We start from the raw sequence: 50,191 nt of genomic DNA, 5'->3' as shown, positions 1-50,191 counted from the left end.
CCCCGTCACCCCCTCTCGACCCCGTCCAGCGCCTCCGCCTCGGCGATCCGCAGCCGCATCTGCCGGTAGCGGTGGAACTGGTACACCCCGTGCAGCACCGCGAGGACGACCGCGGCCGCCATCCCGCACGCGATCGCGGGGACCTCGTCCGCGCCGCTCTGCGTCAGCGCGAGCGCGACTCCGGCGCCCGCCACGATCGAGTTGACCACCGCGATCGCCGAGGACATCGTGAAGAAGATGCCCCGCCAGCTCTGCCGCCGGCCGATCTCGAGCAGCTCGTTCGGCGCGTGGCGGCCGCGCGGCACCGCGAAGTAGGCGCCCGCGCCCGGCAGCAGGGTCCCGTAGTAGCGGCGGATGCGCTGGATGGCCGTCAGCGCGGCGATGTCCTCCATCGAGGTCTGCACCAGCCGCTCGTAGGTGAACACCCCCAGCAGAACGACGACCGGGATGATCACCGCGAGGAACCCCATCGCATACCGGGTCGGGGCGAGGAAGCCGAAGGCCACGAGCGAGCTGGAGAGCATCGTCAGGTAGAGCGAGGCGCGGCTGCTCGACTCCGTCACGGTGATGCCGCGCGCCGACTCCAGCACGAAGTGCTCGGTCAGCAGGGCGTTGAGGAACGCGGCCGGCCGGTCGGGGAGCGACGCGGCGGAGACGGCGGCCTCGGGCAGCGCGGGCGTGCGGGGAGAGTCCTCCTCGTCGAGGCGGTCGCCCGGCTCCGGATTCACGGCCGCACCTCTCGCGGGGACCGCACCTCTCGCGGGGCCGCCCCGCGGCGTCCGCTCTTCGAGTCATCCGACTCGCGCACCGGCTCCACCCGCGCGCCTACCGTCGGACGCGACGCCGAGCACCGCCACCGGGGCGCGTGCGCAGACACCGAAGGGCCGTTCATGATCGACACCCGCCACCTCCACTCGAACCAGCGAGACACCCTCGAGCGGCTGCTCGAGGACTCGCCGAGCCACAACGTCCTCTGGGCGGACGTGCTGACGCTGCTCGAGGCCGTCGGCACCGTCCACGAGAAGCACGACGGCGCCTTCTCGGTGACGGTCGGCTCGACGACCGAGACCCTCCACCGGCCGCACCACAAGGACGTGGACGAGCAGCAGCTCGTCGACCTGCGCCGCCTGCTCCGCGGAGCGGGGTACGGCGCATGAGCGCCGGGACGCCCGCCGACCTCACCGGGTCGGCCGCCGAGCGCCTCCGCCGGCTGGACGCGCTCGACGCGGGTGCGCTGACCGAGGAGTGGCTGCTGCGCCAGCTGCGCCTCGCGCTCGGGGATCTCGCCGCGCTCGAGCCGGCCGCCGAGGCCGAGCAGGAGCGGCGCGAGGACTTCTGACGCGGCGGGCGGCCGTCCGGGGTGCACGCGGCCGGCACCCGGCCGGCCGCCGGCCCGCACGCCGCAGCGCCGCCCCGCTCCGCCGCTCATCGCCCGGCCGCCGCGCTGCGGGCGCGCAGCAGCACGCCGGCCGTCGCGGTCGCCGCCAGCACGAGCGCCGCGAACACCGTCAGCACCGTCGTCGCGGTGACGAGGTCGAGCGCCGCTCCCGCCGCCAGCGCGGGCACCGCGAGCCCCGTGTACGCGACCAGGAACACCACCGCCAGGGTCTCGCCCCGGCGGGCGGGATCCGCGAGGGCGACCGCCGTGCCGATCGAGCCCTTGAAGAGCAGCCCCACCCCGAAGCCCGAGACGACGGCCCCGGCGAGGAACACTCCCAGCTGCGGAGCGATCGCTCCGGCCGCGACCGCCGTCAGCCCGACCGCGCAGCCCGCCACCGCGATCGAGAGCTGCAGGCGCATCCCCACCTTCACGAGCAGCAGCTGGCCGAGGGCCGCGGAGGCGAACACGGCGAAGGACGTCGCGCCGGCCAGCAGGTGGTCGCGCACCTGGAAGGTCTGCACCAGGAACGTCGGTGCGAGCGAGGTGAAGAGGCCGAGGACGGAGAAGGCCGAGAACGCTCCGAACGCCGCGAGCAGGAACGCCCGGCGCGTATCCGCCGGCACCGAGAGCCGCTGCGGCCGGTAGGCGGGCGCCGTCTCCGGCACGTCGACCGTCTCGGGCACGAGGAGCAGCGCCAGGCCCGCCACGAGCAGCGCGACCAGGAACACCTGGTGCGGCAGGAGGAGCGGATCGGGCAGGAACTCGGCGAAGACCCCTCCGAGCAGCGGGCCCAGCGAGAGTCCGCCGAGGTTCACCGCGCCCGAGATCGACGCGGCGACGATCGTGTTCTCGTCCGGCCGGGCGCGGGCGCGCAGCTCGCCGAGGTGGGCGGTCGCCGTGGCGGTGAGCATCCCGATGCTGACGCCGTTGACGAAGCGGGCGACGATCAGCCCCGGCACCTCCGTCGTCAGCGAGAAGAGCACGGCCGAGACCGCCGAGACGAGCACCGCGATCAGCAGCACTCGGCGGCGGCCGAGCCAGTCGCTGACGTGACCGGCGAGGTACAGGCTCACGATCACTCCGACCGCGTAGGCGGCGAAGACGACGGTGATCACGAACGGTGGGAAGCCGTCGAGCTGCTGGTAGAGCGGGTAGAGCGGAGTCGGCACCGTCGAGTACGCCATCACGAGCAGGAAGGTCGCGGCGACGATCCAGAAGCCGACGCCGTGGCGCACCGTCGGCAGTCGGCGGCTCACGAGGTCTCCTGCAGGTGGCGGTGGGCGAAGGTGACGGCCATCGCGCCCTCGCCGACGGCGGAGGCGACGCGCTTGACCGAGCTGCGGCGCACGTCCCCCGCGGCGAAGGAGCCGGGGACGCTGGTCTCGAGGTAGAACGGCGCCCGCTCGAGCGGCCAGTCGGGAGCGGCGTGCTCGCCGGCGAGGTCCGGTCCCGTCACGAGGTAGCCGCCGGAGTCGCGGACGATCGCGGTCTCCGCCGCCCACGTGGTGTCCGGCTCGCCGCCGATGCAGACGAAGAGGTGGGAGGTGGCCAGCGCCCCGTGCGCGCCGGTCGCCGAGTTCTCGACCTCGATCGACTCGAGGGCGTCGGCGCCGTGCAGGCGGGTGACGCGGGAGTCGAGCAGGATCGTCACGTTCGGCTGCCGGACGACGCGCTCCGCGAGGTAGGAGGAGAGACTGTCGGCCAGATCCGGGCCGCGGACCAGCATGGTCACGTGCCGCGCGTGCGCCGAGAGGTTCATCACGGCCTGCCCGGCCGAGTTGCCGCCTCCGACGACCACGACGTCCTCGCCCTCGCAGAGCGGCGCCTCGCTCGTGCCGGCACCGTAGTAGAGGCCGACACCGAGCAGCTCGTCCTCGCGCTCGAGGCCGAGCCGGCGCCACTGGATGCCTGTGGCGCAGATGTTGGTGCGGGCGACGACGGTCGTCCCGTCGGCGAGCAGCGCGTGGATCCGGTCGTCGGCGAAGCGCCCGCGGATCCCCTCGCGCATCCGCAGCAGCTCGGCGCCGAACGAGACGGCCTGCTGCCGCGCCCGCTCGGCCAGATCGGCTCCCGCGATCCCGTGCGGGAAGCCGAGGTAGTTCTCGATCAGGCTGCTCGAGCCGGCCTGCCCGCCGATGGCCGAGCGCTCGAGGACCACGACCTTCAGCCCCTCCGAGGCGGCGTACACGGCGGCCGAGAGCCCGGCCGGGCCGGCTCCGTAGATGGAGAGGTCGTACTCCGCGAGCCGCGGCGAGCCCACCCAGCCGAGCCGGGCCGCGACCTCGGCGAGCGTCGGATCGGAGGCGCGGCTGCCGTCCGGGAACACCACGAGGGGGAGCGACGCGGTGGCGAGCGGATGCCCCGCGACGGCGAGGCACTGCTCGTCCGAGTCGATCGGCGTCCACGAGAACGAGACGACGCTGCGCGAGAGGAGGTCGCGGATCTCCCACGCGTCGCGGCTCTCGCGCCGCCCGTAGAGGCGGACCTGCGGGAGGTCCCCGGCCACGGTCACGAGGCCCGCCGCCGCTCGAGCCCGTCGCGGAACTTCATCAGCTTGAGGCAGAGGTGCAGCGTGCTGCGGGCGAGGCCGTCGTCGAGCGCCTCCCGGACCGCCTCGGGCAGGTTGTCGAGGCGGTAGTAGAGCGTGGTGCGGTGGATGTGGAGGAGTCCGCACGCCTCCCGCACACTGCCGCGCACGTCGAGGTAGGCCTCGACCGTCCGCCGCTGCACCTCGTCACCCCGCTCGAGCAGCGTCGCCGCGGCCGGCGAGAGCATGGCGAGCTGCGAGCTGTCCGCCCCGATCGAGGCGAGGAGCACCCACGCCCCGAGCTCGGCGATGTCGGCCCGGCCGCGGCCGTCGGGCAGGGAGCCGACGATGGTCGCCGCGAGAGCGGCCCGCTCGGCGGTCGGCAGGAGGTCGTCGTCGCGGACGTCGAAGCGCGCCGAGCCGATCGCGTCGACGGCCGTGCCGCGGCCGCGCGCCTCCGCCCGCAGGACGTCGTCCGCCTCCGCGGCGGCCTCGGGCGCCTCCACGCTCACGAAGAACAGCACGCCCTCCTGGTCGCCGAGGAACGTCAGGCCGGAGGCGGCGCTCGCGTCAATCCGCCGCGCCAGCGCCGTCCGCTGCAGGGAGCCGGTCGGGCCGGTCAGCCGCACCGCGCGGACCACGGTCTGGGCGTCCCGGCGCAGCCAGCGGCGCTCGACCGCCTCGGCGAAGGAGGCGCGCCGGGTGCCGCCGTCGCCCGACAGGAGCGCCGCGAGGACGTCCGCGCGCCGGGAGCTGCCGCCCGCCCGCGTCGAGGGGCCGAGGAGGCGGCGGATCGCTCCGACGGCCGCGTCGATGAGCGAGTACTCGGCCGGAGTGAGCGGCGCGGGCCGCTCCCGGGGGAGGAGGAGGGTCGCGAGCCGGCCCCGCGGATCCTGGACGGGGAACACGCCGTCGTGAGGCGCCTCCTCGCGCGCGCGCGTCGCGGCCAGCACCCGGCTCGAGGCGTCCTCGATCGTCACCGGGCGGTCGAGAGCCTGGGCGAGCTCGTCGGCGAGGTCCTGCAGAGTCATCGGCGGGGATCCGTGTGGGGGGCCATGCCGTGATCCTCGCGGAGGGAGCCCTCCCGAAGCGTGGCCCTTCCAGGCCCACCTTCCGCGTCGGATCCGCTGCCGGCCGCGATGAGACGCTCAGCCTCCGCTGCCGGAGCGGTCCCCGGAGAACCCGTCCGCGAGGAGGCGGTCGAGGACGTCCGGCCAGTCGAGCAGGACGCCGATGTGGCCTCGACCGGGCCGGATCGTGAGCTCCGCGGCCGGGTGGAGGCGGCGGATCCGCTCCGCGTGCGCGACCGGGACCACCCTGTCCGCGGCGCCGTGGAGGAGGAGGACCGGCGCCGCCAGGCGCGAGAGGTCGACTCCCCAGGGCATGACGAGAGCGAGGTCGTCGTCGACGCTCCCGCCCTGTTCGAGCTCCGAGGCGCGTCCGGCCTCTGCGCCGAGCGCCGTCAGCGGGCCGTCGAGGGCCGAGTAGTCGTCACCGGTGAACTGCTCCGGATCGAAGCGGGCCGTCTCCTCCCACTCCTCGCGCGCAGCCCGGCCGTCGCGCGCGCTGCGGAGAGCGCCCGGATCCTGCATGCCGTCGAACCACGCTCCGTCGTCACTGAAGGGCGCCGGGCTGCCGAACGTCGCGACGCCCAGGACGCGATCACCTCCGAGAGCCCCGGCGGCCAGTGCGTGCGGGCCGCCGCCGGAGTAGCCCGTCACCACGAAGCGCTCGATCCCGAGCAGGTCGGCGACGCGGAGCACATCGGCGGCCGCATCCGCGATGCTCCGTCCGGGAGCGCGCATCGAGCCGCCGAAGCCGGGACGGGCGACGGAGACGAGCCGGATGCCGCGCGCCGCAGCGGCGTCGACGTGGGGAGCGAGGAGTGCGCCGGTGTGCGGTGTCCCTCCGCACCAGACGACGACAGCGCGGGGGGCTCGAGTGCCGAGGAAGTCGTGGGCGACGAGCGTGCGCGAGTCGACGCGGAACTCGTGCCGGGACGTAGCGGCGCGTCCGGTCATGGAGGAACGGTAGCCGCAAGTCGCGGGCAGTGCTCGTCGCCCGGCCCGACCGGGATGCGACGTCTCGTCGTAGGGTCGACGGGAGGGTCGGTGGACCCTCGGACGGGAGGGGTCCGCATGTCGATCGACGAGGTGTCCGACGGGATCGAGGCCGCCGCCGCGCTGCCGCACGTGCGCTCCGGCTTCTCCGGCGCGACACCGTACGGGATCGCGCAGCGCTTCGCCGCGGGGGAGCTGACGCGGGAGCAGGCCGTCGACGAGCTCGGCCGCCGGCGCTACCGGCCCGGATCGCCGAGCGACGGCTTCGACTGGACGACCCTCGACCCGGGGGAGTTCGAGGAGGTCCGCCGGGCCCTGTCCGATGGTCTGCTCGACGCCGCGATGTACGACGAGATCCTCGACCGGTACAGCGGGCAGGGCTCCTCCGGCGAGAGCGCGGCGTCCGCGGAGGAGAGCGCATGAGCGCCGGCCCCCTGGACCTCGCCTTCACCGCCCCGATCGGTGTCGCCGTGAAGGGCGACCTCTGGTCGTGCGTCGAGGTGCCCGGCTCCGTCGAGCTGCTCGGCACAGGGAGGTCCGTGAAGGTGGTCGCCACCGTCGACGGCGAGCCGGTGACCGCGGGCCTGCTGCCGACCGGCGCCGGCGGTCACATGCTGTCGATCAGCGCGAAACTGCGGAAGACGATCGGCAAGGACCTCGGCGACGTCGTCACCGTCCACCTGACCGAGCGCCTGAGCTGAGCCGTCCGGCTGACCCCGATGCGCGTGCGGATGGTCGACTCGACGGATGCGGAATCGAGTCCTGTTCGTCGTCGGAGTCACAGCGATGTTCGTCGCGCTGGTGCTGAGGCTGGTGTGGCCGGCCGGTGAGTTCGCCTCCGGCTTCTCGCTCGCCCTGCAGCTGAGCGGCATCCTGCTCCTGCTCGTCTACGGGGTGAAGCACGTCACGGGGCGGCCGCGCCGGAGCTGAGCGGCTCATCCCAATCGGGGGTGTAGGAGTTGGGGTCTGAAGCCGCCGGTCTCGAGCAGGCTTCGGGCGATGTAGTTGGTCAGGTTGCGGAACCCGAGTGCGGAGCCGCGCAGGTGTTCGAGCCGTCCGTTGAGCGCCTCGGTCGGCCCGTTGCTGGTGCCGGGTCGTTCGAAGTAGGCGAGCACGTCAGCGGCTCGCTTCTTCAGGGTCCGGCCCAGGGTGGTGAGCTCGGTGAGCACCTTGGGGACGCCGGCGCTGAGGTCGGTGATCAGCTTCTCCATGAGCTCGCGGCCACGTTGCCGGTCCTCGTGGCGATAGGCGGCGATCATGCGCTGGTAGACACCCCAGGTCGCCTCGACCTCGACGTGAGCGTCATCAACGAACAGCGCGCGTAGCCTGTCGCTCTGCTTGTCGGTGAGCAGGTCCGCGCCGGTGTGCAGACCGAGGCCGTCGAGTCGAGCGAAGGCGGTCAGGTCAGGGCGGCCGAAGCCGGCCGGCGGGGTAGCGTCGGACACGTCGAGGTCTTTCGGATGGATGGCGTAGGAACCTCCGTCGTCGGGAGACCTCGACGTCTATCTGCGGACCGACGCGCCCGGCCGACCTACACCGTCATCTGAGAAGACCCCTGAAACGTCTTCGCCGACGACGGGGCCGGCGAGGAGGAGGGCGCGGTGAGTTAGAAGAATGGAGCTTGCTCGGCTTCGACGCCGCCGCAAGCTCCGGTGAAACGGTCGGTACTGATCGGTCGTCGTCGGTCACCACCGGATGGCGGCGTCCTCCACGCTCGGCGTTTGCGCAGGTCAGCGGCTCGTTCGCCCAGTCGGCGCATCAAGCGATAGACGCAAAGCCGACGTCATTAGGTCGTCCGTTCGATTCCGACAGGCGGCTCCGGCGAACCGTTCTGGTGGTCGCGCGATGCGCTGGCCTCACGGCTCTGCCCGACACCGACGTCGCTCTCCTCTGCGACGGACCCCTCGCCGGCTGAGCGCTCGCGGCCGGCATCCTGTCCGTGTGCCGATAGGCGTCGCACCGCTCGGCAACGCAGCGTGGCGTTGCGTCGCGACCTGGCGACGGCTCGGCGGGGCGCGATCGTCTCGTGCGTTGGCGGACTACGGGAGCTTGGACGCGAGGACGTCGGCCGCCAGGATCTCGGGTGCTGCGCCGAGGAGGTGCTGGTTGGCCATCAGGGCTGCGACGATGGCGCCGTTGGCGTGGGCGTCGCGAGCGGCTTCGTCGGGGAATGCATCGAAGATCCAGAAGGTGTCGGCGTGGGTCCTGACCGCGAACCAGACAATCGTTCCTACTTCTTCGTTGGCGAGTGCGACAGCGCCGGCGAGCAGATCGGCGACCGCGTCGTGCTGTCCATCGGCCGCGACGATCTTGGCGACGAAGGCATACGGAAGTGATGCGGGTGTGGACATGAGGGACTCTCCTTGACGTCGGGGTTCTTCGTGGGACGAGTTCAGCGTATGACGAGCGAGGGCCGGTGGGGAGTGGCGTATACGGCAGTATTGCTATTGTTTACGTCATGCGTATCGGACTGATCGCGATCGACGGCTGCTTCGGTTCGGCTATCGCGTCGATCATCGACATCGTGCGGGTGGCCGACGGAGCCCGCGGCGATGTCGACCCGCGGATCGACCCGATCGAACTCGCCATCCTCGGACCGAAACGGCGAGTGACCACGACGGCATCGATGACCCTGTCGGTGGACCACCCGCTGTCGGAGTCCGGAGAGTTCGACGTGGTCGTCGTCCCTGCGCTTGGAACCCTTACGGCCGCCGCTACCAACGACGTCCTCCAGAGCCGAGATGCTCGTTCGGTCATCGCCTCGCTCGGGCGCCTCGACGAGGCGACCACCCGGATCGCCGCGGCGTGCACCGGCGTGTTCGCTGTCGCCGAGACCGGACGGATGCATCATCGGAGGGCGACGACCAGCTGGTTCCTGGGGCCGGAGTTCCTGAAGCGCTATCCGACCGTCGCCCTCGATCTCGACACCATGGTCGTGGTCGACGGGAACCTCGTCACCGCCGGCGCCGCGTTCGCCCACATCGACCTCGCGCTCTCACTCGTGCGATCGATCAGCCCCGACCTGGCCCAACATGTCGCCAAGCTCCTCATCATCGACGAGCGTCCGTCTCAGGCGGCCTTCGTCGCCTACGAACATCTCCGGCACGAGGACCCGATCGTCGTCGAGTTCGAACGCTTCGTGCGCGCCCGCCTGGACGAACCGTTCAACGTCGCCTTCGTCGCGCAGTCGCTCGGCACCAGCCGGCGCACCCTCGAACGACGAGTCCGTGCGGCGCTCAACCTCACTCCGCTCGGCTTCGTCCAACGGCTTCGCATCGAACGAGCTCGGCACCTCTCAGCAACCACGGACTTCACCTCCGCCGAGATCGCGCTACGGGTCGGCTACGCGAATGCCGAGACTCTGCGCTCCCTCCTGCGCAGGGAGCGACGCCGTTCCTGACCTATCGCCATGCCTGTAGCCGGTGTCCTAGCGCTCGACTGGAACCACCTCTCAGCACGTCGCGTCGACGCTCCTGCGTCGCCCCTGGACGACCCACTCGACACGCCCGCAGCACAGGTCATGTGACGTGTCCCGGCTTCCCGGACGGTCGGGGGTTGGGTGGCTGTGATGTCGCTGCGTTCTCGTCGAGGGGGTCAGCAGACTCGATCAGGGTCGACTGGGATGAGACGCGAAGGCGGTCAGGTCAGGGCGGCCGAAGCCGGCCGGCGGGGTAGCGTCGGTCACGTCGAGGTCTTTCGGACGGATGGCGTAGGAACCTCCGTCGTCGGGAGACCTCGACGTCTATCTGCGGACCGACGCTCCCGGCCGACCTACACCCTCATCTGGGAAGAGCCAGCTGAGCTCCGGAATCGGAGGAAGACCCGTGAGCGGAGCGGAGGAGCCGGCCTGGGCGGATCCGGAGCCGGAGGTCCACCGGGCGCTCGCGCGGTGGGCGGCGGAGTGCGCGGAGCGCGCCCTCCCCGCGTTCGAGGAGCGGGACCCGGACAATGCCCGGCCCCGGCGCGCGCTCGACGTCCTCCTCGCCTGGGGGCGGGGCGAGGCTCCGATGACCGAGTGCCGCGCGGCGGCCTTCACGGCGCACGCCGCAGCCCGCGCCGCGACGCAGGCGGGCGAGCCTGCCGCCACCGCTGCCGCGCGGGCGGCCGGGCAGGCCGCAGCCGTCGCGCACATGGTCGATCACTGCTCGCACGCCGCCGTGGAGAGCAGCGCGCAGCCTCGGGCCTTCACGCGAAGGAGCGCGCAACGGATCGTCGCTCTCACTGAATCCGCCCGCTGCGCGGATGCTCTCCCAGCGATCTTCTCGCGTCGTTGAACGTCCGCGACTGCTGTGTCGTGTCCTCGGTGGGACCACCTCGGCCCCCGCACTACAGGAGGCATCATGCTCAAGCGAATCGCGACCACTGTGACGACTGCGGCGTTCGCCGCCGTCCTTCTCGCCGGATGCTCGACGGCCGCCGGCTCGGCCGCCTCGTCGGAAGCGCCGGCCGACAGCCCCTCCGCCACCGCGATGGCCTCCGCCACCGCGACCGCCTCCGCTGGGACGGCGGCTCTCACGACGGCGTCCTCGCCGCTGGGCGAGATCATCACGGACGAGGCCGGCTACACCGTCTACACGTTCATGAAGGACACGCAGAACTCGGGCAGCAGCAGCTGCTACGACGAGTGCGCCACGACCTGGCCGGCCGTGTCGGCGTCCAGCACGACCGCCGCGGACGGGATCACCGGAGAGGTCGGCTCGATCACGCGCACCGACGGGACGACCCAGCTGACCGTCGACGGATGGCCGGTCTACCGGTTCGCGAAGGACACCGCGCCGGGCCAGGTCAACGGGCAGGGTGTGAAGGACGCCTGGTACGTCCTCCTCCCTGACGGCACGATGAACAAGGAAGCCGCGGCCATGAGCACCGCCACCCCGGCGTCCTGATGCGACGGCGACCCGTCCCCGCGCAGCGAAGCGCATCGTCGGGCCGGGTCGCCGGTTCTCGACAGGCATGGACGGAAGGGATGACCGGCAGTGATCGCAGCAACCGTGATGAGGGAGCGCACCGTGGCGCTTCGAGGCGGTGAGCGTTGTGCCCCGCCCCGTCGATGAGCTCCTGGCGGCGCTGTACGAGAGTCACGGCCCGGCCTTGCGGCGCTTCGTGCAGAACCTCACTCGGAACGCGGCGCTGACGGAGGACGTCGTGCAGGAGACGATGGTCCGGGCCTGGCAGCGCCCGCAGGTCCTCGAACGCGACGCCGACGCCGCTCGCGCGTGGCTGTTCACCGTCGCCCGCAACCTCGTCATCGACGACGCCCGATCCGCTCGGAGCCGACGCGAGGTGCCGGCGAAGGACGAGGACGGCGGCGGCGCCGTCCCCGATCGCACCGACGCGGTCCTGGACAGCATCCTGGTCGCCGACGCTCTCGCATCGCTGTCGGTGGAGCATCGTCAGATCGTGGTGGACGCGTACTTCCTCGGACACACCGTCCCCGAGATCGCCCGCCGGCACTCCATCCCCGAGGGAACAGCGAAATCTCGATTGCACTACGGACTGCGCGGACTGCGACTGGCTCTGCAGGAAAGGGGCGTCACCCGATGAACGACCACCACGGAAGCTCTGCGACGGAGGACGAGTACCGCGACTGGGACGCGTCCTACGTCCTCGGCGCTCTCCCCGCGGATCAGCGACTCGAGTACGAGCAGCACCTCAGCGGCTGCGCGGCCTGCCGCGCGGCCGTGGCAGAGCTGGCAGGACTGCCCGGCATCGTCGGTCGCCTCTCCGTCGAGGACGCTCTCGCCATCAGCGCATCGGACGACGGCGAGGAGTCGCCGCCGTCGATGGTGACGCTGCCCGCCATCGCCCACCGTGTCCGGGCGCGCCGACGTCGGCGCCGGCTGGTGACGTCCCTCGCCGTCGCGGCCGCCGTCACCGCCTCCGTCTTCGGAGGGGTCGCTCTCGGCACGGGCATCGCGGGCGCTCCCGTGGCGAGTGAGGCGACCCTGGAACCGATGGACCCGATCGCGGCCGATCCCGCTCTCGCTGCGGACATCCAGGTCGAGGGGAAGCCGTGGGGCACCCGGCTGGAGTGGAGCTGCACCTACAGTGGTGATGCGCCCGCCGACGCGGAGTACGAACTCGTGATCACCCGCACAGACGGCAGCACGATCACCGTCGCCACCTGGACGGCGGCCGGGCGGCGCGCCGTCGACCTGGCGGCGTCCACGGGCGTCGCCCGGTCGGAGATCACCGGCGTCGACATCAGGGTCCGCGGCACGAACTCCCCCCTCGTCCGCACCGACACCTGAGACACCGCCCACCCGCAGGAGACACCGACACTGCCCGCGGTGCCGCGGGCACCGGACAGGAGCAGACCATGAGCACCGAGACCACGCCGCTGCACATCACCCGCGAGGGCCCGAGAAGCTTCATCGGCCGCAACGCGCGAGGAGCCGAGGTCCGCATCGGCGGGTCGGACGCCGACGGCGTGTTCTCGCCCGGCGAGCTGCTGCACCTCGCCCTCGCCGCCTGCGGCATGCTCTCCTCGGACCACATCCTCGCCAGCCGGCTCGGAGCCGACTTCGAAGCGACCACCGACATCACCGCGACCAAGCCCGAGGGCGAGGACCGCTACGACTCGATCGCCGCCGTGATCCGCGCCGACCTGTCGGCGCTCGATCCCGAGCGGATCGCCTCACTGTCCGAGCGCACCCACCGGGCGGTCGACCGCCAGTGCACCGTCGGCCACACGCTCGAGCACGGCGCGGCGTACACCGTCGACGTCGTGGACGACCAGGCCGTTCCCGTCAGCGGTTCGAGGACGGGGGCCGTCTGAGATCAACACCTCATCGGTCACGGCGACCGGTGACGACCGAGACGCGGACGTCTCCCTTCAGTGCCGTCAGTCTGCGACTCGCCGACCGGATCCGAGACGATTCGCGAGGCGGAGCGCGTTCACGGAGCGGAGGTGCTGGTCGGCGCGGTGACGCCCGTTGGCCGGTGAGGGGTGCGGTGCCGCGAGGACGGGGACGACACGGGGATCATCGTGCAGGGTCAGATAGCGCATGACCCCGTCGAGCGCCACGGTCCCGTAGGTGACGACGGCTTCGAGCGCGGGCAGCAGCTCCAGCAGCTCACCGAGCGCGAGCCGGCCCTGCTCGATGTCCGCGGGGCGGACGCGGCCAGGGATCTCCCACGGGATGAGGTTCCACCGGACGTAGTGGTCGCGGGAGAGTCCGGACTCGATGCGGGCCGCCCGGAACGCGGCGGCGGTGGGCCCGAGGTTGTCTTCGCTGCAGACGGCAGCGGATCCCGCGGCGATCGTCCGAGGGCCGGGTGACTGCATCAGCACCAGGACGCGACTGGCGGTGCCGCCGGAGCGGGGATCGAAGCCCGGAACGAAGCGTCCGGTCGCGTCCGCGGTACTCCGCCAGGTCTCGGCGAGGGCGTTCAGGGTTCGGACATCCACGATGCTCCTCGATCCCGGTCAGGCCGGCCGCGGTGGTGCGAGCAGGGTGCCGCGGATCACGGAACCGTGGAACGTGCGGGCGGCGACGATGATCCACGCGGCGACCAGGCCGACGTAGTAGAGCACGGCGAGGCCGGCGACGACCGTGAGACCGGAGTGCAGGGCGAGGCCGTTCAGTCCGGTGACGCAGGTGCCGACGGGGAACGTGAACGACCACCACGTCAGACTGAACGGCAGGTGCTCCTTCGCGGTGCGGAGGGTGATCGCGAGGGCGATGACGGTCCAGAGCAGCGCGAAGCCGAGCATTGCGAAGCCGTACACCAGAGCCACGACCAGCAGCGCACGCGCCATGCCGGCGTCCACGACGGTGGGCGCGTTCGAGGCGAGCAGATTCACCGCGGTGATCGACTGTCCGACCGGACCGAGGACGATCCACAGCGTCGGCACCATCCCCGCCGCTCCTACCTTGTGCTGCGCGAGCCGGTTCCAGATCAGGGTGATCACCACCAGTGACGCGATCAGGCTGAGGCCGAAGAAGCCGTAGCAGGACCACAGGAGCGTCTCCCGCGCTTGCCCGGCGGGCGCGTACGGCAGCAGCACTGCGCCGGTGGAAGCGGACACCATCGGCGGAACGATCGGCATCAGCCAGCCGCCGAACGCCGAATCGGGCTTGTTCTCATGCCGGGTGAACGCGAGGTAGGGCACCAGGACCGCCGTCGCCAGCCCGCCGAGAGTCCCCGCACCCCAGAGCACCCAGTCGATGGTGACAGCGGCCGGCACGCCGATCCAGTCCTTGCCGAGGAGGAGGGTTCCCGCGCCGACGGTGAGGAACGCCATGGGAGGCGCGCCGTAGAAGTGCGAGAGGACCGGATTCAGGTGGTGCCTCATCGCTGTACCGCGGTAGCGGACCCAGTGCAGCCCGGTCGCGACCGTCAGCGCGACGAGCAGCAGTGCGGAGATCGCCCAGACGACGGTGGCCCCGGTACGGAGTCCGGGGAACTGGAGTGGCAGGGACGCGGCGGCGACCGCGACGATGCCGGTGCCCATGATCGACGCGAACCAGTTCGGCGTCAGGTTCGACACGATCAGTCCCGGATGCTCCAACTCCCGGAACAAGCGCCTCGACCGCGGAGGATGCCCGATCGAGGAGGATGCGCGGGCGGGGGAGAAAGTTGTCATGACTCCAGCCTGAGCATCGCCGTCACCAGCCGATACAGCGATCGTGTTGGCGGGGCACAATAAGTGCTTGTGGCGACGCGGCGATTGACGGACCGGATCCTGGATCTCGACACGCTGGAGGTGCTCGAACGCATCGCCGAGGCGGGCTCGCTCTCCCGCGCTGCCGAAGCCCTCGGTGTCACCCAGCAGGCCGTCTCGGCGCGTCTGCGGGTAGCGGAGCGCGCCATCGGGCAGCCGCTCGTGCGCCGCTCTCCGATCGGGTCCCTGATGACCGACGCGGGCCGGCTCGTGCTCGAGCTGGCCGGCCCGGTCCTCGAGGCGTCCCGCCGCCTCGAGGCGGGCGCGGCGGCACTGCGACAGCCGACCGGCTCACTGGTTCTCGCGGCGTCGCAGACCATCGCCGAACTGCTGCTCCCACGCTGGCTTCTCGAATTCCGACAGCGCACACCCGAGGTGAATGTGCAGCTGATCGCCGGCAATTCAGCCACGGTCACAGAGCTCGTGCGATCCGGTGCCGCGCAGCTCGGATTCGTCGAGACACCGGCGTCCACGGCCACGCTCTCCTCTGACGTGGTCGCGGAGGACGAACTCGCTGTCGTCGTGGCACCGGACCACCCATGGGCACGCGCGGCGAGTATCGGCGCCGAGGAGTTGGCCGGGACCGCACTGCTGACGCGAGAGGAAGGCTCCGGCACCCGGACGACCCTCGAAGCATGGCTCCACGACGCCGGGCTCGCACTCACGACTCCCGCCGCGATCCTGGAGACGACGGCGATCATCCGAGCGAACGCCCGCGCCGGCATCGCGCCCGCCGTCATGAGCATCCTCACCGTCGAAACAGATCTCGCCGCGCGCTCACTGATACGAGTGCCCCTCCGCGGACCAGCACTCGTGCGACCCCTCCGCGCCATCTGGTCCGATCGAATCGGGTCGTCCGCGGCGGCGTTCCTGGAGATCGCGCACGAGATGCGCTGACCGGTGCACGGCTCGTCGCAACGCCGATCACGCCCGCGGCCGTGTCTGCTCAACTGCAGCGATCTGGTCGATCTGCACACGGCGGCACGGACGTCATGTCGAGGTGATGGCGAAGAGCCCGGCGATGCCGACGGTGTAGAGCGCGAGCACGATCAACGAGTCGATTCCCATGCCGGCGATGCGGCGGGTGGGTCGGAAGATCAGTCCGACGATGTAGACGAGGGTGAGCAGGGCGGCGAGAGCGGTGAGGTAGATGTCGGACGAGTTCGCCTGCGGGAGGACTGCGGTGCCGGAGAGGACGGTGGCGACGAGGAACAGGACGGGGAGGAAGGCGTTGCCGCCGAAGATGTCGCTGATGGCGAGGTTGTCGTCGCCCTGCTTGATGGCTTGCAGCCCGGTCGAGATCTCGGGGAGGGAGGTGGCGAGAGCGAGCACGGTGGCTCCGAACAGCACCCCGGAGAGACCGAGCTGCGAGGATGCTGCGTCACCGGCGCGCTCGAGCACGACACCGGCGAGGAGGGTCGCCGCGGCGGAGATCGTGAACACGATGGTCGCCTTGCGTGTGCTCATCGGGTGCGTCTTCTTCTTCGAGGGGGATGCTGTCGCGTCGGGGGCCCGCCCGTCCTCGTGCCAGGGGAGGTGCTTGCCGGAGCGTTGCACGAGCAGCAGCCCGACGACCCAGAGGCCGGCGATGAGGACGACGTCCGGGGTCAGGCGCAGCACTTCCAGTCCGGAGGGCAGCTGGCTGCCGGCGATGACGACGGCGAGCACCGCGACGACCACGAGCCCCTCGAGCACGAGTGTGAGGGACGCGGCACGGTAGGTGAGCGGCTTCGCACCCTTTCCGCGCTTGCCGAACAGGTCGAGGACGACGAGGACCACGGTCTGCAGTGCGATGCCGCCGAGGATGTTGCCGACCGCGACGTCCAGGTTCCCGGAGAGCGCGGCGGACACGGTGATCGCGATCTCCGGCAGGTTCGTCGCGACGGCGAGAACGATCAGACCGCCCAGCGCACTCCCCAGGTGCAGACGCGCATCCAGAACGTCCGTGGCCTTCGACAACTGGATGCCGGCGATCCACACCACTGCGGCGGCGGCGAGAAAGATGGCGACGAGAACAACGAAGGGCAGACCATCCATGCAGTGAGTGAACCGCGACAACGACGATCCGAGACCCCCTTGCGCCTGAGCTGCTTCTCACCGTCTCGCGCGCGGTGGTCTCCATGGTGATCGGTTCGACCGCGTGCCATCCTCGACGACCCCCGATCGTCGGGTCGAGCGTGATCCCACCGTTCGTTCCCGAGGCGCGCTTCGTCAGTGGCAGCCGATCCGGGTACGCCGCAGCGTCCGCACGTGTACGCGCGGGCAGCTGGCGGGGACCGGACCCTCGGGAAGGGGCCGGTGTCGCCCGCAGTGCATCTGCGACACTCCACTGGCTCCAGATCCTGCGATCCTCGAGCGGCTTGACCGGATCGTCGGTGACCGTGTCCCGTGGCAGACGCATCAGATGGCCGGTGACGTTGCACACGCTCTGGCGACGCTCGCGGACCGTGTCGATGCGGTCATGATCATTGTCGGCGCGAAGGAGCCGTCTCTGCGTCGCACCGTGCAGGAGGTCTTCTCCGGTGCCGTCGGCGCCCGTCTCGCTCACCGTCAGCACCGGCCGGCCCTCATGATCCCCCTCGCCCCGGTCGATGATTCGGAGCCGCTGCCCTGGTCCTGACCGAGGTGCGGGCGTAGGCTGACGGCAGTGGTGATGGATCCCGCCCGAGCGTGAGCTCGAACTGCCGCCGAGGCTGATGGTTCCTACCTTCTCGATCAGAGACCAGGTAGGTGACCCATGCCCGCGCATCCCCCGCTCGTCCTCGTGCGCCACGGTGAGAGCACCGGCAACGCCGACGGTCTCTTCTGCGGCGTCCTCGACGTCCCCCTCACCGACCTCGGACGTGACGAAGCGCGACAGGCCGCGACGCTACTGAGGGACGCATCGATCGACCCCGATCTGATCCTCACGTCGACCCTGCAGCGCTCCACCGAATCGGCCCGGATCATCGCCGGCGCCCTTCCAGGGCGGCCGCGGATCGTCGCGGCCCAGTGGCGGCTGAACGAGCGCAACTACGGAGCGCTCACCGGCCTGTCCACAAGCGCCGTCAGAGCCCGGTACGGGGCCGACGCTTTCCTGGAGTGGCGCCGGTCGATGGACGTCCGCCCGCCTGCTCTGTCCGCCGCCGCCTTCGTGCAGCTGCACAGGTCCGCGGCGTTCCGTGGGCAGCCGGCCGAGGCGATGACGGAGACGGAGTCGTTGCGCGACGTCGTCCACCGACTGCAGCCGCTCCTCGAGGAGCGCATCCTGCCCGCCCTCCAGGAGGGCGAGACGGTGCTCATCGTCGGGCACGGCAACTCCCTGCGCGCGCTGCGCGCCCTTCTCGAGGACCTCGGCGATGCCGCGGTCCGCGATCTGAACATCCCGACGGGTCAGCCGTACCTGTACGACACCGGGCCGTCCGGGACACCGATCTCGAGGAGCGGACGCTACCTCGACCCCGCAAGAGCCGACCGGGCGGCGATCACGCTCGCCCACGAAGGAGGAACCTGATGAACGCCTACATCAGCCACACCCGCACCAGCATCCACGGGACGGGCGAGTACGTCACCCACCCCGCCGGACACCCGCTGGTCATCACCGACGTCGCCGCACGGCAGATCCTCGACTCCCGCGGCTTCCCGACCGTCGCTGTCACCCTGCGTCTGGACGACGACACCGTCCTGGACGCCTCCGCCCCCGCGGGCGCCTCGACGGGCGCGTTCGAAGCGGTCGAGCTGCGCGACGGCGGCCCCGCGTTCGGCGGACGCGGAGTCCGCTCCGCTGTCGCGGCCGTCGACGGCGAGATCCGCGCCCTCCTGCTCGATCACCCCTGGACTTCGCTTCGCGAGATCGACGAAGCGCTGCGAGCACTGGATGGAACCGCGAACCTCGCCCGCCTCGGAGCGAACTCCGTCGTCGCCGTCTCCATCGCGGCCGCCCGCGCCTTCGCCGCGCGCACCGGCCTGCCCCTGCACCGGTGGATCGCCGATCACACCGGGGCGACCGCCTCCCTGCCCGTCCCGCACTTCAACGTCATCAACGGTGGCGCGCACGCCGCGAACGGCCTCGACTTCCAAGAGTTCATGATCGCCCCCGTCTCCGCCGGCACCGAGGAGGAGGCCGTGCAGGTCGGCGCCGAGATCTATCACGCCCTCGCCGCCCGCGTCCGCACCGCCTACGGCACCTCCGGGCTCGGCGACGAGGGCGGCTTCGCGCCCCCCATCGACCGGCCCGAAGACGCCCTGGACCTCCTCGTCGCAGCGATCACCGACGCCGGATACCAGCCCGGCACCGGTGACATCGCGATCGCGATGGATCCCGCCGCGAACGGCTTCTTCCACGGCGACGGCCACTACACCGTCGCCGGCACCGATCTCGACCGCGACGCACTCGCCCGCTACTACGAGAAGCTGATCGCCGACTACCCGATCCGCAGCATCGAGGACGGCTTCGCCGAGGACGACCACGAGGGCTGGGCCCTCCTCGCCCACGCCATCAGCGACCGGGTGCAGCTCGTGGGAGACGACCTCTACGTCACCGACGCCGACCGCATCCGCGACGGAGCCCGCAACGGCTACTCCAACGCCGCACTCATCAAGCCCAATCAGATCGGCACCATCACCGGCACCCTCGACGCGATCGCGGCCGCGCACGACGCCGGCATGCGCTGCATGGTCTCCCACCGCTCCGGCGAGACCCTCGACACCTTCATCGCCGACCTCTCGGTGGGAACCGGAGTCGGGCAGATCAAATCCGGCGCCCCCGCGCGCGGCGAGAGGGTCGCGAAGTACAACCGCCTCGTCGACATCGAACACCTCGACCCCACGCTGCACTACGGTCTCACCCACTGACCCGCCCCCTCCCGAAAGGTCCCACTCCCCGTGACTGATGACCGCCACCGTCACCGCCCCCCGGACCCCGACCCCGAGCTGCCGGTCGACAGCGACCTCGACGTCGACGACGCCCCCGACGGGACGCCACGACCCGTGCACCTGCGTCCGCGATACCTCCTCCTCGTCGCCGCCGGCGGCACGGTCGGGACCGGGGCGCGGGAGGGCCTGACCCTCGCGTTCCCCGCCGATCCCGCCTTCGACACCGTCGTCTTCGCCATCAACATCGTCGGCGCGCTCCTGCTCGGCGTACTCCTGGAGAGCCTCGCCAGAGCCGGCAGCGACGAGGGCCGACGCCGCACCGCACGGCTGCTGCTCGGTACCGGAGCGCTCGGAGGCTTCACCACCTACAGCACCCTCGCCACCGACACCGCCCACCTGCTCACCACAGGACACCCCGCACCCGCCGCCCTCTACGCGCTCGGCACCGTCCTGCTCGGTGCCCTCGCGTCCTGGACCGGAGTCGCCCTCGCCGCAGCACTCCACCGGCGACGCACGCAGAGGAAGGTGCCGGCATGACACCCGCACTGTTCCTCGCGCTCTCCCTCGCCGGTGGAATCGGAGCCGCAACACGGCTCCTCCTCGACGGGCTCATCAAGGCCCGCACCGGCGGCGCCTACCCCTGGGGCACCACCGTCATCAACGTCACCGGATCACTCCTCCTCGGCCTGATCACCGGCCTCGCCCTCGCAGGCATCGCCCCCGAGCCGTGGCGACTCGTCCTCGGCACCGGCTTCCTCGGCGGCTACACCACCTTCTCCACCGCCAGCCTCGAAACCGTCCGTCTCCTCGCCGAAGGACGCCAACTCGCCTCCGCCATCAACGCCCTCGGCACGCTCCTCCTCAGCGTCATCGCCGCAGCAACAGGACTCTGGCTCGGAGGCGCGCGATGAGCATCATCGATGCACCCTCACCGGCAGTGGTGGTCGGCCTTGCCGGCGTCGATTCCGGCCCGGAGTCGGGGCACGCAGGGTCCTTCCGTTCAGCGGGTGCGGTGCGCCGTGAACGACCTCGCCGGCATGTCATCACGGGGCGATCTGGTCGCGTCTCTCCATGAGCGGTCCTGCCGTTGCGGGGTCCCGGGCGGCTCATCACGGCATGCCATCAGGCGGCTGAAGGCGGTCAGCCGTACCCGGGACCCCTGGCGCGTTCCGGAGCCGACAACTGCCCCGAATCCACGGAGACAACGGTGAGGAAGGCGGTCGGACTCCGGGGGAGCGACGCCGACCGGGACGCGGAGCGGCGTCAGCAGTGGGAGGGCCTCGACCCCGTGCTGCGCTCCCTCGGCTTCCCGAAGGGGCTGTGACGCCGGCCCGGTGGACCTCACCGGGCCGGCGCCCGCGCGCTCAGCGGTGCGCGGGTCGGAGCCCCAGCAGCGTGTCGACGATCACGAAGGCCGCGAGGCTCGCCCCCAGGAGCGGGAGGAACAGCCCGAGCGCGGCGGCGACGACCAGGACGGACGCGACTCCCCACCACGGCGCGCGCCGGAGCGCTCCCCGGGCCGGCGGGGTGCCGCCGAGCCGTCGGGGACCGCGGGTGGGGCGGCGCTTCCACCACATCAGGTACCCGAGCACGACCATCGTGGCGATGCCGGCCGCGGTGACGAACAGCAGCAACTGGTTGGGCAGCCCGAACATCGAGCCCATGTGCGTGTCGATGCCCCAGCGGGAGAGCTTGGCGACGAGGCCGAAGTCGGCGAAGTCGACCCGGTCGACGACCTGCATCGTGCTCCCGTCGATCGCGACGCCGTCGACCTCGGTCGGGAAGCTGCGCTGGATCTCCTGCACGACCCAGGCCGAGCCCTCCGCCGCGGGCGGCCGGATCTCGACCAGTCCCGTGTTCACGTTGACCTCGCGGGCGACCGAGAGCACCGAGTCGTAGGCGGCCGGCGAGTAGCCCGCCGTCGACTCGACGGCGTCGCCGGTGGCCGCGCCGTGTCCGGCGTGCCCGGCGTGCTCGTCGGCCACCTCGCCGGTCCGGTCGCCGAGCGTCGTCCCCAGCGAGGGCGTGGTCCAGCCGACTGCGGAGCGGAGGGTCTCGAAGTTCCCGCCTCCGTAGAGCGACCAGGTGATGCCTGTGGTCGAGAGGAACAGGGCGCCGACGAGCAGCCAGACGCCGGTGGAGGCGTGCCAGGAGAACAGGCGCTTGTAGCCGGTGGTCCTCGGCGCGGGGCGCAGCAGGTCCCTCTTCACGCGGGCGCGGCGGAGGCGGATGATCCAGAGGCCCAGGCCGGCGAGGGCGACGACCCCCAGCCAGGAGGCGGCGAGCTCGCTGTAGTAGCGGCCCACGTCCCCGAGGTGCAGCGTCCGGTGCAGGTCGCTGACCCAGGTCCGCAACGGCAGGGCGCCGCTGGTGCCGTAGGCGGTGAGGTCGCCGCGGACGGCGGCGGTGGCCGGGTCGATGAAGACCGCGCGGGTCTCGCTGGCGCCGAGCGACGGGTCCGCGTACATCACCCGGGTGGTGTCGCCGGGGTTCGGGGCGGGGCGGACGGCGACGATGCTCTGCCCGCCTCCGGTGTACGCGTCGGCGGCGTCGATCTGGTCGGCCAGGGGCAGGTAGGCGTCCGCTTCCGGGGCGTGCAGCTCCTGCGCGTAGACGACCTGCTCGAGCTGCGGGGTGAGTGCGTAGAGCGCTCCGCTGGTCGCGGCGACGAGGATGAACGGCCCGACGAACAGGGCGGCGGAGAAGTGCAGGCGGAGCAGCAGCTGTCCGAGCCAGCCTGCGCTGCTTCTGTGCGGCGGGGGCGGGGGGTCGGCGGAGTCGCGGGGTCTCGTGGCGGTGGTGGTCATACTTCTGGTCCTTCGGTGCTGTGGCGGGTGCCGGTGAGGGTCAGAGGAGGGTGTCGCCGATGTAGCCGCCCTCGACGCACCCCGGCGGGATCGCGAAGACGGCGGAGCCGATCGGCGTCGTCCACTCGTTGAGCAGGTCCAGCTCGTCCAGGCGCTTCTGGATCGGCACGAACTGCGCGGTGACGTCGGCCTGGAACGCCGCGAAGATCAGCCCGGAGTTCGAGATGTCCTCGCCCGTCGGGGTGTCGTCGTAGTTGTAGGCCCGGCCGTGGAAGCGCTCGGCGGTGTTCTCCGAGCGGGCGCGCCTCATGTGCGAGAACTCCGGGATCACCGGGAAGCCGATGGTCGTCGTCGCCTCGAAGTCGGGCTCGTCGGCCTCCGCCGTCCCGGTGAGGGGCGCGCCGTTCGCGAGGGTCCGGGGAGGAGACGGCTCGGTCAGACGCCGCGGGGACCTCCGGGGAGGTCCTCGCCGCGGCTCGCGTCGATGATCAGGAGGCGGGCTGCAGAGGGGGGCCGCGCCGCAGCGCCGCCTGGGGGAAGACGCCCGAGGCGAGGGGGAGCACGTCGCGCAGCTCGAAGGAGGAGCGTTGCGCGGGTCGAGGAGCGGCCACCGGAGTCGGCAGGACCCGCACCAGGCGGGTGACGAGGTGGCTCGTCGTCGCGGCGACACTGACGAGGAGGGACTCGCCGCGGTGGAGCGCCGCGGTCGTCGCGACGGCGGCGACGAGGTGCGCCGCCCACATCGAGGAGCCGGTCATCCCGCTGTGCGTCATCGCCGCGCTGACGTCGATCACGGCACCGTGGTGCGCGTGCAGGGTCGGCGGATCGACCGGCCCCGCGAAGGTCCCGATCGTGAAGAGCGTGTGGAACAGGAACTGGCTGACTCCCACCGAGGCCGCCAGGCGGACCAGGGAGAGCCTGCGCCCGGCGAGCGCCACGCACACCAGGACCGACAGGACGAGCGGCATCGCGACACCGAGCGGACCCGGGATCTGGCCGCCACCGGCCACGTGCGAGAACAGCGCGACGAGCGTCGCCACCGTCGCCGCGACGACACCCCGGAGGGTGCGCAGCGGGCGCGACGACGACATCTCCCCAGTGTCGCAGACGCCTCCTTCCCGCGGAGGACCGCTCCCGGGCGAGAGGGGCGGCCGGCCGACGGTTCCTCTCAGCGGGCCGCGGAGGCTCCGGGGCGTCACTTCTCGGGCCGGACCACCAGCCCGACGCCGCCGCCGCGCCGCACCGGTTCGGCGACCGCGGTCATCCGGCCGGAGGGGTCGACCTCGATGGCGGCCACCGCCCCGATCTGCGCGGCCGAGGTGAAGGTGTCGCCCGAGGGGACCAGCTGCTGGCCGAAGGGAGCGAGGTCGTCGGCGTACGCCTCGATGAACTCGGGCTCGGCGGAGGTCGTCGCGCCGTTGCGCTGGGAGGCGCGGGGCGCTGCCACCGCCTCGGGGAGCGTCATGCCGAGGTCGATGCGATTGACCAGGGTCTGCAGGACCGTCGTGATGATCGTGGATCCGCCCGGCGAGCCGACGACGAACCGCACGTCCCCGCCGTCGAGCACGATCGTCGGCGACATCGACGAGCGCGGGCGCTTGCCCGGCTCGATCCGGTTCGGGTCCCCGTCGACGAAGGTGGGGGAGAAGTCGGTCATCTCGTTGTTGAGGAGGAAGCCGCGGCCGGGGACGGTCATCGCCGAGCCGCCGGTCTGCTCGATCGTCAGCGTGTAGGAGGCGGCGTTGCCCCACTTGTCGACGACCGAGAGGTGGGTGGTGGAGATGTTCTCGGTGTCCGACTCCTCCGCGGCGGGGGCGGTCGCGCATCCGGAGCCGTCGAGAGCGCCGGGCGCGACCGGGCGGACGGAGGCGGTCGCCGGGTCGATCGTGCAGTCCCGCGAGTCCGCGAACTCCTGGCTGAGGAGCGTCTCGGTGGGCACGTCGACGAAGGCCGGGTCGCCGACGTAGGCGCCGCGGTCGGCGAAGGCGCGGGCGGACGCCTCGAGGTAGAGGTGCAGGGCGCTGCCGGTGTCCTCGGCCGCGAGGTCGTGGTTCTCGAGGATGTTGAGGGCCTCGCCGACCGCGATCCCGCCGGAGGAGGAGGGTGCCATCCCGTAGACGTCGAGTCCGCGGTAGGAGACGCGGGTCGGCGCCTGCTCGGCGACCGAGTATGCCGCGAGGTCGGCGGCGGTCATCGTGCCGGCCGGGGCCGGGAGGTCCGACCCCTCGGCGATCCGCGGGTTCTGGACCGTGTCGGCGATCTCGGCGGCCAGCGCGCCCTCGTAGAACGCGTCCTGCCCGTGGACGGCGATGGAGGTCAGCGTCTTCGCGAGGTCGAGGTTGCGGAAGGTGCTGCCCACCTTCGGCGCGTCCCCACCGGGGAGGAAGAGCTCGGCCGTGTCGGGGAACGCCTGGAACCGCTCGAGGTTGTCGAGCGTCTGGTTGCGGAAGGTCTCGTCCACCCGGAAGCCCTTCGCCGCGAGCGCGATCGAGGGCGCCAGCACGACGGGGAGCGGCAGGGTGCCGAAGCGGTCGACCGCGGTGTCCCAGGTCGCCACCGTGCCGGGCACGCCGACCGCGACGCCGGAGGAGACGAGGTCCGGGGTGAACGGGTACGGGGCGCCGGTCGCGGGGTCGAGGAACGCGTCCGAGGTGATGCCGGCCGGCGCTGTCTCGCGTCCGTCGATGGTGCTGACCTCGCCGGAGGCCCTGTCGAAGTAGACGAAGTACCCGCCTCCGCCGATGCCGGCGCTGTAGGGCTCGCTCACGCCGAGGGCGGCGGCTGTGGCGACCGCGGCGTCAGCTGCGTTGCCGCCGCGCTTCAGCACCTCCATGCCCACGCGGCTCGCGTTCGCGTCGACGCTCGAGACCGCTCCGCCGTAGCCCACCTGCGTCGAGGGCGAGATGAGGGGTCCGCCGAGGAAGTCGCGGATCTTCTCGGGCGTGAGCCCGCTGTCCTTCAGGTATCCGGAGACGGGCCTGTCGAGAGCGGACGCCGGTGCGGCACCCGCCACTCCCACTGCGACGACGGCGACCAGCGCGATCGCGATCCTGCGGAGCACGGGTGTCGTGGCCATGGCGTTCCTCCATCGGAACTCAGTGGTGCGCGGTCGGCGATGCGGGTCCCCCCAACCTAGGGGCGGGGTGGGGGTGCGGGGTAGGGGGTGCCCGGTCGAGCTCGCCGCCGTCGCTCAGTCCCGGCTCGGTGCTGACGGCCCGTCGGGGATGGCGGGCAGTGCGTCGGTCGGCGGTATCGCGAACCAGAAGACCCCGTCCGCGAGCCGCGCGCGTTCCAAGGGCGCGCCGAGGGGCTCGGCCGTGTTCAGCGCCGCATCGACTCCCGTCGAGACGGGATCGTCGTTCGCGGCGTGCGGTGGGAAGCGGAAGCGCTGACCGATCAGATGGTCGCCGTCGAGACGGCGCCGGTAGACGATGCAGACGCTGTTCGGGCTCTCGATCCAGGTCCGGACCACGTCCACCACGGAGGCGTAGTTCTCGAGGATCTCGTCCTCCAGGACCCTCTTGACGACGGCAGCCTCGGTCGAATCGTGCATGGGCAATCCCTCCTCGGGTGGCGGACCGAGGAACTCGGCCCGCCACGGACGGTAGCCGAACCATTTTCGGCAGGGCGGAGGAGGCGCGCTCGAGCTCCGGAGCGGCGCGCGCCCCTCCTGGCCGGCAGGCCTGCGTCGGTACTGCTGACGGAGTCGTCGGGGCTCCTGATCCGGCCCGCGTGTCGACTCGTCCGGCAGCGCTCTTGACAGGCGAGCGAAGTAAGTGTTCGATCAGTCACATGCCTTCCCCCTCCTCCCGCTCCACCGCCGAGGCGCAGCGCGAGCGGATCACCGCGGCGGCGCTCCACGTGTTCGCGCGCACCGGCTACGCCGCGACTCCGATCACCGAGGTCGCCGCCGAGGCCGGTGTCTCGCCCGCCTACGTCTTCCGCCTGTTCCCGGGCAAGCTCGGCGTCTTCGTCGCCGCGGTCGACCGTTGCTACGAGCAGGTGGCGTCCACGCTCGCGGCGGCGGGGGAGGCCTCGCCCTCCTCGGACCCGGCCGACCGGCTCGAGGCGATGACCGTCGCCTACATCGACCTGATCGCCGACCGCGACCTGATCATGCTGCAGTCACAGGCGCAGAGCGCGTGCGAGGTCCCCGAGATCCGCGAGGCGGTGCGCCGCGGGATCTCCGCGGTCGTCCGGACGGTCACCGTCGTCTCCGGAGCCGACGGTCCGGCCGTGCAGCGCTTCGTCGCCTACGGGCAGCTCTGCCACCTGATCGTGCAGACCGACCTCGGCGGCGTCGACTCCGAGTGGGCCCGCATCGTCTCCGACGGCATCCGGCACCGCGACTGAGTCCGCGGTCCTCCCGTCTGCTCCTCTTCTTCCTCCCCTCCTCCTCTTCGCCACCCTCTTCCTCATGCCCGCCATTGTGACTGTCCAGTCACTCACTACAAATTCCAGGAGCCGCTCATGCCCACCACCCTTCCCCGCACCACCACCCGCGTCGTCCTCCCCGGGATCGTCGAGCCGTCCGGACTGCTCCTCGAGCAGGCGCCGGTCGAGCCGCCCGCGGCCGGCGAGCTGCTCGTCGCCGTCGAGGCCACCGGCATCTCGTTCGCCGAGCAGTCGATGCGCCGCGGCCGCTACTTCGCCCAGCCGCCGTTCCCCTTCACGCCCGGCTACGACCTCGTCGGCCGGGTCCTCGCGGTCGGCCCCGGCGGCGACGCGTCGCTCGAGGGCCGCCGGGTCGCCGCCCTCACCAAGACCGGCGGTTGGACGGGTCACGCCCGCGTCGCCGCCCGCGACTGCGTTCTCGTCCCCGACGGAGTCGCGTCCGAGGACGCCGAGGCCGTCGTGGTCAACGGAGTGACGGCGTGGCAGATGCTGCACCGCTCGGCCCGGGTCTCCCGCGGCGACACGATCCTCCTGTTCGGCGCGAACGGCGGAGTCGGCGGCCTCGTGCACCGCCTCGCCCGCCTCGAGGGGATCCGCGTGATCGGCGCCGCCTCGCCCCGCCACCACGAGGCCCTCCGAGCGGCCGGAGTGGAGCCCGTCGACTACGCCGATCCCGACCTCGCCGCTCGCGTGCGCGAGCTCGCTCCCGGCGGAGTGCAGGCCGTCTTCGACAACGTCGGCGGAGCGACGACCCGGCTGGCGTGGTCGCTGCTCGCGCCCGGCGGCACCCTCGTCGCGTACGCGATCGTCAGCGCGAGCACCGGGAGCATCTGGCCCCCGTTCCTCCGCCAGCTCGCGCGGATCCAGGCCTACCAGCTCGCCCCCAACGGCCGGCGCGCGGTCTTCTACGACCTCTGGGCGGGCCACTCGATGCGCCCCGCGCGCTTCCGTGCGCGGCTCGAGGAGGACCTCGGCCGCGTGCTCGGACTCCTCGCCGACGGCTCGCTGGCGGCCAACATCGCCGCCCGCTTCCCGCTCACGGGGATCGTCGAGGCGATGGAGCTCGCCGAGTCCCGGACGCTCGACGGCAAGGTGATCCTGCTGCCGTGAGCGGGGTGCGTCCGGGCGGAGGGTGATTCCGGTGCGGAGGCGCCCGGGCGGCGAGCAGAGGAGAATGGCGCGGTGGACACGGGACTGGTCGAGGTGCTGAAGGCGCTGGGCAATCCCACGCGGCTGCAGATCATGGAGTGGCTCCGCTCTCCCGAGGCGTCGTTCAGCGAGTTCGAGCCGATCGCCGACCGCGCCGAGTTCGGGGTCTGCGTCACGCATCTCGCCGCGAAGAGCGGTCTCGCGCAGTCGACCATCTCGTCGTACATGGGATCCCTGGAGCGCGCGGGCCTCGTCCGCTCGACGCGCGTGGGGAAGTACACCCACTACCGGAGGAGCGACGCCGACGTCGACGGGCTCCTGAAGCGGCTCGGAGCGTCGATCTAGCGACGTATCGCAAATCGTCGATCTAGCGACGTATCGCAAATCGTCGATATGATCGGCGGCATGACCGATGCTTCCGAGACCGCTCCCGCTCGCCGTGCTCTGCTCGTCCACGCCCATCCCGAGGAGCGGTCCTTCTCCTCGGCGCAGGCGGACGCGGTCCTCGAGCAGCTGAGGGCCGACGGCATGGAGGTGCGCCGGCTCGACCTGTACGCCGAGGGCCGGGACCCGGTGCTGCACCGCGACCAGTTCGCGGCCGGCTCCGGCTACTTCAAGCCGCAGGCGCAGCAGATGACCGCGGTCCTCGAGAAGACGCTCGGGGAGCCCGTCACGAGCGATCTCGACGAGCTGCTGCAGGCGGATCTCCTGGTGCTCTCGTTCCCCCTGTGGTGGTTCTCGATGCCGGCGATCATGAAGGGCTGGATCGACCGGGTCTTCGTGATGGGCGCGACGTTCGGAGGCGAGCACGGCGTCTTCGCCGAGGGCGGCCTGCGCGGCAGGAGCGCGATGCTCCTGCTGACGACGGGCGGCGGCGAGGCGGCCTTCGCGCCCGGCGCCGCCGACGGCTACGGCGACCTGCAGTCGTTCCTCTTCCACATCCATCGCGGGATGCTCGAGTTCGTCGGCTACGACGTCCTGCCCCCGGTGGTCACCTACGGTCCCGCCCGCCTCGACGCGGCCGGACGCGAGGACGCCCTGCAACGGGCTCGAGCGCAGGCGTCCGCATCGACGGCCCGGCTGCGCGGCGCCTAGCGTTCGCCGCTGCGCCTCCCGGCCGCCCTCAGTCCCGCGACCGGCTCGCGTGCGCGCGGGCCTTCATCCGGTTGCCGCACGTCGCCATCGAGCACCACTTGGCGGTGCCGGGGCGGCTGCGGTCGAGGAGGAAGAGGTTGCACTCGTCGTTCGCGCAGGCGCGGAGCCGCCCGGGGAACCGGGCGTTCACAGCGGACCAGGCGAGGACCGATTCCACCGCGAGTCGATCCGGTTCGGGAGCGCTCAGCTCCCACACGACGCCCTCATCGGTGACGCGCGGGGTGCGCACGGCGCGCGCGACCAGGTCCGCGAGCTCCGCGACGGCCGCGGGCGCGCCCGACCGCACGACCGCCTGGAGCGCGTCGCGGGCGCGGCGCAGCCGCTCGAGCTCGTCCTCGGTGCCGACTCCGCCCCACCGCCGGGCGAGCTCGCGACCGGCCGCGTCGCCGAGGTCGTCCGTCGGCCGTCCGTCCACCACCGGCGCGCTGTTCAGCACCGCCAGGAGCAGCTCCTCGTCCCGATCCATCGTTCCCCGTCCTCCCGCGCCGTGCGGCCCGTTCGATCCATGCTAGCGTCCGACTAACCAGTAAATCGACTTGTAGGGGTTAGCCATGGTCGTCGTCCATCACCGCACCGTGTCCGTCGACGGACTCGACGTCTTCTGGCGGGAGGCCGGTCCCGTCGACGCGCCCGTCCTCCTGCTGCTGCACGGGTACCCGAGCAGCTCGCACATGTTCCGCCACCTCCTCCCCGCCCTCGCCGGCCACTACCGCGTCATCGCCCCCGACCACATCGGCTTCGGACGCTCGTCCGCGCCCTCCATCGAGGACTTCGACTACACGTTCGCCGCCCTGACCGCGGTGACCGGCCGCTTCCTCGAGACCATCGGGGTGACCCGGTACACGATCTACGTGCAGGACTACGGCGCCCCCGTCGGCTGGCGCCTCGCCCTCGCCGATCCGTCCGCGGTCGTCGCCGTGATCTCGCAGAACGGCAACGCCTACGAGGAGGGCTTCGTGCCCGGCTTCTGGGACCCGATCTGGGCCGACGCCGCCGAGCGGACCGACGAGACGCGCGACGCACTCCGGCCGGCTCTCGGCCGGGAGGCCGTCGAGTGGCAGTACACCCACGGTGTCCCCGACTCCAGCACCGTCGACCCGGACGCCTGGGAGCACGACCTCGCGCTCCTCGCCCGCCCCGGCCAGGACGACGTGCAGCTGGCGCTCTTCCGCGACTACGCCACCAACCGCGAGCTCTACCCCGCCGTGCATGCGTGGATCCGCGAGTCCGGAGTCCCCGTCCTCGCCGTCTGGGGCCGGAACGACGAGATCTTCGCCCCCGCCGGCGCCCAGGCGTTCCTCCGCGACGCGCCCCACGCGCGCATCGAGCTCGTCGACGGCGGGCACTTCCTGCTCGAGTCCCACCTCGACCAGGTCGTCGGCGCGATCACGGACTGGCTGCGCCCGGCGTGATACACGAGGACGGGCGGGAGGGTCTCGTCGCCCGCCCGACCCTCCTCAGCGGACGGTGGTGGCAGCGGTGTCGGCGTTGCTGCGGATCGACGGATCCGGAGTCCTCACGGAGAAGGTGGTTGCGAGCGCTGTGCCCGTGCCTGCGCTCACGGCCGTGACGGTGATCTTCTCGGTGGATGTCCGCCCGTTGCCGAGGCTGGAGCGCTGGAAGACCACGACGCTGCCGATGCGGGTGTACTTCCCCGTCGCGGAGACGAACCGCACCCCCGGCGGGAGGATCACCTTCGAGTAGACGGACGTCGACGCGGAGGGTCCGGCGTTCCTCGTGATGAGCGTGTACGTGAACGTCCTCCCCTTCACCGCGGTGGTCGGAGCGGAGACGTCGACGCGAAGGTCGGCCTTCGCGGAAGCGGACGCAGGGGACACGGTGAGAGTGCTCTGCGCGGTCGCGGTTCCGGCGGTGCTGGCGGCCTGCACGGTGAAGACGTAGGCGCCGGTCCTGGTCGGAGTGCCGGTGAGGCGCCCCGTCGGGTCGAGGGTGAGACCCGGGGGAAGGGCGCCCGACGACACGGTCACGACGGGCGCCGGAGTTCCCGCGACCGCGTAGGTGAAGTCGTAGGCCGAGTCGACGACGCTGGCTGCGACGGTTCCGCTGATCGTCGGCGCGACGGGTGCAGGCGGGGCGGCCTCGACGGTGATCCGCCGGGAGGCAGTGGTGGTCGTTCCGAAGGAGTTGGTCGCGGTGACGGTGAAGTCGGAGGTTCCGGGTTCTGCGGGCGTGCCCGTCACGAACCCCTCGGGAGTCAGGGTCAGTCCGGGCGGGAGCGTCCCGCTGGCGAGGGTGTGGTCCGCGAGGCGCGCATCCCCTCCGAAGGCGAAGGAGAACGGAGTGCCGACCGTCGCCGTGGGAGGCGCGGCAGCCGTGAGGACGGGACGGGTCCCGGTGGCGAGGGTGAAGCCGTAGCCGGCGTCGATCGAGGTGACCCCCTTCAGTCCTGCGGGAACCGTGGACTGGCCGGCACCGTCGTCGCCCCAGGCGGCGACGGTGCCGTCCTCGCGGAGCGCCACGCTGTGCCCGTACCCGGCGGCGACCGCGACGACACCGGTCAGCCCGGCGGGGACGTCGCTCTCTCCGTCCCTGTCGCTCCCCTCGGCGACGACGCTGCCGTCGGCGCGGACGGCGAGGTCGTGGGTCCGTCCCGCCGCGACCGCGACGATGTCGGAGTAGCCCGCGAAGATGTCGTCGGGGCCGTCGTAGCCCCAGCTCACGACGCTGCCGTCTCTCGTGACGGCGAGGGTGTGGAAGGACGCGGCGGAGATCGCCACGACGTCGTCCAGACCGGGAGGCGCCTCCAGCACTCGCCCCTGGTCGTACCCCCAGATCGCCACTGTCCCGTCGTCGCGGAGCGCGACGCTGTGGGTGCCGCTCGAGTCGATCGCGGTGACGCCGCTCAGCCCCGCCTGCGGCTCGGTGTACCGGTCCTCCGGGGGGAAGAGCGGCGCAACGGTGCCGTCCTCGAGAAGCGCCAGATCGGGGGAGACGGCCGCGACGCCGCGGAGGTCGTCCGCCGGGATGGGGCCGCCCTCGAGATTGTCACCCCAGACGGCCACTGTGCCGTCGCTCCTCGCCGCGACGCCGTAGTACTGGCCGGCCGCGATGGAGACGGCGTCGGTCAGATCCTCGGGGGCGCTCGTCCGACCGTCCTCGTCGTATCCCCAGCCCACGACGCGCCCGCCCGCGACGGGAGCGTCGGCCGCGTGAGCCGCGGCCGCGGTGCCGGTGAGCGGCCCGTCGAGGGCGGCGAGGCCGGTCCCGAGGAGGAGGGCGCCGGTGAGGAGCGCGAGCGGGCGGACAGTGCTTCGAAGGCGCATGGGGTCTTCCGGTCGGGTCGGCCGTCGTCGGCCGCCCTGCGACCGTGACAGCTGCGAGCGCCGTGGGCAACGCCCTCTTCCGGCCACGTCCGGAAGAGGGCGCCCAAGCGGACGTCCTTCGTCGGCCCCGCTCGGCTGATCCTGTTCACGACGGAGGAAGGATGAGGCTCCGGCGCCCGTTCCGCGCGGATCGCGGGGTCCTGGAGCAGATCCATCCTTCGTTGTGAACACCGTCTGGACGAGGTCCTGCGTCGGCGATGCTCCGAAGCCCGGCTTCGACCTCGTCAGGACCCGAACCCGGCTCCCGTCGGCTCCTCGGCGTTCCGGATGACGGTGAGCAGGAGGTCGTTCAGCTGCTGGGCGGCGGGGGCGCTCAGGCCGACGTCACTGAGGTCGTTGGTCGCGAGCGCGACCGCGCGCGCCGCGGTGAGGACGCGCTCCCCGTCGGCGGTCGTACGGATGGGTGTGCGTCGGCCCTTCCCGCGGACTCCGACACGCTCGATCAGCCCTCGCCGCTCCATGCCGTCGAGGACCTCGGACATCGTCTGCGGGCGGACGAAGACCGCGCGGGCGATCTCGGCCGAGGTCAGCTGCGCTCCGCCGGTGAGGCAGGAGAGGACGCCGAACTGCACCAGGCTCACGTCGTGCTCCGCGAGCCCGGCGGTGATGCGCGCGCCGATGATCCGCGCGACCTTGACCGCGTTCCAGCCGAGGACGGCCTCGAGTCCCTCGTCGTCGTCCACGCCCACATCCCTCCCGGGTGATTCAAAGAAACAGGAACCTGCTTCACGAGGTAGCCTGCAGGGACCTGCTTCTGCAGTCCCCTCCCTGGAGTGTGCACCACACCCCGGACCACATCGATCCGACAGGACATCCCATGACCGGCACGCAGCTCCCCGACGACCGAGGCCGATGGGGCGCGGAGGACGAGCTCGGCACGCTCACCCTCATCGACGATGCCGCACGGCGACGTGCCGCGGAGGAGGTGAGGACCGGCCGCTGGGTCTCGCTCGCCCTCCCCGTGGCTCCCGCGTCGATGCTGGGCGGCCCCTTCGCGCCCGCCGCTCCGCCGTCGCCCCCGGTGCAGCAGGCGCTCCTCTACACCGGAACCCCTCCGATGGGCATGTCCGAGGTGCTGATCGTGACTCCGCACCACCCGGCGATGACCCACCTGGACGCGTTCGCGCACCTGCCCGTCGATGACGGAGTCGTCTACCCGGGCCGGCCTCTCGCCGAAGCCGTCACCGCCGGCGGAGTGATGCACGGATCCACCTCCTCGTTCGCCGAGGGCATCGTCACGCGCGGAGTCCTCCTCGACCTCGCGCCGCAGGGGAGGCTGCCGGCGGCGCACGCGATCGTCGCCGCCGACCTCGACGCGGCCGAGCGCCGGGAGGCGTCCCCCTGCAGTCCGGCGACGCGCTCGTCGTCCGCAGCGGGTGGGGCTTCTCCTGGGACTCGGAGGAGCAGGCCCCCGGCATGACCGTCGACGCCGTGACCTGGATGCACGAGCGGGGCGTAGCGCTCTACGCGGGGGACGTCGGCGACAGCTTCCCCCCTCACGATCCCGAGATGCCGATGCACATGGTCGCGCTCGCACGGCTGGGCATGCCCCTCATCGACAGTGCGGACGTGGAGCAGCTCGCCGTGGTCTGCGCCGAGCTGTCCCGCTGGTCGTTCCTGCTCAGCGTGGCCCCACCGCGCCTGCTCGGGCTCACCGGCGTTCCGGTCAATCCGATCGCCGTCTTCTGAGGTGCGGCGCCGCCGCCCCGCGGATCGCCGCCGAGGACCCGCCGCTCGCCCCTCAGCGGCTGAGGAGGGCCACGAGGTCGGTCGCGATGCGGTGCTCGACGTCGGCCGGGACGGGCTGCACGACGGCGTCGAGGTCCGCGGTGACGACAGCGGCGAGGCTCCGTGCCTGGAGGGTCAGGCCGAGGTCCATCGCCTGGATCGGGTTGCCGCCGGCCGCGGTGAGGTTGATCATCCGGCCGTTCTCGAGGCGGACGATCCGCTTGCCGTTCTTCAGGCGGATGCCCTGCCGGCGTTGTCCGTCGGCGAACTCGGTGGTCGACTCCGTGGCGGCCGCGAGGGCGTCCTCGTCGATCTCCCACGGGAAGTGGCCGACGCCGGCGATCACGGCGCCGTCGGCGAACGCGTCGATCTCCGCCGCGCCGATGACGCCGGGTGCGCCGGTGGCGGTGAAGACGAACTGCGCGTCCGAGAGGACGTCGGCGACGGCTCCGACGCGGTGGCCGCGGAGGATCGCCTGCAGCGAGCGGATCGGGTCGACGTCGGCGACGGAGACCCGCGCTCCGAGCTGCGAGAGGGTGTCGGCGACCCCGCGCCCGCACGGGCCGTAGCCGATGACCGCGGCGCGGGTGCCCGGGATCATGAGGTTCGTGGCGTTCATGAAGCCCTGGACGACGCTCTGGCCGACCCCGTACTCGTTCTCGACGATCAGCTTGAGGGGCGAGTCGTTGATGACGACGACCGGTCGCGGGAGGGTCGCGCTGTTCTCCCGCAGGCGGATGCCGCCGGTGGTGGTCTCCTCGGTGCCGCCGAGGTAGTGGTCCGGGACGCCCGAGTTGATGAGCCGGAGAGTCAGGTCGGCGCCGTTGTCGAGGGTGAGATCGGGATCGTGCTCGAGCACCTTCTCGATGTTGCGGAGGTGCTCCGCCTCGCCGTCGCTCTGCTTCGTGTGCACGTGCACGCCGAGGGCGCGGAGGTCGTCGGCGACGTCGTCCTTCGTGGTTCCGGGCGAGCCCGTCAGAGCGATGTCCATCCCGGCCTCGACGAGGAGCGAGACGAGGGCGGCGGTCTTGGGCTCGACGTGGAGGCAGATCGCCAGCTTCTTCCCGGAGAGCACCGGAGCGAGCTCCCGGACGGCCTGCGCGGTGAGGGGCATGTGGTCGAGAGCCCAGCGGCTCGCCGGGTGGGAGAGGGAGGAGGTCATGGCGGGTCCTGTCTGGAGTGGGTGCGTGGGCGTCGGGTGGGGGCGTCGTGTGGCCGGCGGCGCGGGAGTCGCGTCAGGGCGCTCGGCCCCCGGCGGGCTGCCGCCGCGCCCGGCGTCCCGCGTGCGTCGAGTGCGCGGTCCGGTACGGAAGGTCCTGAGGAGGCCGATCGCCGGGGACGGCCGCGAGAGGCAGCACTCGCCTGCTCTCTGCGAGATGGAGCCTGAGGTACATCTCCTCACGCTGGGCCGAGGTCGGCACGGCGCGGATCGTCATCGGTGAGGACACCAGCCCAGTCTGTCGACCCGGACGAGCCCTCGCTCGGATGATCGTGCCCGGCGGCAGCACCTCGGGAGGGGCCGACCTGTCGTCAGCCGACGTCCCGCGCGGCACGACCAAACGCCACCGCTACCCTGACGCCATGCGCCGCATCCTCGACGACCCTCTTCGGAACCGCGTCCGCACTGGCTCTCCGTCCGTCGCGTCGGCCTGATGGGGCGGCGACGGGCGGACCGCTCGGAGCCGGTTCGCGAGTTCCGGCCCTCGAGGGCCCGGCAGAAGAACGAGTCGCGACGGCTGAGGCCCGTCGCCGTCCTCCCCGCGCTGGTCCTGCTGGCGGGGAGCGTCTGGGGAGTCGTGGTCGCCGACGACCGCGGTGCGGCGCTGGCCGTTTACCTCGGGCTGTTCGGCTTCGCCACCGTGGTGGCTCTGGTGATCGTCGGAGTGCTGGCGCTCCGCAATCGGCGGTTCCTCGCCACCGCGTCGCTCCGGATCTCGGACCGGGCGATCGAGTGCACGGACGCTCGAGGCAGGGTCGTGACCTTCGAGCGGGCCGACCCGTCGGTGAAGGCGCTGCTCGCATGGGTGCCCGCCGGCCCCAACAGTGAGGGGATCGATCTGCCGCCGTCGCTCATCCTGTTCTTGTCGGACGGAAGCCGGTCGCTGCGGCTCCGCGGGGCGGACTGGGAGCTCGAGGATCTGCGGGCCGTCGTCGCCGCCGTGACGACGCCGCTCTTGCCGGCGGCGCGTGGCGTGCACACCGGTGGCCGGAGCGTGTGGGCGCGCCTGACCGGAGCCGCTCGTCGGCAGGAGATCGAGGCGCCGCCCGCCGCGGAGAAGACGCTCAGCCCCTCCGAGATCAACGAGCTGATCCCCGGCACGATGAGCTTCCGCGAGACCCGTCCGCTGACGTTCGCCCTCCTGATCGGGTTCGGCTCGGCGGCTCTCGTGCTGGGCCTCGTCGTCGGCGTCGCCTTCGTGGTGGTGCCCGGGTAGCGGAGGAATTCGGCGCCGTGCCGGGGACCGCTGAGCGGGAGACGCGGGCGACAGGCCCACGCCCCCGACCGGCGACCTCTCCGGGGCGATCCTGCCCGCGCCCTAGGCTCCACGCATGACACTCACCCAGGACTCCGGTTGGATCTGGTTCGGACTCGCGATCGTCACCGCCGGTCTGGCCGAGCAGAAGGGCCGCTCGCGCTGGCGCTGGTTCGTGCTGGGGCTGCTGCTCGGGCCGATCGCGACGGCCCTCGTCGTGCTGTGGGCGCGACCGGAGGGCGGAGTGGCGACGGACGTGCGCTGGAACTTCGCGATCGGCGCCGGCGTCGCCGCGGCGGCGCTCGTCCTCGTCGCCGTGACCTCGGCCCTCTGGCTGCTGCTCATCCCTGCGGCGATCGCGGCGCTCGCCGCCGGTCTGCTCGCCTGGCTGAGCCGCCGCGTCCCCTACGAGGACCTGCCCCGCTGACGACCGCTAGAGGCTGGTCGAGCATCGGAACTCGAGATCTCGCGGCCCGAGGCGGCAGGCGCGTCACTCCTCGGACAGGGTCGATGACCTCGCGAGAGTCTGCCGGCCGCGGCGTCAGCGTTCCGGCCAGGCCTCCCACACTCGACTGAAGGGCGCGGTCAGCTGCTGCCCGTCGTGGCCGATCCTGTGATGCCCCCCGACGTCGTTGCTGTAGCCGCTCGACCAGCCGAGCTCACTGCCGCTCCCGATGCGGTAGCCGACGATGATGCCGTCCTTCCCGGCGGCGATGCTCTCCTCGTAGCGGCCCGCGACGACGTCGAAGACGGTGCGCTCGAGGTCGTCCGCGAGGGCGGTCCACTCGTCGTCGCAGGCGTCGCAGCCGCAGACGGGGTAGTTGAAGCGGTGCAGTGCTCCGGCGTGGAGGAGGACGCCGGGGAAGACGGTCCAAACGATCGTCAGAGGTGCGGCGTCGACCGACCGCGGCGTCACGCGGACGGCGCGGGCGGCCCAGGAGATCTCCGCTTCGTCTCGTGAGGCCAGGGCCGGGTCGTCCTCGACCGTGACGTCGTAGGTGCGCTCGAGGTGCTCGAGCAGGGCGTCCGCGACGGTGTGCAGCGGCTGGAAACGCTCGAGATCTCTCGTGACGGAGTAGCTCTCGTCCGGAGGCGACTCACCCTGCCAGCGAGTGCCGTAGGGGATGGGTCGGCCGTCCTCGCCGATGAAGACGCGGTCCGCGACTGCCGGTCGGGCGTAGTCCGTCATGGACGAGAGGGTACGACGCGAGCCGTCCCGCCGTCAGGTCGGCGACTTCCTGCCGACGGGTGCCGCGCCACCCAGCCGCACGTCCCCCTCCGGATACGCGTCGTGCGAGAAGCACAGCCGCACGCCCGCCGCCTCCACCCGCTCCAGCATCTCGGACGTCCGCTCGTGCGCCCGTGCGTCGTCGCTGATGAACCGCGGCAGCCGGCGCAGGCGCCCGGACCAGCCGAGGAACTCCCTTCCCCACGCCGCGTCCCCGGCCACGAGCACGCGCCCCTCGACGAGCGCCCCGAGGTGACCGCGTGCGTGCCCCGGGAGCGGCACCACGAGCAGCGACCCGTCGCCGAACAGGTCGAATCCGGTCAGCCCCGCGATCGTCGTCGCGGGCTGCTCGTCCGCCACGATCCCGGCCGCGAACCCCGGCGGCAGCAGCGCGCGGAAGATCCCCTCGCGCACGCGGTTCCGCCGCACGGAGGCGACCTGGCCCGAGGACAGCACGAACGTCGCGTCCGGGAACCAGCGCACGCCGCCCACGTGGTCCGGGTGCAGGTGCGTCAGCACCACGAACTCCACGTCGGCCGGGGTCAGGCCGAGGGCGAGCAGCCGCTGGTCGACGGTCTCGTCGTCCGGCACCGTCGCGGGCAGGATCCGCTCGTACAGCCGTCCGATGAGGCCCGTCCCGCGGAACGTCGGCGGGTAGCCCGTGTCCACGAGCACCCGCCGGCCGCTCGCGTGCGTGTAGAGGAAGACGTTCGAGGGGAAGACGCGGCGGGGGAGCCCCTTCCCGCGGAACACCCGGGACAGCGGGAAGACGGTGCTCCCGCACGCCATCACCTGCAGCGACGACTCAGCCACGCGTCCCCCTCAGGTGCTCGCCGACCCGGCGGATGCCCTCGGCCAGCGGCACGGTCGGCTCGTAGCCGAGCTCGGTCCGCGCCCGCGAGATGTCGAGGGTCTGCGCGTAGGCGAGGGTCGCCACGGTGTAGCGGGTGAACGGCGGCTCGCGGCCGGGCAGCAGCCGGTAGACCCGCTCCAGGATCTCGGCGAGCGCGGTCAGCACGCGCAGGTCCACGCGGATGAAGCGCGGCTCCTCGCCCATCGCGGCGAAGAAGCGCTCGAGGAGGTCGCCGAGCGGAGCGGGCTCGCCGTTGGTGATGTTGTAGACGCCGCCGTCGGCCACGGGAGCGTCGGCGGCGAGCACCAGCGCGTGCGCGGCGTTCTCGACGCAGGTGATGTCGACGGGGTTCCGACCGCCGTCGAAGAGGGGGATGCCGCGGCGGCGGCTCGCGGCGACGAAGCGGGGGAGGAGGCTGGGGTCGCCGACGCCGATCAGGCCGCGGGGGCGCAGGATCACGAGCTCGGGGATCCGGCCGGCGCGGTGCGCCTCCTGCAGCAGCCGCTCCGCCTCGATCTTGCTGCGGATGTAGAGGCTCATCCGGCTGCCGGCGTCGACCTCCTCCTCCCGCACCAGGTACTGGTGGCGCCGGGCGGAGTAGATGCTCGGCGAGGAGACGAAGACGAAGCGGCGGATCCCGCAGCGCTCGGCCAGCGCGATCATCGCCTCCGTCCCCGCGACGTTCGCGCGCTCGAACTCGCTCCACGTGCCCCACGGGCTCGAGAGAGCGGCGGCGTGCACGAGCACGTCGGCCTCGACGGTCGTCGCGCCCAGCTCGGCGAGGTCGGCGCGGAGGACCGTGGCGCCCTCCTCCTCCAGCCGCGCCAGCGCCTCGGGGGCGCGACCGGTGGCGAGCACGTCGTCGCCCGAGGCCAGGAACTCGCGCACCGCGTAGCCGCCGAGGAAGCCCGTCGCCCCGGTGATCAGCACGCGGCGCCGGCGCTCATCGGACATCGACGACCTCCAACCCGCGCTTGCGGCCCCAGTACCAGAGCACGATCCCCAGGTACCCGAGCGCCTTGCCCTTCCGGATCGACATCAGCACGACCGCGTCCTTGTCGAGCAGCGCCTCGCTCCGCCCGATCACCTGGCAGACCTTCAGGTGCAGCTCCAGGTCCTCGTCGGTGTCGTCGATGCTCGAGCGCGGGAAGCCGTCGACCTGGAGGTACAGCGCGGCGTCGATCGCGAGGTTGCAGCCGGCGGCCATGAACATCCGGTACCGCTGGCCGGGGCGGCGGTAGAAGACGCCCGGGGCGTGCTCCATCAGGCGGATCAGCGCGGTGCCGAGCACGCCGTCGTACCAGCGGTAGACGGCTTCGTCCCGCCGCGGGGACAGGCGGCCGCCGACGAAGCGGGCGCCGCCGCGGAGGTCGGCCTTGAGGCGCGCCACCCAGTCGGCGCTCGGCAGGCAGTCGGCGTCCGTGCGGGCGACGGCCGTCGCGCCCTCGGCGATCGCGTGGCGGAAGCCGGTGTCGGAGGCGGCTCCCGTGCCCTTCTGCGCCTCGTCGATCACGGCGACCTGCCGCTCCGGGCACCGGCGGCGGAACTCCTCGATCACGGCGCGCGAGCCGTCGGTGCTGCCGTTGTCGACGAGCAGGAGGGTGAAGTCCGGATCGGTCTGGCGGGCGAGCGCGTCGAGGGCGCCGCCGAGCAGCTTCTCCTCGTCGAGGAAGGGCACGACCACCCAGAAACCGCGCGCGTCCATCCGTCCCCCGCTCCGGGACCATGGTGTCGGCGGGGGCCCGTGCCGTCAAACCGCGCCGAACAGTGCGCGCGGAGGTGCAGAGGCGCGCTATACAGGGATTCGCTCCGCACGTCCCGGGGCAGGAAGGGGCCCGCGTGCCCGACCTCCTCCCGCTCCGCATCCTCGGCACGGGCGAAGCGCTGCCCGAGCGGATCGTCACGACCGCCGAGGTCGCCGCGCTCTGCGGCCTGCCCTCCGACGAGGCCGAGCGCCGCTCCGGCGTGCGCACCCGCCACTGGGTCACCGACGACGAGGACCCGCTGGAGCTCGGCCTGCTCGCCGCCCGCCGGGCGCTCGCGGCGGCCGGGCTCGACACGGTCGACGTGGTGCTCAACGCCTCGGGCACTCAGCTGCAGGCGATCCCGGACGGAGGCGCGCTGCTCGCGGCGGGACTCGGCCTCGACGACGTCTCGGCGTACAGCGTCGGCGCCACCTGCCTGTCGTTCCTCTTCGCTCTGCAGGAGGCGGGGTTCCTCCTCGCCACGGGTCGCGCCGACACCGTGCTCATCGTCTCGACCGACTGCGGCAGCCGCGGCATCGACCCGGGCCAGCCCGAGAGCGCCCTGCTCTTCGGCGACGCGGCCGCCGCCGTCGTGATCGGCCGCGCCGAGACTCCGGGCCAGGGCCTGGTCACCACGCACTTCCGCACCCGCCCGAGCGGTGTGCGCCACGCGGAGCTGCGCGGCTTCGGCTCGCGGATCCGGATCGAGGAGGCGCCCGACCGGCTCGCCGACTTCCGCTTCGACATGCAGGGCAAGGCGCTGCTCGTCGACGCGCTGCGGCACTTCCCGGCGTTCCTCGAGGAGGTGCGGCCCGGTCTCTCGAGAGGGCTCCCCGGCATCGACCGGGTGGTCCCGCACCAGACCAGCGCCGCCGGGCTCGAGGGCATGGCCCGCCTCTGGGGTCGCGACCGGATGACGATCACGCTCGGCGAGGTCGGCAACACGATCGGCAGCGCGATCCCGCTTGCCCTGCACCGCTCGCGCGTGCAGCCGGGGGAGTCGGTGCTGCTGGTGGGCACGGGCGCGGGCACGCACTACGGCGCGGTGGTCCTGCAGGCGTGAGCGGTGGCAGCGCCTAGCCGAGGAGCGACAGGGCCGAGAGGCCGAGGAACGGCGCCATCACCACGAGGCAGACCGCGGCGGACAGCAGGAACCCGTGGAAGGAGTCCCGCCCGCCGACCAGACGGGCGAGCAGTCCCGTGACCAGCGGTGGGAGCAGGAACAGCAGCAGCCACGGAGCCAGGACGTCCGCGCTCGGCGCCGTCCAGTCGGGCTGGTCGTCGCGGTCGAGCGGAGGAAGCCGCACGAGGAGGAACGCGGCCGTGAGGACGATCGCGGGGAGAACCGACAGGCAGGTGAGCGTGATCGCGGTGAACCTCGCCCCGTCGTCCCGGGAGTACCGGGCACGGTCGGGGTCGGGCGCAGGCCCCCGATCAGTGTCCTCGTCCCAGCCCGGACTGCTGAATCGGATGCGTCCCATGAGGCGATCATGCCGTTCCGGAGCGGGGTCGCGTTGCGGCCGACGAGACCTCCGTCATCCCCGCCGCTCGACCAGTGCCCGCAGCGCGTCGCGGACGAACCGGGCGCCGGCGACTCCGCCGTAGTGCGCCGAGAACCGCTCGTCGTCGACGTACATCTCGCCGAGCCCGAGCAGGTACTCGTCGCTCGGGCCGCCGGTCGCGTCGCGGGGCGTGCCCGGCACCTCGGCGAGCCAGGCGCGGTGCCGCTCGGCCAGCGCGAGCGCCTCCTCACCGGTCGGATCCGCCCCGCTCGCCGCCGCGGCGGTCCAGGCGTCGGCGAGGTCCGCCTGCCGCCGCTGCCACTGCTCGCGGTCCTCCGCGCTCATCGAGCGCCACCAGCGGTCGCCGTCGGCGTACGCCGGGGCGCCCCAGCATCGCTCCACCTCCTCGCGGTGCTCCGCGTGGTCGAACCCGTCGAACATGTCCTCGGCCATCGGCCCGTTCCCTTCTCTCATCGTGGTGATCGTCCCGGCGACCGCCCGGATGCGGCGGTCGAGCCGTCGGCGCTCCTCCTGGAGCACGTCGAGGTGCCGCTCGAGAGCGGCCACAGGCTCCGCGTCGCGCCGCAGGATCCGCCCGATCTCGGGCAGCCCGAGACCGAGGTCGCGCAGCAGCAGGATCCGCTGCAGCGTCACGAGCGCGGCGGCGTCGTAGTAGCGGTAGCCGTTCGCGCCCACCCGGCTCGCCGGGAGCAGTCCCTCGGCCCCGTAGTGCCGCAGCGTCCGGCTGGTCGTGCCGGCCAGCCGCGCCACCTCGTGCACGGACCACTCCTGCTCCACAGTGCCCTCTGTCTCCGCGTCGCCGGTGACTCCGGCGGCGATGGAAGCGACGGTACGGGTTGACGCAGCGTCAACGTCAAGCGGCGGGAACGGATCCGCTAGCGGGCGCCGATCCTGCGGGTTCCCACCCGGAGGACGAGCTCGGTCACCGGCACCGCGGCGATCGAGCAGCAGGCGGCGGGCACCACGGTCAGCAGCGCGACGACGGCGTCCGTCCCGTCGCCCGCGTCGGTCCACGCCGCGATCGAGACCACGATCCAGGCGATCGCGAGGATGCAGACGGTGGAGGCCGATCAGAGGACCGGCCAGGGCGCGCGACCCCGTCCCGCGGAGTAGGGGAGCCCGCCGACGGCCGCCGTCACGGCGGTCGCCAGAAGCGCTCGGGCCAGCGGGAGGAGCAGATCGCCAACGTCCCGGCCGGTGTCGAGGGAGGACAGGGCGAACAGGACCGAGGTCGTCGCGAGCGAGAGGACGCCGGCGACGGCGACGAGCGTCAGCAGGGTCCGGATCAGGAGCCTCACCGGTCGCGTCCGGCGAGGAACGCGCCGCGCTCCTCCAGCAGCCGCCGCAGGTGCCGGTCGAGCACCAGCCGCTCCGCGATCCGCCCGAGGACGCCGAGCGGCGCGGAGTACTCGAGCCGGTCGATCATCACGGAGCCGGAGCCGTGGGGCTCGAATCGGTGCTCGTGCCGGAAGGTCGCGAAGGGCCCGCGGGTCTGCTCGTCGACGAAGGAGTGCGGGGCGTCGAGCGCGGTGACGGTGCTGGTCAGCCGGAGCGGGACGCCGAAGTGCCGGGCGCTCCAGGTCACGTGCTCGTTCAGGCCGATCAGCCCGGTGGTCGTCCCGGACACCGCGCGCTCGCGAGCGCCGGCCTGCGAGGCGGTGTGCAGGTCGATGTCGCGCGCCCGGTCGAACATCTCGGCGGCCGGGCGGGCGGAGCGGGTCACGACCTGGAGGAGCACGGTGTCGATCCTGCCCGCCGCGCCTGCAGCCGGCCGCGGACGCGCCGGTCCGCCCGCCTCACCAGCTCGTCACCACGGTCCGCGTGATCACCCACCCCTCGTCGCGGCGGACGAGGCGGCTCGTCAGCTGGAGCCGCCAGGTCGCGTGCAGGCGGCCGATGGTCGCCTCGGTGATGGTGCGGGAGGAGAGCACCGGGTGCGCGGCGCCGCCCGAGAGGGCGCTCTCGACGTGGTCGATCTCGTGGTACTCCTTGCGCGCCTCGTCGATGTCGGCGAGCCACTCCTCCCGCGACTGCACCAGGCCGGTCGGGTGCTCGATCACGAAGCGCTCGTCGAGCAGCGCCTCGAGCGCGGGCAGGTCCACCAGCTCCAGCGCGTCGAAGAGGGCGGCGTGCACCGCGGTCGGGCCGTCGTCCTCCAGCTCGTCGCCCGTGCCGGCGGTCCCGTCGCCGCTCATGCCGGCGGTCCCGTCGTCGCGCGGCGGACGAGCTGCGTCGGCAGCTGCACGTGCAGCGAGCGCGGCTCGCGCCCGGCCATCAGCGCGATCAGCATCTCGGCGGCGGTCGCTCCGAGCGTCTGCATCGGCTGGCGGACGGTGGTCAGCGGCGGATCGAAGCGAGCGGCCTCGGGCACGTCGTCGAAGCCGATCACCGACAGGTCGTGGGGCACGGCGAGGCCCAGGTGCGCGGCGGTCTCGATGATCGCGAGCGCCGAGACGTCGTTGGCGGCGAAGACCGCGGTCGGGCGGTCGGCCAGCGACAGGAGCGAGGAGGCGGGCCGCCGGGCGGTGTCGCGGTGGTAGTTGCCCACCCGCAGCAGGCGCTCGTCGAAGGCGATGCCGGCCTCCGCCAGCGCCGCCCGGTAGCCGGCCTCCCGCAGCCGCGCCGAGCGCAGGTCGCCGCGGCCCGCGACGAAGCCGATGCGGCGGTGCCCGAGGGCGACGAGGTGGCGGGTGGCGAGCAGGGCGCCGCCGAAGTTGTCGGACTCGACGGTCGGCAGGTCGGCGCGGCCGGTGTGCGGGTCCACGGCGACGAGCGGGATGTCGGAGGGGGCGCTCACCACGCTCGGTGTCACCATGATCGCCCCGTCGATGAGGGTGCCGCTGAGCCGGCTGAGCGAGCGCCGCTCCCAGCCCTCCTGCTCGCCCTCGTGGGAGCCGGAGTAGGCGAGCAGGTCGAACCGCGACTCCGCCAGCACCGACCCCACGCCCTTCAGGATCTCGGCGCTGAACGGCTCGAACCCCGCGACGAGCACGCCGATCACGCCCGTGCGCCGGGAGCGCATGCTGCTCGCGACGAGGCTCGACTCGTAGCCGAGCTCGCGCACGACCTCGAGCACGCGGGTGGCGGTGGAGGGGGCGATGCCGTAGCGGCCGTTCACGGCTTTGGACACCGTCGCCACCGAGACGCCGGCGGCAGCGGCGACGTCGTGGATGGTCGGTCGGGTGGTCATGTGGCCGACTGTAACCCGTGCTTCGAAAACCATTTCGAAAACGTTTGACCACTTTCGCAAGCACTGCGGACACTGACTCCACCCGCGAAGGCGGGAACCCCCACGGCGCCGGTGCGCCAGGCGGCGCCCTCGATGAAGAGAACGGTTGGACGATGAAGTTCAGGAAGATCGCAGTGGCGACAGCAGCCCTGCTCGGCACGGTCGCGGCCCTCACCGGCTGCTCGGGCCAGGACTCGGGATCGAGCGACGGCACCGTCGCGATGACCCTCTGGCAGAACTCGACCACGGGCCCCGGCCAGGAGTTCTGGGACAAGACGATCGCGGACTTCGAGGCCGCGAACCCCGGAGTGACCATCGAGTCGCAGGCCATCCAGAACGAGGACCTCGACGGCAAGCTCCAGACGGCGCTCAACTCGGGCGACGCCCCCGACGTCTTCCTCCAGCGCGGAGGCGGCAAGCTCGCCGCCATGGTCGCGGGCGGACAGCTGAAGGACCTCACCGACGGCATCTCGGACCAGGCGCGCAGCGAGATCCCCGAGGGCTCGTTCTCGGCGAACACCCTCGACGACAAGGTCTGGGCGATGCCGGTCGCCGTCCTCCCGGGCGGCCTGTTCTACAGCCAGGACCTCTTCACGGCGGCGGGCGTCACCGAGACGCCGAAGACCATCGACGAGCTCGACTCGGCGATCACGAAGATCAAGGGCAGCGGAGCCCAGGCCGTCGCGCTCGGCGCGAAGGACGCCTGGCCCGCCGCGCACTGGTACTACTTCTTCGCGCTCCGCGAGTGCAGCGCCGACACCATGGCCGAGGCGGCCGACACCAAGGACTTCTCGGACGACTGCTGGGTCCGCGCGGGCGAGGACCTGCAGGACTTCTCGGCCACCGAGCCGTTCAACGAGGGCTTCCTCACCACCGCCGCCCAGCAGGGCGCGGGCAGCTCGGCCGGACTCCTCGCCAACCACCAGGCGTCGATGGAGCTCATGGGCGCGTGGAACCCCGGCGTGATCGCCTCCCTCACCCCCGACGAGAAGCCGCTGCCCGACCTGGGCTGGTTCCCGTTCCCCGAGATCGACGGCGGCGACGGCGAGGCCGGCGCGATCATGGGCGGTGTCGACGGCTACTCCTGCTCCGCGGGCGCTCCCGACGAGTGCGTCGACTTCCTCAACTACCTGGCCACCTCCGACGTGCAGAAGGAGTACTACGCGGCCTTCAACGCGCCCCCGGTGAACACCGTGGCGCAGGAGGCGGTCACCGAGCCGTACCTGCAGCAGATCCTCGAGGCCTACAACTCGGCCCCGTACGTCTCGCAGTGGCTCGACACCGTCTACGGCCTCAACGTCGGCAACGCGCTGAACGTCGGAGTCGTCGACCTGCTGGCCGGCAAGAGCGACCCCGAGCAGCTGGTCGAGGCCGTCAACGCCGCCGCGGCGAAGGCCTAGCCACCATGGCACTCCGCGAGAGCCCGCTCCTCGGAGTGGATGAGCCCCGCGGGACCGCGCGCACCGGAGGCGTCACCTCGACGCCTCCGGTGCGCCGGCGCCGCCGCAGCGTGGGCTGGGCGGGGCGCTTCGAGATCGCGCTCCTGGTCGGCCCGGCGCTGATCGTCTTCCTCGCCTTCGTGATCTTCCCGGTCGTGATGGCGGCCTACTACGGCTTCTTCAGCTGGCAGGGCTACGGAGTGCCGACGGACTTCGTCGGCTTCCGCAACTACCTGACGATCCTGCAGGACCCCACCTTCCACGACGCCCTCGCGCACAACGGCATCATCGTGGTGCTCTCGCTCGTGCTCCAGGGGCCGGTCGCGATCCTCCTGGCGCTGCTGCTGAACCGCAAGCTGCGCGGGCAGTCGATCATCCGCGTCCTGATCTTCGTGCCGTACGTGATCTCGGAGGTCGTCGTCGGCACCGGCTGGAGCCTGATGCTCCAGACCAGCGGCGCGGTCAACGGCCTGCTCGAGAAGGTCGGCCTCGGCACGCTGAAGCAGGACTGGCTCTCGGATCCGGCGATCGCGATCTGGACGCTGATGCTGATCATCACGTGGAAGTACATCGGCTTCGCCGTGATCCTCTTCCTCGCGGGTCTGCAGGGCATCCCCGAGGAGCTGTCCGAGGCCGCGGCCATCGACGGCGCCTCCTACTGGCAGGTGCAGCGGCGGATCACCCTGCCCCTGCTCGCGCCGACCCTGCGGATCTGGGCGTTCCTGTCGATCATCGGCGCACTGCAGCTGTTCGACCTCGTCTACATCATCTGGGGCCAGTACGTGTCCTCGACCGCGGGCACCTCGACCATGGCGATCTACTTGGTCACCAACGGCCGCAACGCCGGCAACTACGGGTACGGGAACGCCGTCGCGGTGGTCCTGTTCCTGATCTCGCTCGTGGTGGCGCTGCTCTACCAGCGCTTCGTGCTCCGGCGCGACACGGCGGGCGCACTGACGGGAGACAAGCGATGACCGGCACGACGATGACGGCCCCGCCGATCACTCCGGAGACCCCTCGGCCTCTCGCGGTGAAGCGGCGCCGGCAGCCCCTGGGCCGCGGCACCACGATCGCCTACGTCGTGGCGATCGTCGTGATCGCGCTGATGCTCGCCCCGGTGGCGTACATCATCCTCGGCGGCTTCCGCACGAACGCGCAGATCACCACCGACCCGGCGGGCCTGCCCTCGCCGTGGAACGTGCAGAACTACCTCGACGTGATCACCGGCGGCGTCTTCTGGCAGGAGGTCGGCAACTCCACCATCGCCGGCCTCGCGACGACGCTCGGCGTGGTCGTGCTCGGCCTGAGGGCGAGCTACGTCCTGGCCCGCTACGACTTCACCGGCCGGGGCGTGTTCTACGCGCTCTTCGCCGCCGGCCTGATGTTCCCGATGACCGTGGCGATCACTCCTCTCTACCTGGTGATCAAGAGCCTCGGCCTGATGAACTCGCTCGCCGGAGTGGTGCTGCCGCAGATCGCGTTCGGCCTGCCGACCACGATCATCATCCTGGTGCCGTTCCTCCGCGCGATCCCGGACGAGATCCAGGAGGCGGCCTTCATCGACGGCTGCAGCCGGATCGGCTTCTTCTTCCGGATGGTCGTGCGCCTGGCGATGCCCGGCGTGATCACCACGGGGATCCTCGCGTTCATCGCGAGCTGGAACAGCTACCTGCTGCCCCTGTTCATCCTCAACAACGAGTCCACCTTCACGCTCCCGCTCGGAGTGCAGGCGTTCTCGTCGCAGTACTCGGTCGACACGGCGAAGGTGCTCGCCTTCGTGTCGCTGTCGATGATCCCGGCGCTGATCTTCTTCAGCGTCTTCGAGCGCCGCATCGTCGGCGGGCTGACGGGGGCGGTGAAGGGATGAGCGGATCGATCCGCCCGTCCGCCGCGTCCCCCGTTCCGTCCGCACCCGTCGCCCCACCCGCAGAGAGGGTCGCACCGTGACCGCACCGCACGCACCAGAGGACCCCCAGGCTCCGTCCGCCCGCACCACCGAGCTGCTGGGCCGGATGACGCTGGAGGAGAAGCTCTCCCAGCTGGTCGGCTACTGGGTCGACCAGGGCGGCGAGGTCGTCGCCCCGCTCGCCGGCGAGATGGCCACCTCGACCGGGTACGCCGAGGCGACCCGCGAGGGGATCGGCCAGCTGACCCGCGTCTACGGCACGCGCCCCGTCGATCCACTCGAGCGCGCCCGCTGGCTGTGGGCGGAGCAGCGCCGGCTCGTCGAGGAGACGCGGCTGGGCATCCCGGCGATCGTCCACGAGGAGTGCCTGACCGGGCTCGCCGCCTGGCAGGCCGCGACGTTCCCGACTCCGCTCGCCTGGGGCGCCTCCTTCGACCCGGAGCTCGTGGCCGAGCTCGGCGCCGTGATCGGCGGCTCGATGCGCGAGCTCGGGATCCACCAGGGTCTGGCGCCCGTGCTCGACGTGATCCGCGACCCCCGCTGGGGCCGGGTCGACGAGTGCATCGCCGAGGACCCGTACGTCGTCGGCACGATCGGCACCGCGTACGTGCAGGGGCTGCAGTCCACCGGCGTCGACGCGACGCTGAAGCACTTCATCGGCTACTCCGCCTCCCGCGGCGGCCGCAACCACGCGCCGGTGCACGCCGGACCGCGCGAGATCGCGGACGTGCTGCTGCCGCCGTTCGAGATGGCGATCCGCGACGGGGGCGCCCGCTCGGTGATGAACTCCTACGCCGAGATCGACGGGGACCCGGTCGGAGCGACGCCCGCCTACCTCACGGGCGTGCTGCGCGAGCGTTGGGGCTTCGACGGCGTGGTCGTCGCCGACTACTTCTCGGTCGCGTTCCTCCACCTCATGCACGCGGTCGCCGCCGATCTGGGCGAGGCGGCCGAGCTGGCGCTCGCCGCGGGGATCGACGTGGAGCTGCCCACGGGCGACGCGTTCCTCGCTCCGCTGGCCGCGCGCATCCGAGCCGGGGAGGCCGACGAGGCGCTCGTCGACCGGGCCGTGCTGCGGGTGCTCGCGCAGAAGGAGCGGCTCGGACTGCTCGACGCGCGCTTCGACGACGCCCCCGAGTCGATCGACCTCGACTCGCCGGCCCACCGCGACATCGCCCGCCGCCTGGCCGAGGAGTCGGTGGTGCTGCTCGCGAACGACGGCGTCCTGCCGCTCGCTGCGCCGCGCCGCCTCGCGCTGATCGGCCCCAACGCCGACAGCGCGCCCGCGCTCATGGGCTGCTACTCCTTCGCCAACCACGTGCTGGCGCACCACCCGGGCGTGCCGCTGGGCTTCGAGATCCCGACGGTCGCGGACGCGCTGGCCGACGAGTTCGGCTCGGCCGAGCTGCTGCTCGCCGAGGGCTGCTCGGTCGAGGGGGACGACGACTCCGGGATCGCCGAGGCGGTCCGGGCGGCCGCCGACTCCGATGTGGCGATCGTGGTCGTCGGCGACCGGGCGGGCCTGTTCGGCCGCGGCACGGTCGGCGAGGGCAACGACGTCGAGAGCCTCGAGCTCCCGGGCCGCCAGCGCGAGCTGGTCGAGGCCGTCGTGGCGACGGGGACCCCGGTCGTGCTCGTGCTGCTGACCGGCCGCCCCTACGCCGTGGGCTGGGCGCTCGACGGGCCGTCGGCTCCCGCCGCCGTGCTGCAGGCGTTCTTCCCGGGG

The 50,191-nt window shown here is 72.1% G+C and carries 58 protein-coding genes, 2 pseudogenes and 1 riboswitch; of the genes and pseudogenes, 30 read left to right on the top strand and 30 right to left on the bottom strand.

Annotated features, from left to right (window positions below; all coding sequences use genetic code 11):
- Window positions 1–5 precede the first annotated feature (5 nt).
- Window positions 6–728, bottom strand: coding sequence for a hypothetical protein (locus C5C35_RS14345; protein WP_104224776.1), 723 nt, complete (start codon window positions 726–728; stop codon window positions 6–8).
- A gap of 162 nt (window positions 729–890) precedes the next feature.
- Between C5C35_RS14345 and C5C35_RS14340 the strand changes: the two genes are divergently transcribed.
- Both C5C35_RS14340 and C5C35_RS14335 read left to right on the top strand, forming a co-directional pair.
- Window positions 891–1,157, top strand: coding sequence for a hypothetical protein (locus C5C35_RS14340; RefSeq protein WP_104224777.1), 267 nt, complete (start codon window positions 891–893; stop codon window positions 1,155–1,157).
- Window positions 1,154–1,339, top strand: a complete 186-nt coding sequence (locus C5C35_RS14335; RefSeq protein ID WP_104224778.1) for a hypothetical protein — start codon at window positions 1,154–1,156, stop codon at window positions 1,337–1,339. Before C5C35_RS14340 ends, C5C35_RS14335 begins: the two co-directional genes overlap by 4 nt.
- Window positions 1,340–1,425: 86 nt before the next feature.
- Here C5C35_RS14335 and C5C35_RS14330 read toward each other — a convergent pair whose 3' ends face one another.
- The 4 genes from C5C35_RS14330 to C5C35_RS14315 form a co-directional block, all read right to left on the bottom strand.
- The gene (locus C5C35_RS14330; protein WP_258059553.1) at window positions 1,426–2,637 is read right to left on the bottom strand and encodes an MFS transporter; all 1,212 of its coding nucleotides are present in this window, start codon (window positions 2,635–2,637) and stop codon (window positions 1,426–1,428) included.
- A complete protein-coding gene (locus tag C5C35_RS14325) occupies window positions 2,634–3,893 on the bottom strand; it encodes an NAD(P)/FAD-dependent oxidoreductase (RefSeq protein ID WP_219814186.1) in 1,260 nt (419 codons plus the stop codon). Before C5C35_RS14325 ends, C5C35_RS14330 begins: the two co-directional genes overlap by 4 nt.
- Window positions 3,890–4,939, bottom strand: a complete 1,050-nt coding sequence (locus C5C35_RS14320) for a helix-turn-helix domain-containing protein (protein ID WP_104263397.1) — start codon at window positions 4,937–4,939, stop codon at window positions 3,890–3,892. Before C5C35_RS14320 ends, C5C35_RS14325 begins: the two co-directional genes overlap by 4 nt.
- Before the next feature lie 117 nt (window positions 4,940–5,056).
- Entirely contained in the window at window positions 5,057–5,929 is an 873-nt protein-coding gene (locus tag C5C35_RS14315; RefSeq protein WP_104263396.1) for an alpha/beta fold hydrolase, read from the bottom strand.
- Between the two features lie 117 nt (window positions 5,930–6,046).
- Here C5C35_RS14315 and C5C35_RS14310 point away from each other — a divergent pair, with 117 nt between their 5' ends.
- Genes C5C35_RS14310 through C5C35_RS14300 form a run of 3 tightly spaced genes read left to right on the top strand, consistent with a single transcriptional unit; the run spans window position 6,047 to window position 6,898 of the window.
- Window positions 6,047–6,391, top strand: a complete 345-nt coding sequence (locus tag C5C35_RS14310) for a hypothetical protein (protein ID WP_104263395.1) — start codon at window positions 6,047–6,049, stop codon at window positions 6,389–6,391.
- A complete protein-coding gene (locus tag C5C35_RS14305; protein WP_104250445.1) occupies window positions 6,388–6,669 on the top strand; it encodes a DUF1905 domain-containing protein in 282 nt (93 codons plus the stop codon). The genes C5C35_RS14310 and C5C35_RS14305 overlap by 4 nt, the downstream gene beginning before the upstream one ends.
- Before the next feature lie 46 nt (window positions 6,670–6,715).
- The gene (locus C5C35_RS14300; protein ID WP_104263394.1) at window positions 6,716–6,898 is read left to right on the top strand and encodes a hypothetical protein; all 183 of its coding nucleotides are present in this window, start codon (window positions 6,716–6,718) and stop codon (window positions 6,896–6,898) included.
- 5 nt (window positions 6,899–6,903) lie between these two features.
- On the opposite strand, the pseudogene C5C35_RS14295 reads toward C5C35_RS14300, so the two are convergent.
- Both C5C35_RS14295 and C5C35_RS14285 read right to left on the bottom strand, forming a co-directional pair.
- A pseudogene (locus tag C5C35_RS14295) lies at window positions 6,904–7,338 on the bottom strand (transposase); the annotation flags it as partial.
- 669 nt (window positions 7,339–8,007) lie between these two features.
- Window positions 8,008–8,319, bottom strand: a complete 312-nt coding sequence (locus tag C5C35_RS14285; RefSeq protein WP_033107114.1) for a putative quinol monooxygenase — start codon at window positions 8,317–8,319, stop codon at window positions 8,008–8,010.
- A gap of 107 nt (window positions 8,320–8,426) precedes the next feature.
- On the opposite strand from C5C35_RS14285, the gene C5C35_RS14280 reads away from it, so the two are divergent.
- The 6 genes from C5C35_RS14280 (at window position 8,427) to C5C35_RS14255 (ending at window position 12,746) form a co-directional block, all read left to right on the top strand.
- On the top strand, window positions 8,427–9,368 hold the full coding sequence (locus C5C35_RS14280; protein ID WP_053548963.1) for a GlxA family transcriptional regulator: 942 nt from the start codon (window positions 8,427–8,429) through the stop codon (window positions 9,366–9,368).
- A gap of 424 nt (window positions 9,369–9,792) precedes the next feature.
- A complete protein-coding gene (locus C5C35_RS14275; protein WP_146081553.1) occupies window positions 9,793–10,242 on the top strand; it encodes a putative immunity protein in 450 nt (149 codons plus the stop codon).
- A 66-nt stretch (window positions 10,243–10,308) separates the two neighbouring features.
- Window positions 10,309–10,854 (top strand): hypothetical protein, encoded by a 546-nt coding sequence (locus C5C35_RS14270; protein WP_104261243.1) that lies wholly within the window; start codon window positions 10,309–10,311, stop codon window positions 10,852–10,854.
- A 148-nt stretch (window positions 10,855–11,002) separates the two neighbouring features.
- Window positions 11,003–11,512, top strand: coding sequence for a sigma-70 family RNA polymerase sigma factor (locus C5C35_RS14265; protein WP_056865923.1), 510 nt, complete (start codon window positions 11,003–11,005; stop codon window positions 11,510–11,512).
- Window positions 11,509–12,219 (top strand): anti-sigma factor, encoded by a 711-nt coding sequence (locus C5C35_RS14260; protein ID WP_104263393.1) that lies wholly within the window; start codon window positions 11,509–11,511, stop codon window positions 12,217–12,219. Before C5C35_RS14265 ends, C5C35_RS14260 begins: the two co-directional genes overlap by 4 nt.
- Window positions 12,220–12,287: 68 nt before the next feature.
- A complete protein-coding gene (locus C5C35_RS14255; RefSeq protein ID WP_104263392.1) occupies window positions 12,288–12,746 on the top strand; it encodes an OsmC family protein in 459 nt (152 codons plus the stop codon).
- Window positions 12,747–12,812: 66 nt separating this feature from the next.
- Here the strand turns inward: C5C35_RS14255 and C5C35_RS14250 are convergent, their stop codons facing one another.
- Both C5C35_RS14250 and C5C35_RS14245 read right to left on the bottom strand, forming a co-directional pair.
- The gene (locus tag C5C35_RS14250; protein WP_258062371.1) at window positions 12,813–13,379 is read right to left on the bottom strand and encodes a uracil-DNA glycosylase family protein; all 567 of its coding nucleotides are present in this window, start codon (window positions 13,377–13,379) and stop codon (window positions 12,813–12,815) included.
- 18 nt (window positions 13,380–13,397) lie between these two features.
- Complete coding sequence (locus tag C5C35_RS14245; protein WP_258066362.1) at window positions 13,398–14,462, bottom strand: TDT family transporter; 1,065 nt, start codon at window positions 14,460–14,462, stop codon at window positions 13,398–13,400.
- Window positions 14,463–14,627: 165 nt separating this feature from the next.
- Between C5C35_RS14245 and C5C35_RS14240 the strand changes: the two genes are divergently transcribed.
- Window positions 14,628–15,533, top strand: a complete 906-nt coding sequence (locus C5C35_RS14240; RefSeq protein WP_104263390.1) for a LysR family transcriptional regulator — start codon at window positions 14,628–14,630, stop codon at window positions 15,531–15,533.
- 93 nt (window positions 15,534–15,626) lie between these two features.
- On the opposite strand, the gene C5C35_RS14235 is transcribed toward C5C35_RS14240, so the two are convergent.
- Complete coding sequence (locus C5C35_RS14235) at window positions 15,627–16,673, bottom strand: sodium:calcium antiporter (protein ID WP_104263389.1); 1,047 nt, start codon at window positions 16,671–16,673, stop codon at window positions 15,627–15,629.
- 603 nt (window positions 16,674–17,276) lie between these two features.
- Window positions 17,277–17,349: riboswitch (Fluoride riboswitch) on the top strand.
- 24 nt (window positions 17,350–17,373) lie between these two features.
- Here C5C35_RS14235 and C5C35_RS14225 point away from each other — a divergent pair.
- The 4 genes from C5C35_RS14225 to crcB are packed head-to-tail and all read left to right on the top strand — an operon-like array spanning window position 17,374 to window position 20,401.
- Window positions 17,374–18,129 carry a 2,3-diphosphoglycerate-dependent phosphoglycerate mutase gene (locus tag C5C35_RS14225; protein WP_104248138.1) on the top strand — a complete coding sequence of 252 codons (756 nt, stop codon included), beginning with the start codon at window positions 17,374–17,376 and terminating at the stop codon, window positions 18,127–18,129.
- The gene (gene eno / locus C5C35_RS14220; RefSeq protein WP_104263387.1) at window positions 18,129–19,469 is read left to right on the top strand and encodes a phosphopyruvate hydratase; all 1,341 of its coding nucleotides are present in this window, start codon (window positions 18,129–18,131) and stop codon (window positions 19,467–19,469) included. Before C5C35_RS14225 ends, eno begins: the two co-directional genes overlap by 1 nt.
- 30 nt (window positions 19,470–19,499) lie before the next feature.
- Window positions 19,500–20,027: a CrcB family protein gene (locus tag C5C35_RS14215; protein ID WP_258062373.1), complete on the top strand. Its 528-nt coding sequence runs from the start codon at window positions 19,500–19,502 to the stop codon at window positions 20,025–20,027.
- Window positions 20,024–20,401, top strand: a complete 378-nt coding sequence (gene crcB, locus C5C35_RS14210) for a fluoride efflux transporter CrcB (protein WP_104224798.1) — start codon at window positions 20,024–20,026, stop codon at window positions 20,399–20,401. Before C5C35_RS14215 ends, crcB begins: the two co-directional genes overlap by 4 nt.
- A gap of 453 nt (window positions 20,402–20,854) precedes the next feature.
- Here crcB and C5C35_RS14205 read toward each other — a convergent pair whose 3' ends face one another.
- The 5 genes and pseudogenes from C5C35_RS14205 to C5C35_RS14185 form a co-directional block, all read right to left on the bottom strand.
- On the bottom strand, window positions 20,855–22,297 hold the full coding sequence (locus C5C35_RS14205) for a PepSY domain-containing protein (protein WP_104263386.1): 1,443 nt from the start codon (window positions 22,295–22,297) through the stop codon (window positions 20,855–20,857).
- A gap of 40 nt (window positions 22,298–22,337) precedes the next feature.
- Window positions 22,338–22,730 (bottom strand): annotated as a pseudogene (locus tag C5C35_RS14200) (Dyp-type peroxidase); the annotation flags it as partial.
- A 55-nt stretch (window positions 22,731–22,785) separates the two neighbouring features.
- Window positions 22,786–23,388 carry a hypothetical protein gene (locus C5C35_RS14195; protein WP_104263385.1) on the bottom strand — a complete coding sequence of 201 codons (603 nt, stop codon included), beginning with the start codon at window positions 23,386–23,388 and terminating at the stop codon, window positions 22,786–22,788.
- Between the two features lie 104 nt (window positions 23,389–23,492).
- Window positions 23,493–25,373: a gamma-glutamyltransferase gene (ggt, locus tag C5C35_RS14190; protein ID WP_104263384.1), complete on the bottom strand. Its 1,881-nt coding sequence runs from the start codon at window positions 25,371–25,373 to the stop codon at window positions 23,493–23,495.
- A 114-nt stretch (window positions 25,374–25,487) separates the two neighbouring features.
- Window positions 25,488–25,850 (bottom strand): hypothetical protein, encoded by a 363-nt coding sequence (locus C5C35_RS14185; protein ID WP_104224922.1) that lies wholly within the window; start codon window positions 25,848–25,850, stop codon window positions 25,488–25,490.
- 239 nt (window positions 25,851–26,089) lie between these two features.
- Between C5C35_RS14185 and C5C35_RS14180 the strand changes: the two genes are divergently transcribed.
- The 4 genes from C5C35_RS14180 to C5C35_RS14165 all read left to right on the top strand — a co-directional run bounded on the left by C5C35_RS14180 (window position 26,090) and on the right by C5C35_RS14165 (window position 28,936).
- On the top strand, window positions 26,090–26,650 hold the full coding sequence (locus C5C35_RS14180) for a TetR/AcrR family transcriptional regulator (protein ID WP_104263383.1): 561 nt from the start codon (window positions 26,090–26,092) through the stop codon (window positions 26,648–26,650).
- Window positions 26,651–26,767: 117 nt separating this feature from the next.
- Window positions 26,768–27,802 (top strand): medium chain dehydrogenase/reductase family protein, encoded by a 1,035-nt coding sequence (locus C5C35_RS14175; RefSeq protein WP_104263382.1) that lies wholly within the window; start codon window positions 26,768–26,770, stop codon window positions 27,800–27,802.
- Between the two features lie 72 nt (window positions 27,803–27,874).
- Window positions 27,875–28,186 carry a helix-turn-helix transcriptional regulator gene (locus C5C35_RS14170; RefSeq protein WP_244230566.1) on the top strand — a complete coding sequence of 104 codons (312 nt, stop codon included), beginning with the start codon at window positions 27,875–27,877 and terminating at the stop codon, window positions 28,184–28,186.
- A 60-nt stretch (window positions 28,187–28,246) separates the two neighbouring features.
- Window positions 28,247–28,936 (top strand): NAD(P)H-dependent oxidoreductase, encoded by a 690-nt coding sequence (locus tag C5C35_RS14165; protein WP_104263399.1) that lies wholly within the window; start codon window positions 28,247–28,249, stop codon window positions 28,934–28,936.
- Between the two features lie 28 nt (window positions 28,937–28,964).
- On the opposite strand, the gene C5C35_RS14160 is transcribed toward C5C35_RS14165, so the two are convergent.
- Window positions 28,965–29,462, bottom strand: a complete 498-nt coding sequence (locus C5C35_RS14160; protein ID WP_104226331.1) for a CGNR zinc finger domain-containing protein — start codon at window positions 29,460–29,462, stop codon at window positions 28,965–28,967.
- Between the two features lie 85 nt (window positions 29,463–29,547).
- On the opposite strand from C5C35_RS14160, the gene C5C35_RS14155 reads away from it, so the two are divergent.
- Complete coding sequence (locus C5C35_RS14155) at window positions 29,548–30,408, top strand: alpha/beta fold hydrolase (RefSeq protein ID WP_104263381.1); 861 nt, start codon at window positions 29,548–29,550, stop codon at window positions 30,406–30,408.
- 45 nt (window positions 30,409–30,453) lie between these two features.
- Here C5C35_RS14155 and C5C35_RS14150 read toward each other — a convergent pair whose 3' ends face one another.
- Both C5C35_RS14150 and C5C35_RS14145 read right to left on the bottom strand, forming a co-directional pair.
- Window positions 30,454–32,280: a putative Ig domain-containing protein gene (locus C5C35_RS14150; RefSeq protein ID WP_104263380.1), complete on the bottom strand. Its 1,827-nt coding sequence runs from the start codon at window positions 32,278–32,280 to the stop codon at window positions 30,454–30,456.
- Between the two features lie 284 nt (window positions 32,281–32,564).
- Window positions 32,565–33,023, bottom strand: a complete 459-nt coding sequence (locus C5C35_RS14145; RefSeq protein WP_104282929.1) for a MarR family winged helix-turn-helix transcriptional regulator — start codon at window positions 33,021–33,023, stop codon at window positions 32,565–32,567.
- A gap of 134 nt (window positions 33,024–33,157) precedes the next feature.
- Here C5C35_RS14145 and C5C35_RS14140 point away from each other — a divergent pair, with 134 nt between their 5' ends.
- Window positions 33,158–33,760, top strand: coding sequence for a cyclase family protein (locus C5C35_RS14140; protein ID WP_219814184.1), 603 nt, complete (start codon window positions 33,158–33,160; stop codon window positions 33,758–33,760).
- Entirely contained in the window at window positions 33,682–34,029 is a 348-nt protein-coding gene (locus tag C5C35_RS17145; protein ID WP_374953124.1) for a cyclase family protein, read from the top strand. The genes C5C35_RS14140 and C5C35_RS17145 overlap by 79 nt, the downstream gene beginning before the upstream one ends.
- Before the next feature lie 52 nt (window positions 34,030–34,081).
- Here C5C35_RS17145 and C5C35_RS14135 read toward each other — a convergent pair whose 3' ends face one another.
- On the bottom strand, window positions 34,082–35,230 hold the full coding sequence (locus tag C5C35_RS14135) for an adenosylhomocysteinase (protein ID WP_104263378.1): 1,149 nt from the start codon (window positions 35,228–35,230) through the stop codon (window positions 34,082–34,084).
- A 490-nt stretch (window positions 35,231–35,720) separates the two neighbouring features.
- On the opposite strand from C5C35_RS14135, the gene C5C35_RS14130 reads away from it, so the two are divergent.
- Together C5C35_RS14130 and C5C35_RS14125 are read left to right on the top strand one after the other, a co-directional pair.
- A complete protein-coding gene (locus C5C35_RS14130) occupies window positions 35,721–36,503 on the top strand; it encodes a hypothetical protein (protein ID WP_104263377.1) in 783 nt (260 codons plus the stop codon).
- A gap of 115 nt (window positions 36,504–36,618) precedes the next feature.
- Window positions 36,619–36,969 (top strand): hypothetical protein, encoded by a 351-nt coding sequence (locus tag C5C35_RS14125; protein ID WP_104224914.1) that lies wholly within the window; start codon window positions 36,619–36,621, stop codon window positions 36,967–36,969.
- 114 nt (window positions 36,970–37,083) lie between these two features.
- Here C5C35_RS14125 and C5C35_RS14120 read toward each other — a convergent pair whose 3' ends face one another.
- The 4 genes from C5C35_RS14120 to C5C35_RS14105 are packed head-to-tail and all read right to left on the bottom strand — an operon-like array spanning window position 37,084 to window position 40,328.
- Window positions 37,084–37,731, bottom strand: a complete 648-nt coding sequence (locus tag C5C35_RS14120) for a DUF6226 family protein (RefSeq protein ID WP_104263376.1) — start codon at window positions 37,729–37,731, stop codon at window positions 37,084–37,086.
- 33 nt (window positions 37,732–37,764) lie between these two features.
- Complete coding sequence (locus C5C35_RS14115; protein ID WP_104263375.1) at window positions 37,765–38,583, bottom strand: MBL fold metallo-hydrolase; 819 nt, start codon at window positions 38,581–38,583, stop codon at window positions 37,765–37,767.
- Window positions 38,576–39,577 carry an NAD(P)-dependent oxidoreductase gene (locus C5C35_RS14110; protein WP_104263374.1) on the bottom strand — a complete coding sequence of 334 codons (1,002 nt, stop codon included), beginning with the start codon at window positions 39,575–39,577 and terminating at the stop codon, window positions 38,576–38,578. Before C5C35_RS14110 ends, C5C35_RS14115 begins: the two co-directional genes overlap by 8 nt.
- Window positions 39,567–40,328, bottom strand: coding sequence for a glycosyltransferase (locus C5C35_RS14105; RefSeq protein ID WP_104263373.1), 762 nt, complete (start codon window positions 40,326–40,328; stop codon window positions 39,567–39,569). The genes C5C35_RS14110 and C5C35_RS14105 overlap by 11 nt, the downstream gene beginning before the upstream one ends.
- 134 nt (window positions 40,329–40,462) lie before the next feature.
- Here C5C35_RS14105 and C5C35_RS14100 point away from each other — a divergent pair, with 134 nt between their 5' ends.
- Window positions 40,463–41,431 carry a 3-oxoacyl-ACP synthase III family protein gene (locus C5C35_RS14100; protein ID WP_219814180.1) on the top strand — a complete coding sequence of 323 codons (969 nt, stop codon included), beginning with the start codon at window positions 40,463–40,465 and terminating at the stop codon, window positions 41,429–41,431.
- 13 nt (window positions 41,432–41,444) lie between these two features.
- On the opposite strand, the gene C5C35_RS14095 is transcribed toward C5C35_RS14100, so the two are convergent.
- The 7 genes from C5C35_RS14095 to C5C35_RS14070 all read right to left on the bottom strand — a co-directional run bounded on the left by C5C35_RS14095 (window position 41,445) and on the right by C5C35_RS14070 (window position 45,081).
- Window positions 41,445–41,849 carry a hypothetical protein gene (locus tag C5C35_RS14095; RefSeq protein ID WP_104263371.1) on the bottom strand — a complete coding sequence of 135 codons (405 nt, stop codon included), beginning with the start codon at window positions 41,847–41,849 and terminating at the stop codon, window positions 41,445–41,447.
- A 54-nt stretch (window positions 41,850–41,903) separates the two neighbouring features.
- Window positions 41,904–42,650, bottom strand: a complete 747-nt coding sequence (locus C5C35_RS14090; protein ID WP_258066364.1) for a TipAS antibiotic-recognition domain-containing protein — start codon at window positions 42,648–42,650, stop codon at window positions 41,904–41,906.
- A 116-nt stretch (window positions 42,651–42,766) separates the two neighbouring features.
- On the bottom strand, window positions 42,767–42,922 hold the full coding sequence (locus tag C5C35_RS17050; RefSeq protein ID WP_181134108.1) for a hypothetical protein: 156 nt from the start codon (window positions 42,920–42,922) through the stop codon (window positions 42,767–42,769).
- 39 nt (window positions 42,923–42,961) lie between these two features.
- Window positions 42,962–43,189: a hypothetical protein gene (locus C5C35_RS14085; protein ID WP_104263369.1), complete on the bottom strand. Its 228-nt coding sequence runs from the start codon at window positions 43,187–43,189 to the stop codon at window positions 42,962–42,964.
- On the bottom strand, window positions 43,186–43,629 hold the full coding sequence (locus C5C35_RS14080) for an SRPBCC family protein (RefSeq protein WP_258069075.1): 444 nt from the start codon (window positions 43,627–43,629) through the stop codon (window positions 43,186–43,188). The genes C5C35_RS14085 and C5C35_RS14080 overlap by 4 nt, the downstream gene beginning before the upstream one ends.
- A gap of 58 nt (window positions 43,630–43,687) precedes the next feature.
- On the bottom strand, window positions 43,688–44,086 hold the full coding sequence (locus C5C35_RS14075; protein ID WP_104263368.1) for a nuclear transport factor 2 family protein: 399 nt from the start codon (window positions 44,084–44,086) through the stop codon (window positions 43,688–43,690).
- Window positions 44,083–45,081 carry a LacI family DNA-binding transcriptional regulator gene (locus tag C5C35_RS14070; protein ID WP_104263367.1) on the bottom strand — a complete coding sequence of 333 codons (999 nt, stop codon included), beginning with the start codon at window positions 45,079–45,081 and terminating at the stop codon, window positions 44,083–44,085. Before C5C35_RS14070 ends, C5C35_RS14075 begins: the two co-directional genes overlap by 4 nt.
- Before the next feature lie 152 nt (window positions 45,082–45,233).
- On the opposite strand from C5C35_RS14070, the gene C5C35_RS14065 reads away from it, so the two are divergent.
- From C5C35_RS14065 to C5C35_RS14050, 4 genes are all read left to right on the top strand, one after another.
- A complete protein-coding gene (locus tag C5C35_RS14065) occupies window positions 45,234–46,520 on the top strand; it encodes an ABC transporter substrate-binding protein (protein ID WP_104226346.1) in 1,287 nt (428 codons plus the stop codon).
- A gap of 5 nt (window positions 46,521–46,525) precedes the next feature.
- A complete protein-coding gene (locus C5C35_RS14060) occupies window positions 46,526–47,533 on the top strand; it encodes a carbohydrate ABC transporter permease (protein ID WP_104263366.1) in 1,008 nt (335 codons plus the stop codon).
- Window positions 47,530–48,426, top strand: a complete 897-nt coding sequence (locus C5C35_RS14055) for a carbohydrate ABC transporter permease (RefSeq protein WP_104263365.1) — start codon at window positions 47,530–47,532, stop codon at window positions 48,424–48,426. Before C5C35_RS14060 ends, C5C35_RS14055 begins: the two co-directional genes overlap by 4 nt.
- 145 nt (window positions 48,427–48,571) lie before the next feature.
- Window positions 48,572–50,191, top strand: a 1,620-nt coding sequence (locus tag C5C35_RS14050) for a glycoside hydrolase family 3 protein (RefSeq protein WP_104263364.1), incomplete at its 3' end; no start/stop codon positions are given.

Origin of the sequence: Rathayibacter sp. AY1F8 (genome assembly GCF_002932165.1) — a bacterium.
Taxonomy (GTDB): domain Bacteria; phylum Actinomycetota; class Actinomycetes; order Actinomycetales; family Microbacteriaceae; genus Rathayibacter.
This window is presented reverse-complemented; position numbering and strand designations above follow the sequence as displayed.

Excerpts from the sequence above, each read along its gene's own strand:
- C5C35_RS14110 (WP_104263374.1), bottom strand. The coding sequence starts at position 39,577 with ATGTCCGATGAGCGCCGGCGCCGCGTGCTGATCACCGGGGCGACGGGC.
- C5C35_RS14160 (WP_104226331.1), bottom strand. The coding sequence starts at position 29,462 with ATGGATCGGGACGAGGAGCTGCTCCTGGCGGTGCTGAACAGCGCGCCG.
- C5C35_RS14165 (WP_104263399.1), top strand. The coding sequence starts at position 28,247 with ATGACCGATGCTTCCGAGACCGCTCCCGCTCGCCGTGCTCTGCTCGTC.
- C5C35_RS14340 (WP_104224777.1), top strand. The coding sequence starts at position 891 with ATGATCGACACCCGCCACCTCCACTCGAACCAGCGAGACACCCTCGAG.
- C5C35_RS14065 (WP_104226346.1), top strand. The coding sequence starts at position 45,234 with ATGAAGTTCAGGAAGATCGCAGTGGCGACAGCAGCCCTGCTCGGCACG.
- eno (WP_104263387.1), top strand. The coding sequence starts at position 18,129 with ATGAACGCCTACATCAGCCACACCCGCACCAGCATCCACGGGACGGGC.
- C5C35_RS14105 (WP_104263373.1), bottom strand. The coding sequence starts at position 40,328 with ATGGACGCGCGCGGTTTCTGGGTGGTCGTGCCCTTCCTCGACGAGGAG.
- C5C35_RS14180 (WP_104263383.1), top strand. The coding sequence starts at position 26,090 with ATGCCTTCCCCCTCCTCCCGCTCCACCGCCGAGGCGCAGCGCGAGCGG.
- C5C35_RS14055 (WP_104263365.1), top strand. The coding sequence starts at position 47,530 with ATGACCGGCACGACGATGACGGCCCCGCCGATCACTCCGGAGACCCCT.
- C5C35_RS14315 (WP_104263396.1), bottom strand. The coding sequence starts at position 5,929 with ATGACCGGACGCGCCGCTACGTCCCGGCACGAGTTCCGCGTCGACTCG.
- C5C35_RS14320 (WP_104263397.1), bottom strand. The coding sequence starts at position 4,939 with ATGACTCTGCAGGACCTCGCCGACGAGCTCGCCCAGGCTCTCGACCGC.
- C5C35_RS14280 (WP_053548963.1), top strand. The coding sequence starts at position 8,427 with ATGCGTATCGGACTGATCGCGATCGACGGCTGCTTCGGTTCGGCTATC.
- C5C35_RS14335 (WP_104224778.1), top strand. The coding sequence starts at position 1,154 with ATGAGCGCCGGGACGCCCGCCGACCTCACCGGGTCGGCCGCCGAGCGC.
- C5C35_RS14185 (WP_104224922.1), bottom strand. The coding sequence starts at position 25,850 with ATGCACGATTCGACCGAGGCTGCCGTCGTCAAGAGGGTCCTGGAGGAC.
- C5C35_RS14155 (WP_104263381.1), top strand. The coding sequence starts at position 29,548 with ATGGTCGTCGTCCATCACCGCACCGTGTCCGTCGACGGACTCGACGTC.
- C5C35_RS14135 (WP_104263378.1), bottom strand. The coding sequence starts at position 35,230 with ATGACCTCCTCCCTCTCCCACCCGGCGAGCCGCTGGGCTCTCGACCAC.
- C5C35_RS14150 (WP_104263380.1), bottom strand. The coding sequence starts at position 32,280 with ATGCGCCTTCGAAGCACTGTCCGCCCGCTCGCGCTCCTCACCGGCGCC.
- C5C35_RS14130 (WP_104263377.1), top strand. The coding sequence starts at position 35,721 with ATGGGGCGGCGACGGGCGGACCGCTCGGAGCCGGTTCGCGAGTTCCGG.
- C5C35_RS14235 (WP_104263389.1), bottom strand. The coding sequence starts at position 16,673 with ATGGATGGTCTGCCCTTCGTTGTTCTCGTCGCCATCTTTCTCGCCGCC.
- C5C35_RS14305 (WP_104250445.1), top strand. The coding sequence starts at position 6,388 with ATGAGCGCCGGCCCCCTGGACCTCGCCTTCACCGCCCCGATCGGTGTC.
- C5C35_RS14095 (WP_104263371.1), bottom strand. The coding sequence starts at position 41,849 with ATGGGACGCATCCGATTCAGCAGTCCGGGCTGGGACGAGGACACTGAT.
- crcB (WP_104224798.1), top strand. The coding sequence starts at position 20,024 with ATGACACCCGCACTGTTCCTCGCGCTCTCCCTCGCCGGTGGAATCGGA.
- C5C35_RS14300 (WP_104263394.1), top strand. The coding sequence starts at position 6,716 with ATGCGGAATCGAGTCCTGTTCGTCGTCGGAGTCACAGCGATGTTCGTC.
- C5C35_RS14075 (WP_104263368.1), bottom strand. The coding sequence starts at position 44,086 with ATGAGCGGCGACGGGACCGCCGGCACGGGCGACGAGCTGGAGGACGAC.
- C5C35_RS14140 (WP_219814184.1), top strand. The coding sequence starts at position 33,158 with ATGACCGGCACGCAGCTCCCCGACGACCGAGGCCGATGGGGCGCGGAG.
- C5C35_RS14260 (WP_104263393.1), top strand. The coding sequence starts at position 11,509 with ATGAACGACCACCACGGAAGCTCTGCGACGGAGGACGAGTACCGCGAC.
- ggt (WP_104263384.1), bottom strand. The coding sequence starts at position 25,373 with ATGGCCACGACACCCGTGCTCCGCAGGATCGCGATCGCGCTGGTCGCC.
- C5C35_RS14225 (WP_104248138.1), top strand. The coding sequence starts at position 17,374 with ATGCCCGCGCATCCCCCGCTCGTCCTCGTGCGCCACGGTGAGAGCACC.
- C5C35_RS14285 (WP_033107114.1), bottom strand. The coding sequence starts at position 8,319 with ATGTCCACACCCGCATCACTTCCGTATGCCTTCGTCGCCAAGATCGTC.
- C5C35_RS14060 (WP_104263366.1), top strand. The coding sequence starts at position 46,526 with ATGGCACTCCGCGAGAGCCCGCTCCTCGGAGTGGATGAGCCCCGCGGG.
- C5C35_RS14270 (WP_104261243.1), top strand. The coding sequence starts at position 10,309 with ATGCTCAAGCGAATCGCGACCACTGTGACGACTGCGGCGTTCGCCGCC.
- C5C35_RS14070 (WP_104263367.1), bottom strand. The coding sequence starts at position 45,081 with ATGACCACCCGACCGACCATCCACGACGTCGCCGCTGCCGCCGGCGTC.
- C5C35_RS14120 (WP_104263376.1), bottom strand. The coding sequence starts at position 37,731 with ATGACGGACTACGCCCGACCGGCAGTCGCGGACCGCGTCTTCATCGGC.
- C5C35_RS14205 (WP_104263386.1), bottom strand. The coding sequence starts at position 22,297 with ATGACCACCACCGCCACGAGACCCCGCGACTCCGCCGACCCCCCGCCC.
- C5C35_RS14175 (WP_104263382.1), top strand. The coding sequence starts at position 26,768 with ATGCCCACCACCCTTCCCCGCACCACCACCCGCGTCGTCCTCCCCGGG.
- C5C35_RS14125 (WP_104224914.1), top strand. The coding sequence starts at position 36,619 with ATGACACTCACCCAGGACTCCGGTTGGATCTGGTTCGGACTCGCGATC.
- C5C35_RS14255 (WP_104263392.1), top strand. The coding sequence starts at position 12,288 with ATGAGCACCGAGACCACGCCGCTGCACATCACCCGCGAGGGCCCGAGA.
- C5C35_RS14310 (WP_104263395.1), top strand. The coding sequence starts at position 6,047 with ATGTCGATCGACGAGGTGTCCGACGGGATCGAGGCCGCCGCCGCGCTG.
- C5C35_RS14195 (WP_104263385.1), bottom strand. The coding sequence starts at position 23,388 with ATGTCGTCGTCGCGCCCGCTGCGCACCCTCCGGGGTGTCGTCGCGGCG.